The organism is Bradyrhizobium manausense (assembly GCF_018129685.1).
GTDB classification, from domain to species: domain Bacteria; phylum Pseudomonadota; class Alphaproteobacteria; order Rhizobiales; family Xanthobacteraceae; genus Bradyrhizobium; species Bradyrhizobium manausense_D.
In genome coordinates this window covers 225677-283347 of sequence record NZ_JAFCLG010000003.1, presented here as the reverse complement: position 1 = coordinate 283347, position 57671 = coordinate 225677, and the positions used below count along the sequence as shown (strand labels likewise).

General features: G+C 63.7%; 48 protein-coding genes and 1 pseudogene (2 of these 49 running past the window's edge). 29 read left to right on the top strand and 20 right to left on the bottom strand.

The window, feature by feature from the left end; all coding sequences use genetic code 11:
- Positions 1-868: the 5' portion of an ABC transporter permease gene (locus JQ621_RS11615; protein ID WP_212234793.1), read on the bottom strand. The gene continues 83 nt to the left of window position 1, outside the view; the window shows 868 of its 951 coding nt (coding positions 1-868); the start codon lies at positions 866-868; its stop codon lies off the left edge, out of view.
- A 27-nt stretch (positions 869-895) separates the two neighbouring features.
- Positions 896-2587 carry a peptide ABC transporter substrate-binding protein gene (locus tag JQ621_RS11610; protein ID WP_212234792.1) on the bottom strand — a complete coding sequence of 564 codons (1692 nt, stop codon included), beginning with the start codon at positions 2585-2587 and terminating at the stop codon, positions 896-898.
- Positions 2588-2791: 204 nt separating this feature from the next.
- Between JQ621_RS11610 and JQ621_RS11605 the strand changes: the two genes are divergently transcribed.
- Together JQ621_RS11605 and JQ621_RS11600 are read left to right on the top strand one after the other, a co-directional pair.
- A complete protein-coding gene (locus JQ621_RS11605) occupies positions 2792-3424 on the top strand; it encodes a helix-turn-helix domain-containing protein (protein ID WP_212234791.1) in 633 nt (210 codons plus the stop codon).
- A gap of 138 nt (positions 3425-3562) precedes the next feature.
- Complete coding sequence (locus tag JQ621_RS11600) at positions 3563-5419, top strand: ATP-binding protein (protein ID WP_212234790.1); 1857 nt, start codon at positions 3563-3565, stop codon at positions 5417-5419.
- 15 nt (positions 5420-5434) lie between these two features.
- Here JQ621_RS11600 and JQ621_RS11595 read toward each other — a convergent pair whose 3' ends face one another.
- The gene (locus JQ621_RS11595) at positions 5435-6460 is read right to left on the bottom strand and encodes an AraC family transcriptional regulator (RefSeq protein WP_212234789.1); all 1026 of its coding nucleotides are present in this window, start codon (positions 6458-6460) and stop codon (positions 5435-5437) included.
- A 187-nt stretch (positions 6461-6647) separates the two neighbouring features.
- Here JQ621_RS11595 and JQ621_RS11590 point away from each other — a divergent pair, with 187 nt between their 5' ends.
- A complete protein-coding gene (locus JQ621_RS11590) occupies positions 6648-7097 on the top strand; it encodes a cupin domain-containing protein (RefSeq protein WP_063689614.1) in 450 nt (149 codons plus the stop codon).
- A 107-nt stretch (positions 7098-7204) separates the two neighbouring features.
- Positions 7205-8698, top strand: a complete 1494-nt coding sequence (locus JQ621_RS11585) for a flavin-containing monooxygenase (protein ID WP_212234788.1) — start codon at positions 7205-7207, stop codon at positions 8696-8698.
- On the opposite strand, the gene JQ621_RS11580 is transcribed toward JQ621_RS11585, so the two are convergent.
- Positions 8695-10257, bottom strand: coding sequence for a TadE/TadG family type IV pilus assembly protein (locus JQ621_RS11580; RefSeq protein WP_212234787.1), 1563 nt, complete (start codon positions 10255-10257; stop codon positions 8695-8697). The genes JQ621_RS11585 and JQ621_RS11580 overlap by 4 nt on opposite strands.
- Before the next feature lie 356 nt (positions 10258-10613).
- Here JQ621_RS11580 and JQ621_RS11575 point away from each other — a divergent pair, with 356 nt between their 5' ends.
- Positions 10614-11678 (top strand): hypothetical protein, encoded by a 1065-nt coding sequence (locus JQ621_RS11575; RefSeq protein WP_212234786.1) that lies wholly within the window; start codon positions 10614-10616, stop codon positions 11676-11678.
- On the opposite strand, the gene JQ621_RS11570 is transcribed toward JQ621_RS11575, so the two are convergent.
- The 3 genes and pseudogenes from JQ621_RS11570 to JQ621_RS11560 all read right to left on the bottom strand — a co-directional run bounded on the left by JQ621_RS11570 (position 11675) and on the right by JQ621_RS11560 (position 15486).
- On the bottom strand, positions 11675-13018 hold the full coding sequence (locus JQ621_RS11570; protein ID WP_212234785.1) for a cytochrome-c peroxidase: 1344 nt from the start codon (positions 13016-13018) through the stop codon (positions 11675-11677). The genes JQ621_RS11575 and JQ621_RS11570 overlap by 4 nt on opposite strands.
- A gap of 18 nt (positions 13019-13036) precedes the next feature.
- Positions 13037-14749: a phospholipase C gene (locus tag JQ621_RS11565; protein ID WP_212234784.1), complete on the bottom strand. Its 1713-nt coding sequence runs from the start codon at positions 14747-14749 to the stop codon at positions 13037-13039.
- Between the two features lie 243 nt (positions 14750-14992).
- A pseudogene (locus JQ621_RS11560) lies at positions 14993-15486 on the bottom strand (type 2 periplasmic-binding domain-containing protein).
- 226 nt (positions 15487-15712) lie between these two features.
- On the opposite strand from JQ621_RS11560, the gene JQ621_RS11555 reads away from it, so the two are divergent.
- Both JQ621_RS11555 and JQ621_RS11550 read left to right on the top strand, forming a co-directional pair.
- Positions 15713-16906, top strand: coding sequence for an efflux RND transporter periplasmic adaptor subunit (locus JQ621_RS11555; RefSeq protein WP_212234783.1), 1194 nt, complete (start codon positions 15713-15715; stop codon positions 16904-16906).
- 11 nt (positions 16907-16917) lie between these two features.
- Positions 16918-20076, top strand: coding sequence for an efflux RND transporter permease subunit (locus JQ621_RS11550; protein ID WP_212234782.1), 3159 nt, complete (start codon positions 16918-16920; stop codon positions 20074-20076).
- A gap of 252 nt (positions 20077-20328) precedes the next feature.
- Here JQ621_RS11550 and JQ621_RS11545 read toward each other — a convergent pair whose 3' ends face one another.
- Positions 20329-21507, bottom strand: a complete 1179-nt coding sequence (locus tag JQ621_RS11545; RefSeq protein ID WP_212234781.1) for an MFS transporter — start codon at positions 21505-21507, stop codon at positions 20329-20331.
- 51 nt (positions 21508-21558) lie between these two features.
- On the opposite strand from JQ621_RS11545, the gene JQ621_RS11540 reads away from it, so the two are divergent.
- From JQ621_RS11540 to JQ621_RS11530, 3 genes are all read left to right on the top strand, one after another.
- Positions 21559-22398: an AraC family transcriptional regulator gene (locus tag JQ621_RS11540; RefSeq protein WP_212234780.1), complete on the top strand. Its 840-nt coding sequence runs from the start codon at positions 21559-21561 to the stop codon at positions 22396-22398.
- A 280-nt stretch (positions 22399-22678) separates the two neighbouring features.
- Positions 22679-24031 (top strand): malonyl-CoA decarboxylase, encoded by a 1353-nt coding sequence (locus tag JQ621_RS11535; protein ID WP_212234779.1) that lies wholly within the window; start codon positions 22679-22681, stop codon positions 24029-24031.
- 45 nt (positions 24032-24076) lie between these two features.
- The gene (locus JQ621_RS11530; RefSeq protein ID WP_212234777.1) at positions 24077-25237 is read left to right on the top strand and encodes a DUF418 domain-containing protein; all 1161 of its coding nucleotides are present in this window, start codon (positions 24077-24079) and stop codon (positions 25235-25237) included.
- A 407-nt stretch (positions 25238-25644) separates the two neighbouring features.
- Here JQ621_RS11530 and JQ621_RS11525 read toward each other — a convergent pair whose 3' ends face one another.
- From JQ621_RS11525 to JQ621_RS11500, 6 genes are all read right to left on the bottom strand, one after another.
- A complete protein-coding gene (locus tag JQ621_RS11525) occupies positions 25645-25932 on the bottom strand; it encodes a GIY-YIG nuclease family protein (protein WP_212234768.1) in 288 nt (95 codons plus the stop codon).
- A gap of 306 nt (positions 25933-26238) precedes the next feature.
- Entirely contained in the window at positions 26239-27408 is a 1170-nt protein-coding gene (gene tarD, locus JQ621_RS11520) for a D(-)-tartrate dehydratase (protein ID WP_212234766.1), read from the bottom strand.
- Positions 27409-27595: 187 nt separating this feature from the next.
- A complete protein-coding gene (locus tag JQ621_RS11515; RefSeq protein WP_212234757.1) occupies positions 27596-27853 on the bottom strand; it encodes a DUF3297 family protein in 258 nt (85 codons plus the stop codon).
- Entirely contained in the window at positions 27850-28326 is a 477-nt protein-coding gene (locus tag JQ621_RS11510; protein ID WP_212234755.1) for a glutathione peroxidase, read from the bottom strand. Before JQ621_RS11510 ends, JQ621_RS11515 begins: the two co-directional genes overlap by 4 nt.
- A gap of 2 nt (positions 28327-28328) precedes the next feature.
- Positions 28329-29729 carry an amidase family protein gene (locus JQ621_RS11505; protein ID WP_212234753.1) on the bottom strand — a complete coding sequence of 467 codons (1401 nt, stop codon included), beginning with the start codon at positions 29727-29729 and terminating at the stop codon, positions 28329-28331.
- A gap of 266 nt (positions 29730-29995) precedes the next feature.
- Positions 29996-30253 carry a DUF6894 family protein gene (locus JQ621_RS11500; RefSeq protein WP_212234751.1) on the bottom strand — a complete coding sequence of 86 codons (258 nt, stop codon included), beginning with the start codon at positions 30251-30253 and terminating at the stop codon, positions 29996-29998.
- A 249-nt stretch (positions 30254-30502) separates the two neighbouring features.
- On the opposite strand from JQ621_RS11500, the gene pqqA reads away from it, so the two are divergent.
- The 6 genes from pqqA (at position 30503) to pip (ending at position 34897) form a co-directional block, all read left to right on the top strand.
- A complete protein-coding gene (gene pqqA / locus JQ621_RS11495) occupies positions 30503-30583 on the top strand; it encodes a pyrroloquinoline quinone precursor peptide PqqA (protein WP_007595659.1) in 81 nt (26 codons plus the stop codon).
- A gap of 115 nt (positions 30584-30698) precedes the next feature.
- A complete protein-coding gene (gene pqqB, locus JQ621_RS11490) occupies positions 30699-31628 on the top strand; it encodes a pyrroloquinoline quinone biosynthesis protein PqqB (RefSeq protein WP_212234742.1) in 930 nt (309 codons plus the stop codon).
- 17 nt (positions 31629-31645) lie between these two features.
- Positions 31646-32401, top strand: a complete 756-nt coding sequence (pqqC, locus tag JQ621_RS11485; RefSeq protein WP_212235025.1) for a pyrroloquinoline-quinone synthase PqqC — start codon at positions 31646-31648, stop codon at positions 32399-32401.
- 12 nt (positions 32402-32413) lie between these two features.
- A complete protein-coding gene (gene pqqD, locus JQ621_RS11480; RefSeq protein ID WP_212234740.1) occupies positions 32414-32725 on the top strand; it encodes a pyrroloquinoline quinone biosynthesis peptide chaperone PqqD in 312 nt (103 codons plus the stop codon).
- Positions 32722-33915, top strand: a complete 1194-nt coding sequence (gene pqqE, locus JQ621_RS11475; RefSeq protein WP_212234738.1) for a pyrroloquinoline quinone biosynthesis protein PqqE — start codon at positions 32722-32724, stop codon at positions 33913-33915. The genes pqqD and pqqE overlap by 4 nt, the downstream gene beginning before the upstream one ends.
- A complete protein-coding gene (pip, locus tag JQ621_RS11470) occupies positions 33905-34897 on the top strand; it encodes a prolyl aminopeptidase (RefSeq protein WP_212234736.1) in 993 nt (330 codons plus the stop codon). Before pqqE ends, pip begins: the two co-directional genes overlap by 11 nt.
- Before the next feature lie 4 nt (positions 34898-34901).
- Here pip and JQ621_RS11465 read toward each other — a convergent pair whose 3' ends face one another.
- Complete coding sequence (locus tag JQ621_RS11465) at positions 34902-35600, bottom strand: nitroreductase (RefSeq protein ID WP_212234728.1); 699 nt, start codon at positions 35598-35600, stop codon at positions 34902-34904.
- A 96-nt stretch (positions 35601-35696) separates the two neighbouring features.
- Between JQ621_RS11465 and JQ621_RS11460 the strand changes: the two genes are divergently transcribed.
- The 4 genes from JQ621_RS11460 (at position 35697) to JQ621_RS11445 (ending at position 41617) form a co-directional block, all read left to right on the top strand.
- Positions 35697-36584 (top strand): LysR family transcriptional regulator, encoded by an 888-nt coding sequence (locus JQ621_RS11460; RefSeq protein ID WP_212234726.1) that lies wholly within the window; start codon positions 35697-35699, stop codon positions 36582-36584.
- Positions 36585-36814: 230 nt separating this feature from the next.
- Positions 36815-38614 (top strand): FAD-dependent oxidoreductase, encoded by a 1800-nt coding sequence (locus JQ621_RS11455; RefSeq protein WP_212234724.1) that lies wholly within the window; start codon positions 36815-36817, stop codon positions 38612-38614.
- Complete coding sequence (locus JQ621_RS11450; protein WP_212234722.1) at positions 38584-40431, top strand: 2-oxoacid:acceptor oxidoreductase subunit alpha; 1848 nt, start codon at positions 38584-38586, stop codon at positions 40429-40431. Before JQ621_RS11455 ends, JQ621_RS11450 begins: the two co-directional genes overlap by 31 nt.
- 130 nt (positions 40432-40561) lie before the next feature.
- Positions 40562-41617, top strand: a complete 1056-nt coding sequence (locus tag JQ621_RS11445) for a 2-oxoacid:ferredoxin oxidoreductase subunit beta (RefSeq protein ID WP_212234720.1) — start codon at positions 40562-40564, stop codon at positions 41615-41617.
- Positions 41618-41727: 110 nt separating this feature from the next.
- On the opposite strand, the gene JQ621_RS11440 is transcribed toward JQ621_RS11445, so the two are convergent.
- Complete coding sequence (locus tag JQ621_RS11440) at positions 41728-42312, bottom strand: STM3941 family protein (RefSeq protein WP_212234718.1); 585 nt, start codon at positions 42310-42312, stop codon at positions 41728-41730.
- A 195-nt stretch (positions 42313-42507) separates the two neighbouring features.
- Between JQ621_RS11440 and JQ621_RS11435 the strand changes: the two genes are divergently transcribed.
- The 3 genes from JQ621_RS11435 (at position 42508) to JQ621_RS11425 (ending at position 44175) form a co-directional block, all read left to right on the top strand.
- The gene (locus JQ621_RS11435) at positions 42508-43128 is read left to right on the top strand and encodes a hypothetical protein (RefSeq protein ID WP_212234716.1); all 621 of its coding nucleotides are present in this window, start codon (positions 42508-42510) and stop codon (positions 43126-43128) included.
- A gap of 30 nt (positions 43129-43158) precedes the next feature.
- A complete protein-coding gene (locus JQ621_RS11430) occupies positions 43159-43608 on the top strand; it encodes a DsrE family protein (RefSeq protein WP_212234714.1) in 450 nt (149 codons plus the stop codon).
- Positions 43609-43740: 132 nt separating this feature from the next.
- Positions 43741-44175 (top strand): DUF1801 domain-containing protein, encoded by a 435-nt coding sequence (locus JQ621_RS11425; RefSeq protein WP_212234712.1) that lies wholly within the window; start codon positions 43741-43743, stop codon positions 44173-44175.
- Between the two features lie 211 nt (positions 44176-44386).
- On the opposite strand, the gene JQ621_RS11420 is transcribed toward JQ621_RS11425, so the two are convergent.
- From JQ621_RS11420 to JQ621_RS11405, 4 genes are all read right to left on the bottom strand, one after another.
- Positions 44387-45925, bottom strand: coding sequence for a SpoVR family protein (locus JQ621_RS11420; protein WP_212234710.1), 1539 nt, complete (start codon positions 45923-45925; stop codon positions 44387-44389).
- Positions 45922-47199 carry a YeaH/YhbH family protein gene (locus JQ621_RS11415; RefSeq protein WP_212235024.1) on the bottom strand — a complete coding sequence of 426 codons (1278 nt, stop codon included), beginning with the start codon at positions 47197-47199 and terminating at the stop codon, positions 45922-45924. The genes JQ621_RS11420 and JQ621_RS11415 overlap by 4 nt, the downstream gene beginning before the upstream one ends.
- Before the next feature lie 19 nt (positions 47200-47218).
- A complete protein-coding gene (locus JQ621_RS11410) occupies positions 47219-49162 on the bottom strand; it encodes a PrkA family serine protein kinase (protein ID WP_212234708.1) in 1944 nt (647 codons plus the stop codon).
- A gap of 299 nt (positions 49163-49461) precedes the next feature.
- Positions 49462-50124, bottom strand: a complete 663-nt coding sequence (locus JQ621_RS11405; RefSeq protein ID WP_212234706.1) for an STM3941 family protein — start codon at positions 50122-50124, stop codon at positions 49462-49464.
- A 282-nt stretch (positions 50125-50406) separates the two neighbouring features.
- Here JQ621_RS11405 and JQ621_RS11400 point away from each other — a divergent pair, with 282 nt between their 5' ends.
- The 6 genes in view from JQ621_RS11400 to JQ621_RS11375 are tightly spaced (at most 29 nt apart) and all read left to right on the top strand, a layout consistent with a single transcriptional unit that may run on beyond the window.
- A complete protein-coding gene (locus JQ621_RS11400; protein WP_212234704.1) occupies positions 50407-53256 on the top strand; it encodes a bifunctional transaldolase/phosoglucose isomerase in 2850 nt (949 codons plus the stop codon).
- A gap of 12 nt (positions 53257-53268) precedes the next feature.
- Positions 53269-54267, top strand: coding sequence for a phosphogluconate dehydrogenase (NAD(+)-dependent, decarboxylating) (gene gnd / locus JQ621_RS11395; RefSeq protein ID WP_212234702.1), 999 nt, complete (start codon positions 53269-53271; stop codon positions 54265-54267).
- Positions 54268-54296: 29 nt separating this feature from the next.
- Entirely contained in the window at positions 54297-55808 is a 1512-nt protein-coding gene (zwf, locus tag JQ621_RS11390) for a glucose-6-phosphate dehydrogenase (protein WP_212234700.1), read from the top strand.
- Entirely contained in the window at positions 55808-56557 is a 750-nt protein-coding gene (gene pgl, locus JQ621_RS11385) for a 6-phosphogluconolactonase (protein ID WP_212235023.1), read from the top strand. Before zwf ends, pgl begins: the two co-directional genes overlap by 1 nt.
- Positions 56544-57074, top strand: a complete 531-nt coding sequence (locus JQ621_RS11380) for a gluconokinase (RefSeq protein WP_212234698.1) — start codon at positions 56544-56546, stop codon at positions 57072-57074. Before pgl ends, JQ621_RS11380 begins: the two co-directional genes overlap by 14 nt.
- Positions 57075-57099: 25 nt before the next feature.
- Positions 57100-57671, top strand: partial view of an HAD family hydrolase gene (locus JQ621_RS11375; RefSeq protein WP_212234696.1) — the 5' portion only. Its footprint extends 241 nt past the window's final position; the window shows 572 of its 813 coding nt (coding positions 1-572); it begins with the start codon at positions 57100-57102; the stop codon falls past the right edge of the window.

Here is a 57671-nt window from a genome sequence, read left to right as displayed (position 1 = left end):
ACATCAGGATGCCCATCACCACGGGATAGTCGCGATAGCCGATGGAATCGAGAAATAGCCGGCCCATGCCGGGCCAGGTGAATACGGTTTCGGCCACCAGCGCGCCGCCGAGCAGCGCCGGAAACTGCAGGCCGGCCACCGTGATCATCGGCAGCAGCGCATTGCGCAACGCGTGCACGGTGAGGATCCGCCAGTCCGGCATGCCCTTGGCGCGCGCGGTGCGAATGTAATCCTGGTTGATCACCTCGAGCATGGAGGAGCGCATGAAGCGCCCCCACATCGCGGTCTCGACCAGCGCCAGCACCATCGCCGGCGCGATCAGATGATGCAGCAGATCGAGAAAGGAGCCGTCCCCGACGGTCTCGCGGTTTCCCGCCGGCAGCCAGCCGAGCGTCACCGAGAACACATAGATGGTGACGAGTCCGAACCAGAAGGTCGGGATCGAGAGCGCGATCATGGCGCCGACGGTGGCGAGCGAGTCGAACAGCGAGTATCGCCTTAGCGCGCCCGTGATGCCGATCCAGAAGCCAAGCAACACCGCGATGATGGTCGCGGTGACCATCAGCTCCAGCGTCGCGCCGAGATGCGAGGAGATCACCGACAGCACCGCATCGCCGTCGCGATAGGACTTACCCCAATCGCCTTTCAGCATGCGACCGAGCCAGTCGAGATACTGGATCGGCAGCGGGCGATCGAGCCCGAGCTGCCTGGTGACGCGATCGAGATCCTCCTGCGTCATCTGCGCCGAGGCCGCGAATTGCGACAGCGGACCGCCGGGCGCCAGATGCAGGATGGCGAAGCCGATCGCCGAGACGATCACCAGCAGCATGACCGCCTGCGCAAGGCGATTGAGGACGTAACGGGCCATCTCAGGCGATCCAGCCAGCCTGAGGCATCAGGCCCAGTACCATTCGCGGATATTCCAGCAATTGGTCGAGGTGTTGATGTTGGGCCGGAAGCCTTGCAACCCCTCCTTCACGCCCTCGGCGATAAAACCCTGGAACAGCGGCAAGATCGCAAGTTCGTTGCGGATGAGTTTCTGCAGATCGCCGTAGGTCTTCTTGCGCTGCTCGATATCGAACTGCCTGGCGCCTTGCGCGAGCAGCCGGTCGGCCTCCGCGCTGTGGTATTGATAGGTGTTGTAACCGCGGCCGCCCTTGGCCGGAATCGCGCCAGAGCCGAACCGTGGCGTCACATCAGGGTCGCTGCCCAGCATGAAGTTCACGCCCACGATCACCGAGTTGAACTTCGACTGCTGCCAGAAATCGCCCCAGATCACGGCGGCCGGCATGTTGTTGACGCGCATGCTCGCGCCGATCGCGCGCCAGTCCTGGATCAGGAGCTGCTGGGTCTGCTCGCGCACCGCATTGCCCGACGTGGTCGAGTTGGTGAATTCGAGCTTCACGCCGCCCTTCTCACGCACGCCGCCGGGGCCGCGCACCCAGCCGGCCGCGTCAAGCAGCGCATTGGCCTTGGTCGGATCGTATTTATGTTGCGGCAGGCCCTTCTGGAACGACCACGCCTCCTGCGGCACGAAGCTTTCGGTCTGCGTCGGCAGGCCGTAATTCAGCGCATCGATGATCGCCTGCTTGTTGATGCCAAGATACAGCGCCTCGCGCACGTTACGATCCGCGAAGGGACCGAATTCCAGATTGGGCGCGATGTGCTCCACCGAGGACGTCGACGAGACGAAGATCTTGCGCGTCTTCAGCGTCTTCGCTTCCTGCACGAAGTTCGGCAGGATGCCCTGCAGGCCGGTGTAGTCGACCTGGCCGGTGCGGAACTGGGTGTAGAGAACGGTGAGATCAGGAATGTACTTGAAGACGACGCGTTCGACGTAAGGTCCTTTGCCGTGATAGTCGGCATAGGCATTGAACAGAATGTGGTCGCCGGGCACGCGCTCGCCCCAGCGGAACGGCCCGGTGCCGACAGGCGCGTTGTGGAACGGCGACGAATTGGGGTCGGACACCTTTTCAAGGATGTGCTTGGGCACGATGAAGGTGAGCGACAGGATCGACATGTAGGGCGAATACGGGGCTTCCATTCGCCAATGGATCTCGTCGGGCGCGACGATCGTGATGTCCTTGACCAGGCTGTGGCCGACCCGGTTGCGCACGCGGAAGTCGGCATTGTTGATCAAATCGAGCGAGAACTTGACGTCGTCTGCCGTGAAGGCCGTGCCGTCGTGCCACTTCACGTCCTTGCGCAGCCTGATCTTCCAGGTCAGTCCGTCGGCCGAGAGGCCACCGTTCTCGACCGTCGGGACTTCGCGCGCGAGATCAGGAACGAACTTGCCGTCGGGATCGATAAACCAGAGCGGCGAGAACACCTGCCACCAGACCCCCTGGTCGACTTCGATACCAGGCATCAAGGGATGAAAGACGGTCGGCTCCTGCGAGAGCGCGGCGATCACCTGCCCACGCGGCTTGTCCGGCGGATTGCCCGGGCGTTCGGTTTGGGCGAAGGCGTTGCCTGACAGCGTCCACCCCGCCGCAGCGCCTGCGCCGAGCTGGAAAAATTGTCGGCGATTTGGAATGCCGAGATGATGCAGTCCGCCAACGCCGAACTTGCCGGTGCTGTCTGCCATGACCAGTCTCCGTTCCCGCACGCGGCACCTCTCCCGCGCCCCAAGCCCCGGCGGAGGGACAGGAGTGGGCTTTAGTGCTTCTAAATTTTTCGACCAAAAGTTCATCACGACTAAATACAGCTGTCAATCGGATTGCTACGATGCGCCACCTTCTCACACGGCGGCCGAAGTTTCCGGCGGCGATGAAATGCACGGGAGAGCGACATGGACGGTCGCGGCGACACCAACGGCCCGAAGGACGCTCCGGCGATCGAGGCTGACGATGCGATCGATGCGCGCCTCGGCGAGACCGTGCGGCTGTTGCGCCAGCGCGCCGGCCTGTCGATCCAGGACGTCGCCACCAGGACCGGCCTCTCCAACGGCATGATCAGCCAGCTCGAACGCGCGCGCGCGATGCCGTCGATCCGCACGCTGCGCCTGCTCTCCATCGCGCTCGACGTGCCGATCTCCTACTTCTTCGAGGCCAGCGACCCCGCCGACGTGCAGCGCTACATCGTACGCAAGAGCAACCGCCGCCTGCTGCGGCTCACCGCCAGCGGAGTCGTCAAGGAAGCACTGACGCCGGAGGGCAAAGGCCAGATGGAGCTCTATGAGCTCACGCTCAATCCCGGCGCCTCCTCGGGCACCGACTTCCTTCAGCACACCGGCGAGAAGGCCGGCTACATCCTCTCCGGCAGCCTGCGGCTGTGGCTCGACAACCAGGCCCATGTGCTGGAAGCCGGCGACAGCTTCCGGTTTCCCAGCATCGTGCCGCACATGTTCGACAACCCGACGCAGCAGGCCGCGCGCGTGATCTGGGTCACGACGCTGCGCCAGACAGATTCGCCGGCCGGTTGAGCGAACGACGCCCGCGCCCGATACCGCCGGAAATTACCCTCGACGCCGCCGCAGGGAGTCTGTAGCTCACAGGAAGCCGGGCTCATTTGACAGGGGCGGACTTTGGATGTCCGGGGCTGGCGTCGCTGGTGTGAGACGATGAAACTCAGGGGGCTTCTGACATCGGCGATGGCTACGCAAGCCGTCGTGACCGCCGTGGCTCTCTGCGTAGCCTACGCCGTGGCCGGCACCGGCATTGCCCTGATTGTCGCCCTGCTCGCAAGCGGCGCTGCTGCGGTGCTGCTCGCACGTGTCTGCGCGCACAGCATCGCGACCGCTCAGGAGAAGCGCATCGCCGCACAACTGGCCGAGCAGGCGCAGGCCCGGATCGACAGCGTGCAGATGACGCAAGCCGTCATCAAGACCGCGCTCGACGCCTTCATTCAGACCGACGACACCGGCGTTGTCCTCGAATGGAGCCTGCAGGCCGAGGCCCTGACCGGATGGTCGCGCCCCGAGGCCATCGGGGCCGACGTCGTCGAACTGCTCGTCGCCGAGCCGCTACGAGCAGGCTTCAGGCAGCGCATGATGCGGCTGCTGCCGGAATTGTCCGATACGCCGATCGGCATCCGTTTCGAGGCGCGGCTCGTGCACCGGAGCGGCGACGAGATCCTGATCGAGGCATCGAGCACGGCGCTGCGCTTCGGCGGCCGGACCATCATCAACGTTTTCGTCAAGGACGTGACGCAGAAGCGCGCGGCCGAGGAGCAGCTGATCCAGTCCCAGAAGATGGAGGCGGTCGGCCAGCTCACGGGTGGCATCGCGCATGAATTCAACAACATGCTGACCGTGATCACCGGCACGATCGAGATCCTTTCCGACGCCGTGAAGGACAATCCGCCGCTCGCCACCATCACCAAGCTGATCAGCGAGGCCGCCGATCGCGGCGCAGCGCTGACCTCGAGCCTGCTCTCCTTTGCGCGCAAGCAGGCGCTGCAGCCGGCCGACATCGACGTGAACGACATGCTCGAAGAGCTCGCAAGGCTGCTGATCGCGACCTTCGACAAGAAGATCGAGGTCGTGAGGAAGCTCGATCCCACCATATGGCTGGCCTTCGCCGATCGTGGGCAATTGAGCTCAGCGCTGCTCAATCTCGCGATCAACGCCCGCGACGCGATGCCGGAGGGCGGCCGCTTGACGCTGACGACGCGCAACGTCGTGTTTGGCGTCCGCGAAGCCGTCGCAGTCGGCGCCGGCTATGCCGGCGACTATGTCGAGATCGAAATCGCCGACACCGGCACCGGCATCCCGCAGGCGCACGTCGAACGCATCTTCGATCCGTTCTTCTCGACCAAGGAGGTCGGCAAGGGCACCGGCCTCGGGCTCAGCATGGTGTTCGGCTTCGTCAAGCAGTCGGGCGGCGGCATCAAGGTCAAATCGGCAGAGGGCCGCGGCACGACCTTCACGATCTACCTGCCGAAGGCCGAGAGCAGCACGCTTCGTCCCACCGGCTACGACTCGCGCAAGATCGTCGGCGGGACGGAGACGATTCTCTGCGTCGAGGACGACCGCGACGTCCGCCAATACGTCACGGTGCAGCTGAAGAGTCTCGGTTACAAGGTCGTTCCGGCCGCCAACGCGACCGAGGCGCTCGCGATTGCGGCGGACGGCACGCCGTTCGACCTGCTGTTCACCGACATCGTGATGCCCGGCGGCATCAACGGCCGCGAGCTCGCCGACCGGATGGTCGCTGCACGCCCCTCGCTCCGGGTGCTGTTCACCTCCGGTTACGCCAACGATTCCCAGCACACGCCGGGAGGCGCCACTGTCGGCGCGCCGCTTCTGGCAAAACCCTACCGCAAAGCCGAGCTCGCCCGCATGCTGCGCCGCTCGCTCGACACCGCCGTCGATGCCGCCGGTGATGCGATCCCGACGCCGTATTCGGTGGAGGCCGAGGTCGAAGGCTTTTTGCGGAAGCAATCGTCCGACGACGACACGCCCCGATCGCGCAGATAGGCTTTTTCGGCGCCGTCAGCTCATCCGTCGCCGCAGCGTTGCCGACGGCGTCTCGCCGAACTTTTCGCGATAAGCTCCAGCCATGCGGCCGAGATGAGTGAAGCCGAGCTCGAATGCGATATCAGTGATGGAAACGTCGGGTGGGGCCTGCGCGAGCCGGGTGTGGAGACCGGCAAGGCGCACATCGAGCAGCATCTCCGAAATCGACACGCCGAAGTGGCGGCGAAAACCAAGCTGAAGCGCGCGGATGCCGATGCCGGACGCGCAGGCGAGCCGCGAAAGATCGAGCGGCTCACCGGCATTGTCCGCAAGATAGTCTCGCGCAGCGCGAAGCGCGCGCGGCAGACGTTCGGCTTGCCCCGAGAACGTCCTGATCGCATCCGACAGGCCGTGCCGCTGGCCATTGAGCAGATGATCGAGCAACACCTCGCGCCAGCCGGCCATTGCGGCCGGCGACAGCCGGCCGGACGGCCCGAGATGCTCGGCGAGCAGCATCAGCTCGGCAAGACTGGCTTGCAGGTGGCGGCCCGACGGCGCGTTCAGGTCGATCGCGGGATCGAACTCGACCGCGCCGGCCGCCCTGCCCGACAGCGCCGCGGCGCGCTGCTCGACCATGCGCCGGTCCAGCAGCAAGATCGCCTGGGCGCAGTCGCGCCATATCATCTGCGTCGGGATGGTCGGCGACAGCAGCGACGCCGTCCGGACAGGCGCGGCATCGAACCTGCTGGCTCCTGCACGGATATGCGCGGAGCCCGTGAGCGGGATCTGGACCAGGAAGAAGCGTTCGAGGCAGCCGGGATCAATGCTGACAGTCCCACCATAGGCAACGTAGTTGATGGAGAAGCCGTCGAAAGCTGCGCAATTGTGCCGGGCCGAGAATCCGGACGCACGGGCCTGAGCCGGCTTGAGATCGTGCGGACAAAAAATGCGACCGATCTGCTCGGCCGCTTCGTCGACATCATCGGTCGTGACGCGGGCGAAGTCCGCAAGCCGTTCGGTTGCGGGTGGCCTCGCGCTCATTTCCTGCACGGCTGCGGACATCGTCGACCACGCTTCGCGTCACGGAATTGTTTTAAGCCTATAATAGTTCCCGCGACCCGAAAAGGGCCGTGTCGCAAAATCGTCGTGCTGCACGGCAACAGGCTTGCTGGATTCGTTTAGCGGATAGACAGAGGGCCCATCGCGGGCGGAAGCTCCATCCTTGCCGGTATCCAACAGGAGGCGAGCCATGACTGCACTCGAAAAGGGCATTACAGCAAACGGCACAGGCTACGGCGGCAAGACCTGGAACATACTTGGGCAGGTCTACTTCCCCAAGGCCGTCACCGATTCCACCTTCGCGTTCGAAACCAACAGCGATCCAGGCCAGTTCGTGCCGGTACATATCCATCCGACCCAGGACGAGTTCATTTTGGTGCAGGAAGGCACGCTCGACCTGAAGCTGGATGGCAAATGGGTCAAGGCCCATGCCGGTGATCTCGTGCGCATGCCGCGCGGCATCCCGCATGGCTATTTCAACAAATCCGACAAGCCGTGCCGTGCGCTGTTCTGGGTCTCGCCAATGCAGAAGCTGGAGGCGTTGTTCAACCAGCTCCACAATCTGACCGACCCTGCCGAAGTCGTGCGCATCTCGGCGCTGCACGAGGTCGATTTCCTGCCGCCCGAGGCCAACGACTAGGCAACCGCCTCCTCGTCCGATTTCATCTGCGTGCCGCCCGGCCGGCCGCGCCTTTGCGGCTGAACGAGATCGCTTGCGCGCGAAACACATCGATTGCGAGCCACCCAATGATCAGCCCCAAGCATGTCTGCGTGATCGGCGCCGGCGTCTCCGGCCTCGCTACCGCAAAGGCGTTCTCCGCCCGCGGTCACCGCGTCACCATTCTCGAGCGCAGCGCCGATCTCGGCGGCGTCTGGGAGCCGGCGCGCTCCTATCCGGAGGTGCAGACGCAGAGCCCCAAGGATCTCTACCGCTACACCGACCGCGCCATGCCGGACTCCTACCCGGAATGGCCGACCGGGCCGCAGGTCCACGCCTACCTCGCCGACTACGCGAAAAGCTTCGGTCTCGACCGCATGCTGCGCCTCGATACCACTGTCGCCGGCATGGCGCGGCGGGCCGATGGCAGAGCGGGTTGGACGCTCGCGCTATCGGGCAAGGATGGCGCGACCACCAGCGAGGATTTCGATTTCGTCGCGGTTTGCACCGGACAGTTCAACGAGCCGCGCGAGCTGCATTGCCCGGGCGAGGACGGCTTTCTCGCACGAGGCGGGCAGATCCTGCACTCGTCGAAATACGGCGATTCGGCGCTGGCAAAAGGACGCCGCGTCGTCGTTCTCGGCGGGTCGAAATCCGCGACCGACATTGCCGTGAACGCGGTGAAGTCAGGCGCGCGCGAAGTCACCATCGTGATGCGCGAGCCGGTCTGGCGGATCCCCTACTTCATAGGCGGTCTCGTGAACTTCAAGCGCATCCTCTACATCCGCGCGCAGGAGGAGATGTTTCCGGGTTGGGGCGTCAGTGCGATGTCGCGGCTCGCGTATCGTCTCACCGCGCCCCTGGTCTGGGCGAACTGGCGCGGACTCGAAAGCTTGCTGAAAGCACAGCTCAAGCTCAACAAGTGCAAGATGGTGCCGAAGGAGCGGATCGAGGACGGCGTCAACTGCTCGGTCCCGATCGCGACGCCTGGCTTCTACCCGATGGTCGCGGACGGCAGGATCAAGGCCGTGTTCGGCAGCTTCGACCACTATGAGGGCGAGACCATCGTGATGAGCGGCGGAGAACGCGTCGGCGCCGATGTCGCCGTGCTGGCGATCGGCTACAAGCTCGGTGTGCCCTTCCTTTCCGAGGCCTATCAGCAAAAGCTGGTCGATGCCGACGGGCAGTACCGGCTCTATCGCTTGATCGCAAATCCTGACCTGCCCGATCTCGGCTTCGTCGGCTTCAACTCGTCGTTTTGCACCGTGCTCTGCGCCGATCTCGCCGCGAACTGGCTGGTCCGCTACGCCGACGGACAACTGGCACGCCAGCCGACGGCGCAGCAGATGCACGACAACATCGAGATGATGCTGCACTTCAAGCGCGTGGAGCGACCGGCCGCCGGCGTTTACGGGGGCCTGTGCGTTGCGCCTTATCACTTCCGCCATTTCGACGAACTGATGGCCGACATCGGCGCAAAGACCCAGAAGCGCCGCGGACCGGCCGGACACTTCCTGCCGCCCGACGCCGATGCCTACGCCAAATTCCTGGCGTCAGCGCCGGAGTACCGGGCAGCGTGCTAGTTGGTGATGCGGGCCTCCTGGACCGCATGATTGAACATCGCGTTCAACGCCGCCGTGATGTCGGCCGGCGTGTTCGCGGTGTAGAAGAAGCCAGGCGAGGCGCAGTTCTGCAGGCTCGTCGGAATGTTCGGGATGTTCCAGTTGGCGTAATCGTCCTCGTCGCCGGCGAACGACGTGTTGACCGGATTGATCGTCTGATAGGGAATGTACAGCACGGAGATGATGATGCCGCGGTTCTTCAGCGGCGTACACGACGTGGCCGGATCGATCGTGGTGGCATGGTTGCTGCCGGACCAGCCGCCGTTTGGAACGCCCTTCATCTGTGGATCCTGCGCGCCGTCGGTGACGAGGAAGACATAGGGCAATGTGTTGGTCCAGGCGCTGCCATCGCCCACGCTTGTGATCAATTGGTTCATGCTGGCCAGCGCATTGTCGATGTGCGTCCCGCCCGAACCCAGATTCGCGTTCGTATTGGTATCGAGCAACGTCGCCAGATTGGCCGCGGCATAATTGATAGTGGAGGGATTGGTCGTCGAGCCATTGATGCTGCTGGTCAGCGGAAAATACGAGTAGAGATACTGGATGAACGGATAGAGACCGATGCGGAACTCGTTTGGCACCTTCGCGGTGTTGTTCGCCGTGACGAACAACTGGTTCACCGCATAGCCGACGGCGTCCAGACGCAGCTGAATGCAGGCGTCGGTGCCGTCAGTCGGACAGTTCGCCACCGTGGAAAGGTTCGAGTAGAGCGAATTAGGCAGGCCGGAGACGATCGACGACGGCAGCTGAACGCCCATAGGGTTGCTGGTCTTCTTCTGGAGAAGACCCTTGTACCCGCTCTGGCTGACGCGCGAGATCGCATAGCCGAGGCAGTAATTGTTGGTAGGATAGCCCTGCGTGCCGGAGTCCGTGCAGGCGCTGTTCTGCGGCGAGAAATGGCAGGCAAGCGTGCAGCCTGTCGGATATTGCCGGTAGTTGTCGGGATTGATCGACTGCATGCGCTGCGCTTCCGCGGCGGTCGACGGCAGACCCATCGAGCCCGAGACATCCAGTGCCAGATAGAAATCGAGGTACAGCGGCAAGGTCGTGGACGAAGAGGAACTGCCGGTTACGGTCAACGTCTTGTAGCCGAGCAGCTGCATGAAGGTAACGGGAACATTGGCGCTGAACTGCACGTACGAGGTCAGCCTGTTGCCGGTCTTGGTCACCGTGCTCGTCTCGGTCAGATTGGTGAAGCTGCCGGCAAATCCCGAAGCGTTTCCGTTGAAGATGGCGTTCGCTTCCGTGACGCCTGCTGTGACCGATCCGTTCGACGTCATCGACATCGATGCGTTGTAACCGGCTGAGTTCACCGAGATCGATGCCACGCTCGCCGAATCCGCCGCCCCCTGCAGCTTGGCCTTGATGCGCGTTGCCATGCTGTAGTCGATGGCGCACCCGGTCCCCGTGATAATCGGCACGAGCGCGATGGCAAAGATGACGGCGACATTGGCATTGGAGTCGCGCTTCAGTCGCGAGACAAGCCGGCCGATGCGATGGACGATTCCCAAATCTGGCATTGCCAAGCCTTCTCGAAGGTGCGCTGAGAGAAATGTCTGAAAGGAACGACAAGGACAAAGAGACGAAACAGGCGCCAGGAAGCAACGCTCGATAGCAAAACGAAAAACTTCGCGCAGGAAGAGTCGAATCGGCCCCCCGGCAGGACATTGCATTGTGCCGATCCGGCGCTACTGAATCGTAAAGGCGACCATTGAAAAGCAGGGGCGGCCTCGTCAGCCGGCTTCAAGAAGACGGGCTTTTCCGTCCTTTTTACCGCCCTTCGGATCCGGCTGCCCCCGATCGGCCCCTCGCCAGCCCGCCCCCTTGATGCTTACGATCGTACGGCTTGCCGAATCGTCTGGCCCGGGAACCCGCGATGCGACCTCGATGTCATGCCGCTTTTGCGGCGCTGGCCCTGTTCCTCACAACGCCCGCGTCGGCACAGGGCGTCCTCACGCCAGCGCAATCCGAAGCGCAAGCTGCCTACGATCGCGCGCTTGGCAATTTCAAATCGATCCTCGCCGAGCGGCGCCACCAGATCGACACCAGGCAGCCGCTGCCGAATCTGCCGGGCCAGGCGCTCTATCTCGCGCGCGTCGCCGTCATCAGCACGTACAAGGACCTCACCGACGCCATGCCGTCGCGGATTGGCAAGCCGAACAAGTTCGGGATTCCACCGGCCTATTTCGATGCCGCGATCGAGCCGCTGGTCGACGAATATGCCGACATCTTCGAGATCATGGAGACGCCGCCAGCGGGCGCTCAGGACTCGGCTACGCCGTTCGAGGACGTCATCGATCTCGGCGCCGCGATCGCGCGCGCCAAGGGGCTTGGACCTGACGCCGCCGCGGCGGCGGGTCGCATCAGCCTGGGGCTGTTCTACGCCGAGACGAACGGCAAGCAGAACGTCCGCAATGCGCGTTCGAACACCTATATGGGCAGCCTGCAGACCGGCCCGTCCGAGGACCGCAACGGCCAGCGCAAATGGGAGGCGATCAAGGGCAAGGTCGCTGCCATCGATCCCGCGCTTGCTGCGCGCGACGACGAGGAAGAGGCGCGATCGCGCGGCACCGACCGCCGCTTCAACCACTGGACCAATGTGCGCGACGGTCTCATGAACGCGCATGCGGATTTGTTTGCCGAGATCCCCGCCATCGTGAAGACGCTGCCCGATCCGATCGAGCAGATGAAGCTGTTCGAGCTGATCCAGATCATCCCGACGCCGACGCGATCCGCGCTGAGTTCGGGCGACCTGCTGAACTACAGGGTGTCCAATCCGACCATCATGAAGCACTTGCGCAACAACAGCATCTTCGCCTTCGGCAAGGCCGACCGGGCACGAAGCTCGGCCAGCTTCCGTGAAATCCTCGGCGCGATGTGGCTGTTCAAGCGGAAGTTCGACAAGGCGATGGTGAAATACGCGGAGATCAAGCCGCGCTAATTCTCCACCTTGTAGCCGTCGGTCAGGGTCTTCAGAAAGGCGATGATGTCGGCCATGTCCTGGTCCGTCATGGCCGGCTTGTCGCCGAGATGGCGATCGAATGGCGGATCGGCGACGTCGACATTCGCGTGAAATTTTTGCGGCAGGTCGTCGTATTTCTGCACCGTGCCGTCGGCGGCGCGCGGAAACACTTTTTCCGGATTGGTGTCGCGGAAATTATAGAAGTTCATCACCTCTTCGAGCGTCTTGAAGACGCCGTTGTGGAAGAAAGCGTGACGCGTCGCGGTGTTGCGCAGGGTCGGCGTCAGGAACATGCCGCAATATTGCGTCTGCTCGGGCATGTCGGTGCGATGCGGGCCGCAGACACCGAGGTCGAAATAGCCCGGATCCTTGTTGCCCACGAGCGCGGCATTCCGCGGCGCACCGAGCGCTTCATACTGGTGGTCGGTAAAGAGCGGCGGCAGACCGTCGCGCGACGGCGCCGAGGTGTGGCAGCCGGCGCAATTGGCCTTGTCGGGATCGTTGAACAGTTGCAGGCCGCGCAGCTCGCTCTCGGATAGCCGCGCCTTGCCCTCGAGCCAATAATCATACTTGCTGCTGTAGGGATGGAAGCTCTGCTCTTCCACCTGGTAGCGCGCGACGGCGAACATCGCCTCCGCGATCAGGAGACGCTGATTCCTCATCACGCCGGCGCCGAACAATTCGACGAAGCGCTGGGCGTAAGGCGCGTTGCGCAGCTTGTCGGCCACGATCTCGGCGCTGCCGCCGTCCATCTCGTTGCGGTCGAGCAGCGGGAACAGCGCCTGCTCCTGCAAGGTGTCGGCGCGACCGTCCCAGAACAGGCCACCCTGCGGCACGATATTCGCTGACGCGCCGGTGCCCCCCGCAGTCTTGGTCGTGCGTACGGCCTGCTGGCCAAGCGCGGCCATCTGCGCGAGATCCACGACGTTGTCATCGTCGTCCTTTTCCGGACCGATGCTGAAATTCGGGTGGCGCTCCAGATAGGTCAGTGACGGAACGGCGCGTGCGCCCTGCCGCGACAGGTCGGCGCCGCCGAGCATCACCGGTCCATCGTTCGGCGGACCGTAGGCGTGATCCGGGCTGTGGCATGATGCGCAAGACAGCGCACCCGATGACGACAACGACGAATCGAAGAAGATCGCCTTGCCGAGCTGCGCCATCGCCGAAAGCGGCTCGACCGGCGGGCGGTAGAGATGAACCGGATTCGGGTTGATGCCCGACGGGGTCGCCTCGGCCAGTCCCTGCGTCCCGACGGCAAAGACAGCGCCGGCCAGCGAGAGCAGGCCGGCGCCGAGGAGCCACAAAGTGCGGCTGTGCATTATGACGTCCTGTCGGACTTAGTGGTGGCCGTCCGGCGGGCTGACGATGACCGTGCCGGCAGTCGGGTCGAGGAACAGCTTGTCGTTGCGGTCGTGGTCGTGACCGTCATGATCCCGATCGAAGTCGAACAGATCCATGATCGATCCTGTGGTGGCATCAAACGAGCCGCCGCCGATACGCTTGCCGTGCAACCAGTTGTCCTCGATGAACCGCACCACGGAAGCCTGCGAGATGTAGGTGCTGCTCACATGGTTGGTCTTGGCATAGGGCGAGACCACGATGAAGGGAATGCGCGTACCCGGACCGCAGCGGCCGTTCACCGGCTTGCCGTCGAGGCCATTCGGTGCCGGTTGCTGGCTGGCGCCGAGGCCGCACTTGCCCGGACCGTTGACCTGGTCGGCGGTCGGATCATACGAGGCGCTCTTCGGGGCAAGGTACTGGTGGTCGTACCAGCCGTCGGAGTCGTCGTAGGTGATGATGACGGCGGTCTCGCGCCATTCCGGCTGCTTCTGCAGGAAGTTGATCAGCTCGACAGTGCCAGCCTGCTCGTCGAGCGGGTCGGAATAACCGGCATGACCGTCCTGATAGGCCGGCAACTTGATGTAGGAGACGGCCGGGAGATGGCCTGCCTTCACGGCCGCGTAGAAATCCTCGAGATCGTAATTGTGGTTGGCCGGATCGAGGGTCTTGTGGTCATCCGCATAGGTGTGACCGATTGCGTGCACCGAGCTCGGCCGCGCATGGGTCCAATTGGCGGTCGACTTGTAGTACTGGAACCAGGCGTGGTGCGGGATGTAGTCCGCAGTCGCCCCTCCCACGACGGTCGACATCGTGCTGCGCGCGCAACCCGTCGTGCCGTTGGCATTCTTGATCGTCAGATCGAAGCCGCCCATGAAGCTGCCCCAGCTGATGTGCTCTTCGTTGAGAAGGTCGCCGATGTTCTTGCCGTTCATCAGGACGGTCGCGAACGCCGGATTCGTGGTCGAGCACACGTCATTGCCCGGATCGGTATCACCGATCAGGGTCAGGCCACCCTGAGTGTCCGGAACGGTCTGCGTCGACGTACCGAGGACGTTCACGGCGCCATTGGTCTGACCCGAGATCACCTCGAGCATACCGGGAGTCGACGGACCGAAGGTGTCGGTCCAGGCGTTGTCGCTCATGGCGAAGTGCTGGGCGTAGTTCCAGAGGGCGGTGACGGTGTTGCCGTCGAAATAGCCCATCACCTGGCCGCTGGTTCCGAAGACGCCGGAGTTGCCGGCGGTGCCGCGGCCTGTGAATTTCGGGAACAGGTCGTCCTTGCCGTTATCGACGGCTTCCTGCTCGGGCGTGTAGGCGTGGTTCTGCGAGCGCGTGTTGGCCTGGGTGCGGTCGAGGCGGAACGGGTCCGTCGCGCCGGTGCCATTGGCCGCGTTGTTGTTCGGGTTATTCGTCAACAGGTTGGCGTTGGCGAGGTTGTTGACCTTCGGCGTATGCGGCTTCGGCACGAACGGGATCGAGCCCGGAGGATTGCCGGCATTCGGATAGGTCGCGAAATAATGGTCGAACGAGCGGTTCTCGTTGAAGATGATCACGAGATGCTTGATCGGCGTCTCGGTGTGAATGTGGTGCGGATGGCGATGATCGCCGTCGTGATCCCGATCGAAGTCGTCGGCGAACACCGGAACGCTGCACGCAAGTGCAGTCGCGGCCGCGAACATCGCAGCCGTCGTCAAAAATTTGGTTTTCATCTTTTGTTTGCCCCGAAGGAGTGACGGCGCGAAACCTAGCGATCACCGGTGACAACGCTGTGTCAGTTTGACGCAAGAGACACTTCGCGAGTTTGTCGGGACAAAAATTTTTACAGGCGCACCAGTGCAAGATGCTTGTTACCATCCCGTCGCAAAAATTTCATTCGCAACCAAGTCGCCAGAAGCTGAAACGCGACCGCGCGCCAGCCCAATGAAATCCTGCGTCGCCGGCAAGACAGTCTTCTATTCGATAAGGATCGGGGTGTCCGTCATCCCGTGATCGTCGAACGCCTTGCGCAGGGTGCCGTTCGTCGCGGCAGCGTTCATGAACCCTGAAACGAAGGTCAACGTCTGTTGATGACCGAGCGGGACCGCATCCGCAGTAGTCGTCTTCTTGAAGGTTTCGAAGGACGCGCGTGCCCGGAATTTTCTGTGCCGGCCGATCGAGCTTGTCGCGCGAGAGAGCAAAGGCGTCGATCTCGCCGTTCTTCAAGAGGCCGACGATCTCTTCATAGGTTTTGCGAGGCCATCTCCTGACCCAGATCGACTGGCACGCCGGCATAGCCGGCATCCGTCCTGGTCGACCAGAACGCACCGCCTGCCGGGCTGATTGCAATCGCGACGCGGAGCTTGCCGGTCGGCGCGATCTCATCCTTGAGGCCATCTGCCAGTGCGGGCATGGCAATCGCTGCGGCGAGAACAAGCCCGGCAAGGGTCGACCAGAGACGCGTCGACATGCCACCCAACCTCTTCTTCGGGCCGCGTCACGTCCGTCACACAGCCGTTGGCACAATTCTGGTCGATCGTGCGGTCCGTGGAAGGCGATTTGTCATGACAGAACCGTCGACGGCCACATCACCAGTTTGCAGTGTACGGGTTGTGACGGCCATGGCTATGGTGTTCCACCTCCCATAATTTGTTGCTAGCTTGCCGCACCGACAGACAGCCATCAGGGGCCACCGCATGACCTCAGCGAATCCTGCCCACCCCGCACCATATTATGGCGGGCGAAGACATATCGGGCGGGTCCTGGTTGCCACGGCGGCCGTCGTGGTCCTGGCCGGCTGCGAGGACAAGAACACGTTCGTGCCGCCGCCTCCGCCCAAGGTGGATGTCGCAATGCCGGTGCAGCGCCCGGTCACGCGCTATGTCGAGGCCACCGGCAACACCGCGCCGATCAAGAGCGTCGATCTCGTCGCGCGCGTGCAGGGGTTCCTGCAAACCATCGACTACACCGACGGTACATTCGTCAAGCAAGGCACCCAGCTGTTCACGATCGAGCCGGAGACCTACAAGCTGAAGCTGGATCAGGCGCAGGCGGCCGAGACCGGTGCGCAGGCCTCGCTCAAGCAGGCTGAAGCCGACTACAAGCGGCAGGTCGATCTGGTGCAGCGCCAGGCGGTCTCGCAGGCAACCCTCGACACCTCGACCTCGACCCGCGACAACGCGCAGGCCAACCTCCAGCAGGCGCAGGCCAACACCAAACTCGCCGAGGTGAACTACGGCTACACCAAAGTGACCGCGCCGTTCGACGGCATCGTCAGCGCGCACATGGTCTCGGTCGGCGAACTCGTCGGCGTCTCCTCCCCGACCCAGCTCGCGACCATCGTGGCGATGGACCCGATCTATGTGAACTTCACCGTCAATGAGCAGGATGTGCTGCGCATCCGAGCCGAGGCGCAACGGCGCGGATTGACCCCCGCCGACCTCAGGCAATTCCCGATCGAGGTCGGCCTCCAGACCGAGACCGGCTACCCGCACGAGGGCAGGCTCGACTACGTCGCACCGACCATCAATACATCGACCGGCACGCTCGCGGTACGCGGCCTCGTACCCAACGACAAGCGGGTGCTGCTCCCCGGCTATTTCGTCCGCGTCCGCGTCCCCTTCGGCGAAGCCAAGGACGCTTTGCTCGTCCCCGACACCGCACTCGGCAGCGACCAGGGCGGCCGCTATCTCTTGGTGGCGAACAAGGACAACGTCGTCGAACAGCGCAAGGTGCAGGTCGGCCCCGTCGACGGCGGCTTGCGCGTGATCGAAAACGGCCTGAAGCCTGATGACCGCGTCATCACGTCAGGGCTGCTGCGGGTGATCCCGGGCCAGAAGATCGATCCGCAACAGACCAAGATCGAGCAGCCGCAGGCGTCTGCCAAGTAGGAGCGCCGGCCATGATCTCAAAGTTCTTCATCGAGCGGCCGGTCCTCTCGAACGTCATCGCGCTGCTGATGATCCTGATCGGCGGCGTCTCGCTGTTCAACCTTGCGATCTCGCAGTATCCCGACGTGGTGCCGCCGACGGTGCAGGTGACGACGCGCTATCCCGGCGCCAGCGCAAAGACCGTGATCGACACAGTTGCCTTGCCGATAGAACAACAAGTCAACGGCGTCGAGGACATGCTCTACATGCAGTCCTATAGCGGCTCCGACGGCACCTACACGCTGACGGTGACCTTCAAGATCGGGACCGATCTGAACTTCGCGCAGGTGCTGGTGCAGAACCGCGTTTCCAGCGCGCTGTCGCAGCTGCCGCAGTCGGTGCAGAACCAGGGCGTCACTGTCCAGAAGAAGTCGACCTCCATCCTGCTGTTCGTGACGCTGACCTCGCCGGACAAGACCTTCGACAGTCTCTATTTGAGCAATTACGCCACCATCAACATTCGTGACGAGCTCTCCCGCCTGCCGGGCGTCGGCAACGTCACCGTGTTCGGCGCCGGCCAGTATTCGATGCGGATCTGGCTCGATCCGAACAAGCTGCAGGTGCGCGGCCTCGTTCCGCAGGATGTCATCCAGGCCATCCAGCAGCAGAGCCAGCAGGTCTCGGCCGGACAGGTCGGCGCGCCGCCGACACCGCCGGGCCAGGCGTTCCAGTACACGCTCAACGTCAACGGAAGGCTCGACGACACCACGCAGTTCGAGAACATCATCGTCAAGACCGGGACCAGCGGCGACGTCACGCGGGTGCGCGACGTCGGCTGGGTCGAGCTCGGCGCACAGACCTACAGCCAGCTGTTCTCGCTCAACAAGCAGCCGGCCACCGGCATCGGCGTGTTCCAGTCGCCCGGCGCCAATGCGCTTCAAGTCGAGCAGGCCGTCGAGAAGAAGATGGTGGAGCTCGCCAAGCGGTTTCCGGAAGGCATCAAGTACGACACGCCGTTCGACACCACGAAATTCGTGAATGCCTCGGTGCACGAGGTCTATACGACCCTGATCGAGGCCGGCCTGCTGGTGCTGGTCGTCATCCTCGTGTTCCTGCAGGACTGGCGCGCGATGCTGGTGCCCGCGACTACCGTGCCTGTCACCATCGTCGGCGCCTTCGCCGCGATGGCGGCGCTTGGCTTCACCATCAACATGTCGACGCTGTTTGCAATCGTGCTGGCGATCGGCATCGTGGTCGACGACGCCATCGTCGTGGTCGAGGGCGCGGCCCACAATATCGAGCAGGGCATGAACGGCCACGACGCCGCGATCAAGGCGATGGACCAGCTGTTCGCGCCGATCGTCGGCATCACCCTGGTGCTGATCTCGGTGTTCCTGCCGGCTTCGTTTCTCGCCGGCCTCACCGGGCGCATCTATTCGCAATTCGCGCTGGTGATCGCCGCGACCGCGCTCTTGTCCGCCATCAATGCGGCGACCCTGAAGCCGACGCAATGCGCGCTGTGGCTGCGACCCGCGGTGCCGCCGGAACAGCGCAACTTCTTCTACCGCGGCTTCAACGCCGTCTACAACAGGGTCGAGCGCGGCTACGTCAGGCTGATCACGTTCCTCGTCAAGCACGCGACCGTCTCGGTCGCGTTCGCGCTGGTCGTGATCGGCTTCAGCGGCTACGGCCTGTCGCGGGTGCCGACCGGCTTCCTGCCGATCGAGGACCAGGGCTATCTGATCGCCGCCGTGCAGCTGCCCGACGGCGCCTCGCTGGAGCGGACCCAGAAGGTGCTCGACCGGGCCGCCGATATCATCAAGGATACGCCAGGCGTCCAGCAGGTCATCACCATCGCCGGCATCTCCGCGCTCGACAGCAGCGCGAGCCTTGCCAATGCCGGCGTCGCCTACATCATCCTGAAGGACTGGGAAGCGCGCAAAGGCCCCGGCGAGGATTTGCGCTCGCTGGTCTACGGTCTCAACGACAAGGTCGCTGATATCATGGAAGCGCGGACGCTGGTGCTGCCGCCGCCGCCCATCCAGGGCATCGGCAACGCGGCCGGCTTCTCGATGCAGGTCGAGCTGCGCGACGGCAACAGCGACTTCGCCAAGCTGCAGGCCATCACCGGCGCGATGGTCAGCAACGCCCAGAGCCAGAGCGCGCTGCAGCGCGTCTCGTCCTCGTTCCGATCGGCGGTCCCGCAATTCAACGTCGAGATCGACCGTGTCAAGACGCAGACGCTGCACGTGACGACGGACGCGGTGTTCTCGGCGCTGTCGACCTATCTCGGCTCGTCCTACGTCAACCAGTTCAACAAGTTCGGCCGCGTGTTCCAGGTCTACACGCAGGCCGATCCGGCGTTTCGCGTCACCGAGCGCGACATCGCCAACATGCAGGTGCGCAACCAGAACGGCGACATGATCCCGATCGGCACCGTTGCCACCATCACGCCGGTGACGGGACCGTCGCTGATCAGCCTCTACAATCTCTATCCGTCCTCCACCATCGTCGGCCTGCCGGCGCAGGGCTATTCGTCCGGGCAATCGCTGAAGCTGATGGAGGAGATCGGCGACAAGACGCTGCCGCCGGGCACCGGCTACGAATGGACGGCGATGTCCTACCAGGAGAAGGCCGTCTCCAACCAGATCTACTGGGTGTTCGGCCTCGCCATGCTGCTGGTCTACCTCGTGCTCGCCGGCCAGTATGAGAGCTGGTACGCGCCGATCTCGGTGATCCTCGCGGTGCCGCTGTCGCTGCTCGGGCCGATGCTGATCCTCTCCGGCCTGAAGATCGACAACAACCTCTACTGCCAGATCGGTCTGATCCTGCTGATCGCGCTCTCGGCCAAGAACGCCATCCTGATCGTCGAGGTCGGCCTCGAGCTGCACGGCCGCGACGGCAAGCCGGTCATCGAATCCGCGATCGAGGCGGCGCGCGCCCGCTTCCGCCCGATCCTGATGACCTCGTTCGCCTTCATCCTCGGCGTGGTGCCCTTGGTGCTCGCGACCGGCGCCGGCGCCAGCGCGCGCAAGTCGATCGGCATCACGGTGTTCTCAGGCATGCTGGCCTCGACCTGCCTCGCGGTGCTGTTCGTGCCCGCGTTCTTCGTGGTGGTGCAGCGGTTCGAGAACTGGCTGGAGTCGCGGAAGGCGCCGAAGGCGCAGCCGGTGGCGGAGGTGAAGCCGTAAAACAACCCCATGCACAGTAGGATGAGGTTGAAAAGGCTCGCGTTATTTCGGCTATGCCGAAATCGCTTGCTCCGTCGGGCAAAACAGGGGCATAATGGCATCATGGGAAGGCGCGTGAGACGTGCCCGGTCCTATCCTCCGTCATTGCGAGCGCAGCGAAGCAATCCAGAGTCTCTCCGCGGGAAGATTCTGGATTGCTTCGCTACGCTCGCAATGACGAGTGGAGAGAGCTGCTTGCCGCACGACGACGGGTTAGGCCGACTGCGCCTGCGGCGTCCGGATCTCCCGCGGCAGGATGATGGCGGCGGCGATCGCCAGCAGGCACAAACCGGCAAACGCATGCAGCATCGTCACGAAGCCGCCCTGCTCATAGAGCCAGGCGACGAGGCCCACGGACGCGCCGGCCGCGGTGAAGCCGATGAAGTAGCGTACGGCATAGGCGCGCGAGCGCCATTCTTCGCTGGTGTATTTGCCGACCATGGCGTCGTTGACCGTGACCTGGCCGAACGCGCCCATGACGATGCCGATCGAGACCAGGATCAGCGGCAGGTTGGACAGGCTTGCGGCGAGATACAGGAACGGTGCCAGCATGAAGGAGAGCGGCAGGGCCACCGTCTTCAGCGAATAGCGGTCGAGCAGCCGGCCGATCGTGTACTGCGTCATCGCGCCGAACACATAGACGCCAGCCGCGATGACGCCGAGCAGCGCCGGGCTCCTCGTCAGGTCCGCGAGCCGCTCGGCAAACAGCTTCGGCAGCGCCACCGTGACGGCGTTGAACGTGGTGGAGATCGCAATGACAACGATGAGCAGCGACAGCACCACGCGCCACATGTCCTGTTTTGCCACTCGCGCTTGCGCGGCCGCCTGCTTCGAGCCCTTGCGGTCCTCATGCACGACCATCATCGCAAAGGCGAGGCCGATCAGGATGGTGACGATGCCGGGAACGATGAAGGCAAAGCGCCAGCCGAGATACTGGCCGATTACGCCGGTGACCAGCGCCGACGAGGCGACGCCGAGATTGCCCCAGACGCCGTTGATGCCCATCTCGCGGCCGAGCCGGTCGGCATAGGATACGATCATCGCGGTGCCGACAGGGTGATAGATCGAGGCGAACACGCCGATCGCCAGCAGCGCCGCGCCGAGCTGCAACGGCGTCTGCACGCAGCCGACCGAGATCATGGATGCACCGATGCCGATGAAGAAGATCACCATCATGTGGCGGCGGCTCCAGCGGTCCCCGAGCCAGCCGGTCAGCAGCGAGCCGGCGCCGAAGGCGATGAAACCGGGCGTCGCGTAAGGCAGCAGCTCCGAATAGGCCATGCCGAGCGCCGGCCCCATGATGATCACGGCGGCGGCGAAAATGAGCATCGCATAATGGTCGATGAAATGGCCTGCATTGACGAAACTGATGACCCTGACAGGGCTGTTCATTCGGAATCCTCTCCCGCTCCGAAATCAGTTATATGTCCTGGCAATGACGGGATGCTGCCAATGACTGTCTTGGAAACGCCAATCTTGGAAACGCCAATCTTGGAAAAGCCAATCCTGAGGAAGGTCCAGGGTAACCATCGCTCCACCGCGGGCGTGCACCTGGTCGCGCGCGACTATCCGAGAGGTTTGCGCATCGATCTGCATATGCACCGCGAGGCCCAGCTGATCTATGCCGCGAAGGGCACGATGCAGGTCAACACCCCCGAGGGGCGTTGGCTGGTGCCGCCGGACCGCGCGGTCTGGGTGCCGGCCGGGCTCCAGCATGCCATCGACCTGCTCGCCGACATCGAGATGCGCACGCTGTATTTCGACGTGTCCTGGCTGAAGCGCGAGCAGCGCTATGAGGGACTGACCCGGGAATTCGTGGTGCGGGTGTCGCCGCTGCTCAACCAGGCGATCCTCGCGCTGTTCGACGCTGGCAATACCGAGGAACGGACCGAGCTGCTGGCGCGCCTGGTGATGCTGGAGCTGCATCAAGCCGAAGATTCCGCGACCTTCGTGCCGCTGCCGCACGAGCCGCGCTGCCGCCGCGCCGCAATGATCGTGCTCGACGATCCCACCGCCCTGCACGACATCGACACGCTGGCGCGCGAGGTCGGAACCTCGGCGCGCACGCTGTCGCGGCTGTTCTCCAGCGAGACGCAGCTGAGCTTCAAGAGCTGGTGCCAGCGCGCAAGAATCGCGGCGGCGATCCGGAAGCTGTCGACCGATGCGAACGTGTCGGTGAAACAGCTCGCCACGCAGCTCGGCTATGCCAGCGTGCCGGCGTTCTCGGCCGCATTCCGCCAGGTGACGGGGCGGACGCCGACGGAGTTTGCGGGGAAGGGGTGAGCTGCTCGCCAAGCTGCAGTAAATCGTAGGGTGGGCAAAGGCGCTCTTGGGCCGTGCCCACCATCTCGCGAGGACAGCGAAAGACGTGGGCACGCTTCGCTTTGCCCACCCTACGGCAGCTTTCGTGTGGCACCAGCACGGCCCTCACCCGGCATCACAGCGTTCCCGAAACGCACGGCCCAGCTAAAGTCGAAAAAATCACCTGCTTGATTGTGATCGGCTTCCGCCTAAATCCCGTGTAATCTTGCGCACCTTACAAATCCGGATTCGAAAAGCCCAGATGGCCAATGCCTTCTTCTCCGACCTGCTCGCCACGATTTCCGAGCGCGGCCGCACGCTGCTGCGCCGGGGGGACGCCAGCGATACCAGGCAGGATGCCGACGGGCTGATCGCGCTCTGCGACGCGCTGCTGTCCGGCCGCGGCGAGGCCTCCGGCACCGCTATGGCGCGCGAGGTGCTCGACATCTACCGGGAGTTGGACACGGCAGGACGCCGCGCCTTCTTCGAGGGACTGGTGCGCGATTTCGGCCCGGACCGGGAACGCCTGTCCAGGGCGATCGAAAAATGGCGCACCGAGCCTGATGACGAGGACGCCAGCGCGCTGCATTTCGCTTCGGAGCCGCGGCGGCAGGAGCTGATCCGCCGGCTCAACCGGGCCCCCGGCGGCACCGGCGATCTCGTCGCCATGCGCGCCGACCTGCTCGGCATGATGAACGGACACACCGATCTCGCCGCGCTCGACCGCGACGTGTCGCATCTTCTCTCGTCGTGGTTCAACAGGGGGTTTCTCGTGCTGCGCCGGATTGACTGGTCGACCCCAGCCAACATCCTCGAAAAGATCATCCGCTATGAGGCCGTGCACGAGATCAGCGATTGGGACGATCTTCGGCGCCGCATCGATCCGGTCGATCGCCGCTGCTACGCCTTCTTTCATCCCGCGATGGTGGACGAGCCGCTGATCTTCGTCGAGGTCGCGCTGACCGAGACGATTCCCGGCGCGATTGCGCCGCTGCTCGCGGTCGATCGCCAGCACCTTCCGATCGAGAAGGCGCGCACCGCCGTCTTTTATTCGATCTCGAATACCCAACGTGGCCTCGGCGGCATTTCGTTCGGCAGCTTCCTGATCAAGCAGGTGGTCGAGGAGCTGCGCCGCGAACTGCCCAAGCTCGACACCTTCGTGACGCTGTCGCCGGTGCCGGGCTTCATGCCATGGGTGAAGCAGGACAAGGATCTGCCGCTGTCGGACGAGGACCGCGAGATCCTCAAGCGCCTCGACGATCCCAAATGGTTCGAGAACCCGGAGACGACCGCGCAGCTGCGCGCCGTGATCGAGCCGCTCACAGCCTATTATTTCCTGAAGGCGCGCACGCCGAAGGGCCGCCTGATCGATTCCGTCGCCCGCTTCCACCTCGGCAACGGCGCGCGGCTGGAGCGCATCAACTGGCTCGGCGACCTCTCGCCCAAGGGCCTGCGCGAATCCGCCGGCGTCATGGTCAACTACCTCTACCGCCTCGACGACATCGAGAAGAACCACGAAGCCTACGCCAATGACGGCGAGGTCGTGGCCTCGAGCGCAGTGAAGAAGCTGCTGAAGGGCGAAGGGCGACGGCTGCTGGACATGCGGCTGTCGTAGGGGTGAGCGAGAAACCGCCAAGGCGCAATTGGAATTCATATCGCAATGACTTCCAATAGCGCAGCCTCTTCCGATAGCTCGGCCTCGCCCCGGCCAACCAATCCCCTCGATCGAATTGACGCCATCGACGTCCTCAGGGGCATTGCCTTGTTCGGCGTCATGGCCATCAACCTTGTGATGGAATTTCGCGTTTCGATCTTCGAGCAGTTCCTCGGTCGCAAGACGCTGGCGTCGCCAATCGATCGCGCCATCGAGACGATCCTGACGGAGGCCGTCGAGCTCAAGGCATTTGCGCTGTTTTCGTTGCTGTTCGGCGTGGGCCTTGCCATTCAATTCGACCGGCTCGCGGCCAGCGGGCGCCGCACCGCACTGCTCGCGCGCAGGCTCGCCGTGCTGCTGGGGTTCGGCGTCATTCACCTGTGCCTGATCTGGAACGGCGACATCCTGACCGAATATGCGCTGGCGGGGTTCATCGTGCTGCCGTTCCTGTTCGGGCCGCACTGGCTGCTTACACTCGCTGCGCTCGTGTCCCTCGCGCTGTATCTGGCGATCCAGGCGTCTCCGCCTGAGGGATTGTTTCCCTCAAGGACCGTGATCTGGCGCGACGTCATGGATGCCAATCGGATCTATGCGACCAGCGGCTTTCTCGACGTGCTGGCGTTCCGCCTGCGCGAACTTCATCTCGTCGCGCCCCTGCACGCGTTCGTCTTTGCGCGCACAATCGGCCTGTTTCTTCTGGGAGCACTCGCCTGGCGCAGCGGCGTTGTGCAGAATGCGCCCGCCCTGTGCGCCATTGCGCTCCCCGCGATCGCTCTCGGCGCGGCCCTGCTCTATGAAGATATCGAACCGCTTGGCACCATCGTGCTGGCGGTTGGCTATGGCGCCGCCATCCTCGGCATTGCCAGCTTCGAGCGCGGCAAGCGGCTCCTCGGCTGGGCCGCGCCGCTCGGACGGATGGCCTTCACCAACTACGTCGCACAATCCGTCATCTTCGGCTGGATCTTCTACGGCTACGGCCTCGGCCTGTTCGGCCGGCTCGGCATCACCCAGGCCCTCGCCATCGGCATCGCCGTCTATATCGGACAAGTGCTCTCCAGCGCCTGGTGGCTGCGCCGCTACCGCTACGGCCCGCTCGAATGGCTCTGGCGGTCGTTGATGTATGGGAGGCGGGAGCCGATTGTGGGGGTGCAGGTGACGGTGCGGTGACTGCCCCCGCCTGTCACCACCGTCATTGCGAGCCCGGCTCCCTCCACCGTCATTGCGAGGAGCTCGCGACAAAATTGCAGGGCAATTTTGCGCTGATGCGATGAAGCAATCCAGACTGCCTCGGCGGAACGATTCTGGATTGCTTCGCTGCGCTCGCAATGACGGAGGGAGTGGCGGCGGCGCCGCGCACAACTTCAGCAATCCGCTCGCAGGAGCAGGGTCTTCCGTAGAGACCACCGCTCCCTCCACCGTCATTGCGAGGAGCTCGCGACAAAATTGCAGGGCAATTTTGCGCTGATGCGACGAAGCAATCCAGACTGCCGCCGCGGAAAGATTCTGGATTGCTTCGCTGCGCTCGCAATGACGGAGGGTGTGGCGACGGCCTGCGTCTCACGCAGTTGGTTCGATCAGATCAACGTGTCGTACAGATCTGCCCAGTCCGGATTGACGCTCTCGATGAGCGCAAGTTTCTTTGCCCGGCTGCCGCCCTTGATCTGCTTCTCGCGCGTGATCGCGTCGATCATGGTCGCATGCAGCTCGTACCAGACGAGGAGCTTGCAGCCATACTGTGAGGAGAAGCCTTTCACGAGGCCCTCGCGATGCTCGAACGCGCGGCGCGGCGGATTGGACGTGACGCCGGTGTAGATCGTTCCGTTGCGGCGATTGGCGAACATGTAGACGCAAGGCTGCTTCATGATGGCGCTCAATACAGAGAGAGCGATCACGATAACACAACCAAGAGATGATTGCGAGGAACGATTCTGGATTGCTTCGCTGCGCTCGCAATGACGGAGGTTGTGGCGGCGCCGCCGCGCACAACTTCAGCAATCCGCCCGCAGCAGCAGGGTATCCGTAGAGACCACCGCTCCCTCCGCCGTCATTGCGAGGAGCTCTTGCGACGAAGCAATCCAGACTGCCGCCGCGGAAAGATTCTGGATTGCTTCGCTGCGCTCGCAATGACGGAGGGTGGGACGGCGGGCGTCGTACTCCAACGACCAGCGCTACTCCGCCAGCGCCTTCATTTCCTTGTAGAGATCCGACTTGCCTTCGAAACCGATGCCCGGGAGGTCGGGCATGGTGATGTGGCCGTTCTCGACGCGGACGCCGTCGGGGAAGCCGCCATAGGGCTGGAACAGGTCGGGGTAGCTTTCGTTGCCGCCGAGCCCGAGGCCCGCTGCGATGTTCAGCGACATCTGGTGGCCGCCGTGCGGGATGCAGCGGCTGGGGGACCAGCCGTGGGTCTTCAAAACTTCCAGCGTGCGCTGGTATTCGCACAGGCCATAGGACAGCGCGCAGTCGAATTGCAGCCAGTCGCGATCGGGGCGCATGCCGCCGTAGCGGATCAGGTTGCGGGCGTCCTGGTGGCTGAACAGATTCTCGCCCGTGGCCATCGGGCCCGGATAGAATTCGGCGAGCGCGGCCTGCAGCGCGTAGTCGAGCGGATCGCCGGCTTCCTCGTACCAGAACAGCGGATAGTCGCGCAGCATCTTGGCGTAGGCGATGCCGGTCTCGAGATTGAAGCGGCCATTGGCATCGACGGCGAGCTGCGCGTCCTTGCCGATCTCCTTCAGCACCGCCTCGATGCGGCTGCGGTCCTCATCAATCGTCGCACCGCCGATCTTCATCTTCACGACGTTGTAGCCGCGATCGAGATAGCCGCGCATTTCGCCGCGCAGCGCCGAGAGATCCTTGCCGGGATAATAGTAGCCACCGGCGGCGTAGACGAAGACGCGCGGATTGGCTTTGACGCCGTGACGCTCGGCGAGCAGGCGAAACAGCGGCTTGCCTGATATCTTCGCCACCGCGTCCCACACCGCCATGTCGATGGTACCGACCGCGACCGAGCGCTCGCCATGACCGCCGGGCTTTTCATTGGTCATCATCGCGGCCCAGACCTTGTCGGGGTCGAGATTGTCGCCTGATGCGTTGAGCAGCGATCCCGGGTCGGCGTCCGTGATGCGCGAGGCAAAACGCTCGCGGATCAGGCCGCCCTGTCCGTAGCGGCCATTGGAGTTGAAGCCGTAGCCGACGACGCGCTTGCCGTCGCGCACGACGTCGGTGACGACGGCAACCAGGCTGGTCGTCATCCTGGTGAAGTCGATATAGGCGTTGCGGATCGGGGAGGAGATCGGCTTGGTGATCTCGCGGACGTCGACGATGCGGACGGACATGGACGTGGCCTTTCACTTTCGTCATTGCGAGGAGCTCTTGCGACGAAGCAATCCAGACTGTCACCGTGGAACGATTCTGGATTGCTTCGCTTCGCTCGCAATGACGAGGAGAGAGAGTGGGCTCCTCGCAATGACGAGGAGAGAGAGTGCGCTCCCTCACGATGACGTGGCGGGAACACGGCTCAAACTACTTCTTATCCCTGAAATACGGCTCCACAGGCCCATGCACCTTGATGGTCAGCGGGTTGCCGTAGCGGTCCTTGGCGTTGCCGGCGGTGACGCGGACCCAGCCTTCGCTGATGCAGTACTCCTCGACATTGGTCTTCTCGATGCCCTTGAAGCGGATGCCGACGTCGCGCTGGAGGATGTCCGCATTGTAATAGGGGCTGTTGGGATCGACCGACAGGCGGTCCGGAAATTCGTCGCTCATGGATGTCTCGCTCATAACAGGGTCTCGATCTTCTGCCGCAATCCTTCCGGCCGCGCCGTCGGCGCATAGCGCGCGACCACACGGCCGGCACGGTCCACCAGGAATTTGGTGAAATTCCACTTGATGGAGGCGCCCAGCAGGCCGGATTGCTGGCGTTTCAGGTACTCATACAGGGGATGCGCGTTGGCGCCGTTGACGTCGATCTTCTCGAACAGCGGAAAGGTGACGTCGTAATTGGTGGAGCAGAACGCCTGGATCTCGCCCGCCTGCCCCGGCTCCTGCGCGCCGAACTGGTTGCAGGGAAAGCCGAGCACCGAGAAGCCGCGCGGCGAGAGATCGCGGTGCAGATCCTCCAGGCCGCGATATTGCGGCGTGAAGCCGCATTTGCTCGCGGTGTTGACGATCAGCAGCACCTGCCCCTCGAAGGCGCGCATCGACACCTCGTCGCCGCCGAGCGAATTGGCCTTGAAATCGTAGAGCGCAGACATCGCTAGCCCACGGGATCGATCGGCGAGGCCGGCACGCCGCCGGCCTCGATCGCTTCGCCGGCGAGAAGACAGAGATCCTCGCGATAGCGGCCGGAGACGATGTGCACGCCGACCGGCGTTTTGCCGACGAGGCCGGTGGAGACCACGAGGCCCGGCAGGCCCATGAAGGGCGTCGCGATCTGCGGCAGCTGCGCTTCCCAGACGCGCTCGAACGACGCTGCGTCCTTGCGGTCGAGATGATCGGGGAACGGCAGCTCGCCGGAAACCGGCGTCAGCACGACGGCGTATTTTTCGAAGAACAGCATCCATTCGCGGGTCAGCGTGGCGCGTCGCGTCAGCGCCTTGGCGTAATTCGCCTGGTCCATCGGCGTGACCCTGCTGCGATTGCCGCGCAGACACGCCAGCGCGCCGGGATCGCCCTCGCGCTCGGCCATCTCGAGCTGCGCCTCATAGCCGTCACCGAGCCAGAGTTTGATCTGCCACTCGACGGCTTCGCGCATCGGCGGGGTGTTTTCGATGACTTCGACGGTCCAACCGGCGCGCTCCAGGCGCTTGCCGGCATCGGTCACGGCCGCCTTCACCTCAGGCGTGGTGGCAAGGCCATCCGGATTGAGGCAGATCGCGGCGCGCTTCGGCACGGCCGGACCCTCGAGCGGCGCCGGCACATACCAGGGATCGCGGACATCGCGCGCCGACATGGCGGCGAGCGAGAGCTTGAGGTCATTGACCGTGCGGGCGAGCGGGCCCGACACCGCCATGATCTGCGGGCCGATCGGCCGCTCCGGCAGCGCCGGATTGAAGGCTGGGATACGGCCCAGCGTCGGGCGCAGGCCATGCACGCCGCAGGCATAGGCGGGATAGCGGATCGAACCGGCGATGTCGGTGCCATGGGCGATGTGGCCGATGCCGGCCGCGACCGCCGAGCCTGCGCCGCCGGACGAGCCGCCGGGCGTCAATGACGCATCGCGGGGATTCTTGGTGTCGCCATGGACGAGGTTGGTGGTGAACCAGCGATAGGAGAAGGCCGGGCAATTGGTGCGCCCGAGGAGGACCGCGCCTGCTCTGCGGAAATTGGCGACGACAGGATTGTCCTCCCGCGCGATGAGGTCGCGCTGGAGCTTCAGGCCGTTGGTGGTGGCAAAGCCTGCCTGGTCGACATTGGCCTTGATGGTGACGGGAACGCCGGCGAGCACCCCTGGATCTTCGCCGCGGGCGATGGCGGCATCGACGGCGTCGGCCTGCTCGAGCACGTCCTCCGGCCGGTGGTCGATCACGGCATTGAGCTGGGGATTGACCGCATCGAGGCGGTCGAGGCCGGCTTTGGCGGCCTCCCGGGCGGACACCTTTTTGGCCCTGACGAGGGCGGCGAGGTCGGCAGCCGGCAGGCGCCAGAGATCTTGCATGACTTGCTCCGTATGACCGGCGTCTTTTAGCGCCGGGAACGCGGCAAAGCCATGCGGATTTCGCAGGGTGGAAGGGCGGGTTTGATCCCCGCCGGTGCGCCGTTCTTCGTCATTGCGAGCGCAGCGAAGCAATCCAGAGTCCCTCCGGAGAGGCAGTCTGGATTGCTTCGTCGCATCAGCGCAAAATTGCTACGCAATTTTGTCGCGAGCTCCTCGCAATGACCGGGAGAGAGCGGGAGCGCTTCTGAGACGCTGCTGGTCGGCCTCTAATGCCTGGTCGCCGACTCGTCCGGCGTGTCCAGCAGGGCCTCGGTGAAGGGGAATTCGAGCACGATCTCGCCGTCGTCGTCGGTGACCTCGATGACCGCCTCCAGCAGGGCCGGCTGGGCGCCTTCGGACTTCACCACCTCCAGGATCATCTGGCGGGCGACCTCCCAGGCACGATCGGGATTGCGCAGAACCTCGCCTTCGGGGTCCACGATCAATTCATCCCCGATACGGGTATTGAAGTAATATTTGGGCATCACGAGATCCAGCTAGGTCGCCTGTACCGGATTGAAACCTGCACCTGCACTCACAACTGCTTTATCAGGACAGCGTTCGCGACCGAATGCGCCACGCGCAAGGCCGTATCACCAGAAAGTCCTGTTCCCCCCGCAGGTTTCGCGGCGCAACATGGCTAGATGGGGAAAATTTCACTGGCGAACTTCTCCGCCCGCAGTAACTTATCTCCCCGGGCGGAAACGTCCCAATCTGCAAAATGGAGAGCCAAAATGGCCTGGAAAGCCCCCAAGATCGTCGAAGTGCCCTGCGGCATGGAAATCAACATGTATGTGAGCGCCACCCGCAAGTAAGCGGTTGGTAGTGAAGCGTTCTGTGCAGGTGGGTCTTGCGGTCACGATCGGTTTCGCAAGGATCGAAACCGTGACGGCCTGAGATCCACCTCGCGACCTTGCCAGGAGACGGATCATGCTTCGCGTCGTCGTCCTGGGCGCCGGGGCCGGCGGCGGAGTCCCGCAATGGAATTGCGGGTGTGAAGGCTGCCGGGCGGCCCGCGAAACCGGCCAAGACCTTTGTCGAACCCAGGCCTCGGTTGCCTTCAGCTGCGACGGCGAGCACTGGTTCCTGATCAACGCCTCCCCTGATCTTCGCCAGCAATTGAACGCCACGCCGCAGCTGCATCCCAAGGAAGGCAGCCTGCGCCACACGCCTGTTGCCGGTGTGATCCTGACTAACAGCGAAGTGGATGCGGTCGCCGGCCTGCTCTCGATGCGCGAGGGCTCGCCCTTCACGGTCTACGCGCATGAGAAGGTGCTGGCGATCCTGGCCAGCAACAGCATTTTCAACGTGCTGAACGCGACGAACGTCAAGCGCCAACCGATCGCGATCAATGAGCCCTTCGAGCCGCGATTGCCCGATGGCGCGCGCTCGGGGCTGGAGGTGCTGGCCTTCGCCGTGCCGGGCAAATCAGCCTGGTATCTCGAAGGCAAGGCGCATCCCGGCGGCGAGAGCGGCGACGGCGATACGCTGGGACTCAAGATCACCGACAAGTCGACCGGCAAATGCTTCTACTTCATCGCCGCCTGCGCCGAGGTGACCGACACGCTCAAGGCCAGGATCGACGGCGCCTCGCTGGTGTTCTTCGACGGCACGGTCTGGCAGGACGACGAGATGATCAAATGCGGACTCGGACACAAGACCGGCAAGAGCATGGGGCATGTGTCGATGTCCGGCGACGACGGCGCGATCGCGCGCCTCGCCGATCTCACGATCGCCAGGAAGATGTTTCTGCATATCAACAACTCGAACCCGGCGCTGCTGCCTGCCTCGCCTGAACGCAAGACGGCCGAGGCCGCGGGCTGGCAGATTCCCGCCGACGGAACGGAGATCGTGCTGTGAATGCATCCATGACTGGAATGACCGCGCTCTCGGTCGGCAAGGACATCAGGCTCAATTCGGCCGAGGAGCTGGAAGCGGCGCTGCGCCATATCGGCGCGACGCGCTATCACAGCCTGCATCCGTTCCACAAGCTGCTGCACGGCGGCAAGCTGAGCAAGGGCCAGGTGCAGGCCTGGGCGCTGAACCGCTACTATTACCAGAGCACGATCCCGATCAAGGACGCGGTGGTGATCTCGCGCTTCCGCGACCGCGCCACGCGGCTGGAATGGCGCCACCGCATCGAGGACCATGACGGCGATGTCGGCTCCGAGGGCGGCATCGAGCGCTGGCTGAAGCTGACCGAAGGGCTCGGGCTCGACACGGCCTATGTGGAATCGACCGAGGGCATCCTGCCGGCGACGCGGTTTGCGGTGGAAGCTTATGTCCATTATTGCCGCGAGAAGAGCCCGCTGGAGGCCATTGCCTCCTCGCTCACCGAGCTGTTCGCGCCGAACCTGCACGAGGAGCGCATCGCCGGCATGTTGCAGCATTACGACTTCGTCAACCCTGATATCATGAGCTATTTCAAGAGGCGCCTGACGCAGGCGCCGCGCGACGCCAATTTCGCGCTCGACTATGTGAGAACGCATGCGACGACACCGGAGCAGCGCGCGCAGGTGTGCAACGCGCTGATCTTCAAGACCAACGTGCTGTGGGTGCAGCTGGATGCGCTCCAGCACGCCTATGTCGAAGGCAACATTCCGCCGGGCGCTTTCGTGCCCAAAGCGAGTTAGGGAACAATAATAATGGCCGGGCCGCGGAACATCAGCGTCAGCGAGGCAAGCCGCCCGGTGCTGCCGCGGCATGCCAAGCTGAAATACGACGACACGCGGAAAGTCTGGGTGATCCTGGCACCGGAACGCGTGCTGGCGCCCGACGAGATCGCGGTCGAGGTCTTGCAGCTCTGCAACGGCGAGCGCAATGTCGGAGATGTCGCCGACCAACTGGCGGCGAAATACGCCGCGCCGCGCGAGGCGATCCTGGCCGACGTCATCGTCATGCTGCAGGATCTCGCCGACAAGGGCTTTCTGACCGAGATCAGGGAGAAGACGCCATGAGCGACGTGCTCCCGACCATTCCGCCTGGCGCCAGCGACAGCCTCGCGGTGCTGGAGAAGACCCGCTCGACGGCGGAGACGTTCGGCATTCCCCTCGCCGTGCTGCTCGAGATCACCCATCGCTGCCCGCTGCAATGCCCGTACTGCTCCAATCCGGTCGAGCTCGACCGCTCGGGCAAGGAGCTGACCACCGAGGAGTGGAAGAAGGTGCTGAGCGAGCTCGCCGAGATCGGCGTGCTGCAGGTACACTTCTCCGGCGGCGAGCCGACGGCGCGCAAGGACCTGGTCGAACTGGTCAAGCACGCCAGCGACGTCGGGCTCTACACCAACCTCATCACCTCGGCCGTGCTGCTGACGCGCGAGCGGCTGAGCGAGCTCGCAGACGCCGGGCTCTGCCATGTGCAGATCTCCTTCCAGGGCATCGAGGAAGGCCTCGCCGACCGCGTCGCCGGCTACAGAGGCGGCCACCGCAAGAAGCTCGAAGTCGCCAAATGGACGCGCGAGCTAGATCTGCCGCTCACCGTGAACGCGGTGATGCATCGCCAGAACCTGCATCAGCTCCCCGAGATCATCCAGATGTCCGTCGATCTCGACGCCGACCGGCTCGAGGTCGCCAATGTGCAGTACTACGGCTGGGCGTTGAAGAACCGCGCCGCGCTGATGCCGAGTGTGGCGCAACTCGACGAATGCACTGACATCGTCGAGGAGGCGCGCGAGCGGCTCAGGGGCCGGCTGACGATCGACTACGTCGTTCCCGACTATTACGCGCTGCGGCCGAAGAAATGCATGGGCGGCTGGGGCCGGCAGTTCTTCAACATCTCTCCCGCCGGCAAGGTGCTGCCTTGCCACGCCGCCGAAAGCATCACCGGGCTCGACTTCTTGTCGGTGCGCTCCAACCATTCGATTGCCTGGATCTGGCAGAACTCCGAGGCCTTCAACCGCTATCGCGGCACCGGCTGGATGAAGGAGCCGTGCAAGAGTTGCGAATTCCGCGAGATCGATTTCGGCGGCTGCCGCTGCCAGGCCTTTGCGCTGACCGGCGATGCCGCCAACACCGACCCCGCTTGCGCGCTGTCGCCGCTGCACGAAACCATCTTCAAGCAGGCCGAGCGCGAGGCCGAGGGCGAGACCAACCGCTTCCTCTATCGCAACTTCGCCGGCGGCACCCTGGAATCCGAGAATGGTGCCTGACGCCGACGCAGCCAGCTCGGTCAGGCGCGCCGATCCCTTTGCGCCGCTGACCTCCGACATGCTCGACGTCGGCGACGGCTTTGAGCTCTATGTCGAAAGCGTCGGCTGCCCCAATGGCATCCCGGCGATCTATCTGCATGGCGGTCCCGGCAGCGGCTGCCAGCCCGATCATCGCCGGCTGTTCGATCCCGAGCGCATGCACGCAGTGCTGTTCGACCAGCGCGGCTGCGGCCGAAGCCGCCCCAAGGGATCGCGCCAAAACAACACCACGGCGCATCTGATCGCGGACATGGAGAAGATCCGGGAAAAATTCGGCATCTCACGTTGGATGGTGGTCGGTGGCTCCTGGGGCGCGACGCTGGCGCTGGCTTATGCACAGGCCCATCCCGAGCGCGTCTCCGGCATCGCGCTGCGCGCGACCTTTCTCGGCACGCAGGCGGAGGTCGAGACCGCCTTCACCTCGCGCCTGGCGCAATTCTATCCGGCGCTGCACGAGGATTTTCTGAGCGTGCTGCCGCCGGAGGAACGTGCGCGCCCGGTCGAGGCCTATTATCGCCGCATCCTCGATCCGGATCCGGCCGTGCACGGCCCCGCCTCGCGCGCCTGGCACGACACCGAGCGCGCGCTGTCGGAGCACAAGGCGGCCAAGACACGCATCGATCTCGCCTCGCTGAACGTCTGGCGCACGCTGCCGGCGACGCCGTTCATGGAGGCGCATTATTTCGTCAACAATTCCTTCATGAGCGACGACCAGTTGCTGCGAAACGCCGGCAAGCTCGCTGGCATTCCCGGCATTATCGTGCAGGGCCGCTACGATCTGTTGTGCCCTCCCGAGACATCTGCGCGCCTCGCGAAAGCGTGGCCGGGTTCCGAGGTCAGGATCGTGGAAGAAGCCGGGCATTCGCTCTATGATGCCGGTGTGCGGGATGCGGTGATGAAGTCGATCGCCGATCTCGCGTCGAGAATACCGCGCCGGATCTAGACCCTCATCCTGACGCACGCGTTCCCTGCGCAAAGCCGCGCAGCTCCGCGATCTCCTCCAACGCCGCACGCTCGGTGACGAGACTGTTGACCGGTTGTGACGGATCGGCATAGCCAAGCGAGATGCCGCAGAACACGATGAACTCGTCCGGCAGGGAGAGATGCTCGCGCACCGTCCTGTGCATCGCCGCCCACGCCGCCTGCGGACAGGCCGCAAGGCCGCGTTCGTGGGCGAGCAGCAGGATCGACTGCAGGAACATCCCGACGTCGGCCCATTGCCCATGCTCCATGGTGCGGTCGATCGACAGGATCATGCCGACGGGCGCGCCGTAGAAATCGAAATTGCGCGCAAACTGCATCAGCCGGGCCATCTTGTTCTCGCGGGGAATGCCGATCGTGCCGTAGAGATCCTCAGCGCATTTGATGCGGCGGCGATTGTAGGGATCCTTCAGGTTGGGCGCGTAGATTTTGTACTCGGAGCCTTCCGCGGAGGGATTCGCCGCAAGGCTCCGGCGCACTGCAGCCCGGAGCCGGTCGAGGTCGGGGCCGGCCATCGCAGCGAGCCGCCATGGCTGCATGTTGCTGCTGGAGGCGGTGCGACGGGCGATGTCCACGATCTCGTGGACCAGGCCGGCAGGAACGGGACGGCTCAGGAAAGCGCGCGCCGAGCGGCGCTCCAGAATGGCTTGAGTGACGGAAGTCATGGAATGCAGCCTTAGAGATGAGCGACTGCACCGGGTTATGATGTCCGCCGGCAGATGAATATGATATGTTGTCGATATCATAAATCCGCAGGACGCATGAATAGAGCCAGCTTCTCGGAGGCCGAGGCCTTTCTCGCCGTTGTCGACCGCGGCGGCTTCGGCGCAGCTGCGCGCGAGCTCGGCGTCACGCAATCCACCATCAGCCGCCGAATCTCCGCGCTGGAAACGCGCCTCGGCAAACGCCTGGTCGAGCGCACCACCCGCCGCATCACGCTGACCGAAGCAGGGGTCGCCTTCGCGAGCAATCTGCGCGACGTGCTGACGCGGCTTGCCGAAGCTGAGGGCCACGTTCAGTCCGAAGGCTCCGAGCCGCAAGGCGTGCTGCGTGTCACCATGCCCACGGCGTACGGCCGCACGATGGTACTGCCGCGGGTAGCGGCCCTGGCACGTCGCTATCCGCGCCTGCGCTTCGAACTCGACCTTTCGGATCGCTATGCGGACATCCTCGATGAGGGCTTCGACCTCGCCATCCGCAACACCGAGCCGACGCAGACGGGCCTCGTCTCGCAACGTATCGACCGTTACACGCTGCATGTCTGCGCCGCGCCGGACTATCTGGCGAAACACAAACCGATCGAGCGGCCCCAGGACCTCGTCGATCACAGCAGTATTGTGCTGCGCACCTATACGCCGCGCAGCAGGTGGCGGTTCGAATGGTCCGGCGATCTGATCGAGATCGAGGTATCGCCGCGCATCATCGCCAGTGACATGATGGCGGCGCGGTCGATGACGCTGGAAGGCGCGGGCGTTGCCATCCTGCCGTCCTTTCTGGCGCGCAAGGACATCGAGTCCGGCAAACTCGCTGAACTGCTACCGGAGGCGGGGCTGCCAGCCATCAACGTCTATGCTTCGTTTCCGCATCACCGCGCCAATCTTTCCAAGATCAAGGTGCTGATCGCCGAGCTCCAGCGAGAGCCGGCGTAAGCTGCGGTGCACATGCTGCGCCGCACGCAAATCGCGCACGGCCGTTAATGCTGTGCGCGCTTGGCTCCCATGAAAGGCGGTGATCGCGAAAATTTGCCGTTGTACTTCGGAACCGTTCCAATAAGCTAACCCGATGACGTCATTCAGAAACCAGATCGAGGCGCGTTAAGCGTCCGACAAGCTCAAGAAGAGGCCGCCGGGTCTTTGAGCCTGCGCGGACGAGGGTAGGAATGAAACCGACCGATATCGCGGCCCCCGACTACTTTCACAAAGTGGTCGATTGTCAGTGGGCATGTCCTGCGCACACCCCGGTTCCCGAATACATCCGATTGATCGCGCAAGGCCGCTACAGCGACGCCTACATGATCAATTGGAAATCGAACGTGTTTCCCGGAATTCTGGGACGCACCTGCGATCGTCCATGCGAGCCTGCCTGCCGCCGCGGACGCGTCGAGGAAACGCCGGTGGCGATCTGCCGCCTCAAGCGCGTCGCCGCCGACTTCAAGGACGACATCAAGCAGCGCCTGCCGCATCCGACCGCGAAGAATGGCAAGCGCATCGCGTTCGTCGGCGGCGGTCCGGCCTCGCTGACGGTCGCCCGCGATCTCGCGCCGCTCGGCTATCACTGCACCGTGTTCGACGGCGATCCCGAAGCCGGCGGCATGATGCGCACCCAGATTCCCAAATTCCGCCTGCCCAATTCCGTCATCGACGAGGAGACCGGCTATATCCTGGGTCTCGGCGTCGAGTTCAAAGGCGGCCATCGCATCGAGAGCATGAAGGCGCTGCTGGCGGAGAAATACGACGCGATCTTCGTCGGCTCCGGTGCGCCGCGCGGCCGCGAGCTCGACATTCCCGGCCGGAAAGAGGCCGCCACCAACATCCATATCGGCATCGACTGGCTCGCGTCGGTGTCGTTCGGCCACGTCGACAAGATCGGCAAGCGCGTGATCGTGCTCGGCGGGGGCAACACCGCGATGGATTGCTGCCGTACCGCACGCCGCCTCGGCGGCGAGGACGTCAAGGTGATCGTCCGCTCGGGCTTCGAGGAGATGAAGGCCTCGCCCTGGGAAAAGGAAGACGCGATTCACGAGGACATTCCAATCCTCAACTTCCTCGTCCCTGTTGCGTTCGTTCACGACAGCGGCAGGCTTACCGGCGTCACCTTCCAGAAAGTGAAGGCCGAATACGACGCCAAGGGCCGCCGCAACCTCGTGCCCTCGGGCGAGCCCGACCAGACCTTCGCCTGCGACGACGTGCTGGTCGCGGTCGGCCAGGAAAACGCCTTCCCCTGGATCGAACAGGATTGCGGCATCGAGTTCGACAAATGGCACATGCCCAAGGTCGACCCGAAGACCTTTGTCTCGACCAACCCGAAGGTGTTCTTCGGCGGCGATGCCGCCTTCGGGCCCAAGAACATCATCTGGGCGGTGGCGCAGGGACACGACGCCGCGCTGTCGATCCACAAGATGCTCTCGGGCGAGGACATCACCGAACGGCCGCTGCCCGAGGTGCAAATCTCCTCGCAGAAGATGGGCATCCACGAATGGAGCTATGACAACGACATCTCCAACGACAAGCGCTTCAAGGTGCCGCATCGCGACAAGGTGATCGCGCTCAAGGACATCCGCACCGAGGTCGAGCTCGGCTACGACGTCAAGCTCGCGCTCGGCGAAGCGCATCGCTGCCTGAACTGCGACGTGCAGACGGTGTTCTCGACATCGCTCTGTATCGAGTGCGACGCCTGCGTCGACATCTGTCCGATGGACTGCATCACCTTCACGGACAACGGCGAGGAAGCCGATCTGCGCCAGCGCCTGAAGGCGCCGTCGCTGCACCCCGACCAGGATCTTTACGTCTCGTCCGATCTCAAGACCGGACGCGTGATGGTCAAGGACGAGGATGTCTGCCTGCATTGCGGGCTGTGCGCCGAGCGTTGTCCCACCGGAGCATGGGACATGCAGAAATATTTGATCGAGATGACTCAAGCAGGTTCGACATGTCCGACAAAAAGCCGATCAGCAGCGTAAACGACTTCGTCGTCCGCTTTGCCAACGTCAACGGCTCCGGTTCGGCCAGCGCCAACGAGATGTTCGCGCGTTCGATCCTGCGCCATGGGGTGCCGGTAAGTCCGCGCAACATTTTCCCCTCCAACATCCAGGGCCTGCCGACCTGGTATGAAGTGCGCGTCACTGAAGCCGGCCATCTCGGCGCACGCGGAGGCGTCGACATGATGGTGGCGATGAACCCGCAGACCTGGGACAAGGACGTCGCCGGCATCGAGCCGGGCGGCTATCTGTTCTACGATTCCACCAAGCCGATGCCGTCGACCAAGTTCCGCGACGACATCACCGTGATCGGCGTGCCGCTCACCGCGATCACGAACTCGACCTACACCGACCCGCGCCAGCGCCAGCTGTTCAAGAACATCATCTATCTCGGCGCGCTCTCGGCTCTGCTCGACATGGATCCGAAGCTGATCGAGCAGCTGATCGGCGAACAGTACAAGGGCAAGGAGAAGCTGCTCTCCTCCAACGTCCACGCATTGCACCTCGGGCGGGACTGGGCGCTGCAGAATCTGAAGTGCCCGATCGGACTGCGCATCAAGAAGTCCGACAAGGTCGGCGACCGCATCTTCATCGAGGGCAACAGCGCAGCTGCGCTCGGCGCCGTCTATGGTGGCGCCACCGTGTGCGCGTGGTATCCGATCACGCCGTCGTCCTCGGTGGCGGAAGCCTTCACCGCGCATTGCAAGAAGTACCGGCACGACCCGGAAACCGGCAAAGCCAAATATGCCATCGTGCAGGGCGAGGACGAGCTGGCCTCGATCGGCATCGTGATCGGCGCCTCCTGGAACGGCGCCCGTGCCTTCACCGCGACGTCGGGTCCCGGCATCTCGCTGATGACCGAGTTCATCGGCCTCTCCTATTTCGCCGAGATCCCGGCCGTGATCATGAACATCCAGCGCGCCGGCCCCTCCACGGGCATGCCGACCCGGACCCAGCAATGCGACATCATCGCCTGCGCCTATGCTTCGCATGGCGACACCAAGCATGTGCTGCTGTTCCCGGAAGACCCGGCCGAGGCGTTCGAGTTCGCAGCCGCCGCCTTCGATCTCGCCGAGCGACTGCAGACCACGATCTTCCTGATGCTCGATCTCGACATCGGCATGAACCACCGGCTCTGCCGCCCGCTGAAATGGGACGATTCAAAGCAGTATGACCGCGGCAAGGTGATGACCGCGGAGATGCTGGAAGAAGGCCGCGACTTCGGCCGCTACCTCGACGTCGACGGCGACGGCATTCCCTATCGCACCTATCCCGGCACGCATCCGACCAAGGGCTCGTACTTCACCCGCGGCACGTCGCGCGATCGCTATGCGCGCTATTCCGAGGAAGGCTCGGTCTACGCCGACAACATGCAGCGGCTCGTGCGCAAGTTCGAGACCGCGCAGGACCTGGTGCCGCGGCCGCTGCAGGCCAATGCGGAACGGCCGACCAAATACGGCGTGATCTATTTCGGCTCGACCTCGCCGGCGATGGACGAGGCGATCGGCCTCCTGGAGGCGCGCGGGCACCAGCTCGACCGCCTGCGCATCCGCGCCTTCCCGTTCCATTCGAGCGTCGCGAGCTTCCTCGCCGAGCACGACTTCGTCTATGTCGTCGAGCAGAACCGCGACAGCCAGCTCCGCCAGCTCATCGTCAACGAGAACGGCATCGATCCCGTCCGGCTCGTGCCGATCGTGCATTATGACGGCACCCCGATCACCGCCCGCTACATCGCGAAAGCCATTGGCGACCACCAGGATCACCTCAAGGTGACCCCGCTCCGCAAGGCCGTGTCATGATACGTGCATTGCTCTCCTCACCGTCATGCCCGGGCTTGACCCGGGCATCCACGCCTTTCTTCCCTGCCGCCAAGACGTGGATGGCCGGGTCAAGCCCGGCCATGACGGCCGTGGGATCGCAGGTGCTCGCATGACCTACATCGCAAAACCGAAATTCCATCATCCCGGGCTGAAGAAGAACGAGCTCGGCTACACCCATCGTGATTACGAGGGCAAGATCTCGACGCTGTGTGCCGGCTGCGGCCATGATTCGATCACCGCTTCGATCATCGAAGCCTGCTATGAGCTCTCGATCGAGCCGCACCGGGTTGCCAAGATCTCCGGCATCGGCTGCTCGTCGAAAACGCCGGACTACTTCCTCGGCAATTCGCACGGCTTCAATTCCGTTCACGGCCGCATGCCGTCAGTGCTGACCGGCGCCAACCTCGCCAACCGCGACCTGATTTATCTCGGCGTCTCCGGCGACGGCGACTCCGCCTCGATCGGCTTCGGCCAGTTCGCCCATTCGATCCGGCGCGGCGTCAACATGACCTATATCGTCGAGAACAACGGCGTGTACGGCCTGACCAAGGGGCAGTTCTCGGCCACCGCCGACCGCGGCTCGAAGAGCAAGAAGGGCGTGACCAACACCGACAACGCGATCGACCTCGTCGCGATCGCGCTGCAACTCGGCGCCACCTTCGTGGCGCGCTCGTTCTCCGGCGACAAGAGCCAGCTCGTGCCGCTGATCGCGGCCGCGATCGGCCACAAGGGCGCGTCCTTCATCGACGTCATCAGCCCCTGCATCGCCTTCAACAACCATGCCGGCTCGACCAAGAGCTTTGATTATGTCCGCGAGCACAATGACGCCGTGAACCGGCTCGACGTGCTGGTCGGCCGCGATCCGATCGCGGTCGATTACGCGCCGGGCACGGTGCAGGTGGTCGAACAGCATGACGGCAGCAAGATCGCGCTGCGCAAGATCGACGCCGATTACGACCCGCATGACCGGCTGGGCGCGCAGACGTTCCTCGCAAGGCATGCCGCCAAGGGCCAGATCGTCACCGGGCTCCTCTACGTCGATCCCGATGCGGACGACCTGCACGCCCATCTCAACACGGTCGAGACGCCGCTCAATTCGCTTGAAGCGGACACGCTCTGCCCGGGCTCGGCGGCGCTGGACAAGTTCAACGCCAGTTTGCGGTGAGCATCAGTAGGGTGGGCAAAGCGAAGCGTGCCCACCATCACTATCAATCGTGAACAGATCGTGGGCACGGCGCGCTGCGCCTTTGCCCACCCTACGGCACTGCCTATGCCTTAACTGACCGGCTCCGGCTTGACCTCAGGCTCCGCCTCGGCCTGATCCGCCTGGGGCGGCCGTATCGCACCCCAATATTGCTTGCAGGTCTCCAGCAATGTTTCGGCGCCCATGGTCAGGCCGCCCGCATCGACGATCACGCTATCGGTGCCAAGCGCCTTGTTCAGCAGCGCCAGGGCCTGCGTCGCAAATCCTCTGGAAAATCGCTGGGCGATGAGAGGATCGACCTTGAGCACCACGAATTTCCGCCCACGCTGCTCCCATGGAAAGATCTTGCGCACGGCGCTCCAGGCGATGGTCTCGTCCGCGAGCCTGGTGTCGCGGATGCCGATACGGCTGATGAAGACCTGCGGCTGCCTCGCGGCGACCAGCCGCCACAGCATCCTGAAGGTGGCGAGGCCGAAAAACACGGCACCGACATAACAGGCGTCGACCACGAACCTGGCGATGTTGGTCCCTGCCTGCCAGCTGAACGCGAGCGCGGCGCAGAGCAGCGTCAGCAGCAGGCTGCCGCCGAAAAACATCAGCAGCCGGGCCCGGGAGTAGCCGATGGCAAGATTGGGCAAGTTCTGACTTTCGGACATTTCCATTGCCTCCAGCCATTTGCAGCAACCCGGGGTCTGTCGAAACCCCTCCGCGCAAGGGGTAAGCCTGGAACCTTGTGCGAGGCTGCCGGAGGGAACTCCCTTGAACGCGCGCCATGCGATCGGCGACTAACCTCCAGTTGGCCCGCCGCACGCGATGCGGGCCGCCATTGACTGACGTACCTGGTCGCGACCATGAAGCTTGCCCTGATCCTTCCGCTTGCCCTCGCCGCCTTCATCGGTGTCGCCCGGGCCGAAGAGGCCGATGACATCCACGAGGCCACCGCGGCTGAAGCCGAGGCCTTCAATGCACGCATGTATGCGGGCACACCAGGCAAGACGGCCTACGCCTGCTTCGTTCGTCGTTACGATGCCGAGCACCTGGCGCAGCATCCGAAGCAGAAGGTGGCTTCGATGAAGCTGCTGGTCTCGGCGGAGACCGACGCAGAGGACAAGCAGCTCCACAATTCTTTCCGGATCGGCTTCCGCTATCGGCACCGCAGCGGCGATTTCGACTCCAGCGGCTCCTGCCATCACGCGGTCTTCACCAAGGAGGGCAACGAGGTGCGCCTCGGCTGCGGCGTCGACTGCGAGGGCGGCGGCCTCGGCATCGCGCTGTCGAAGGACGACAAATCGGCCATCGTGCGGCTGGAGAGCATCAGGATCTGGCTGCACAACAAGGCGGGCGAAGACGACGACAACGCCCTGGTCGCAGGCAGCGACGACGGGATTTTCCGACTCGAACGGACCGACAACAGCGCTTGCGCCGCGCTTGCCTACGACCGCGAAGAGCTCGCCGCACTCCGCCACAAGTGATAGTCTCCGGCAAAATCCTGGAGGACCATCATGAACCGCCGGAACATCTTGTGGAGCACCGTCTCGGCGCTGGGCGCGGCCTTTGCCGGCTCGCGCGCCAAGGCTGCGACCGACGCCCCGCCGTCGAACAAGCTGAAGGTCGTCTATCACCTCAGCGACGCCGACAAGGTCAATTTCGTGCTCGGCAACATCCAGAACCACATCGACGGTGTCGGCGGCCCCGACCACGTCACGCTCGCACTTGTCATCCACGGGCCGGCGCTGAAGGCGTTCCATCAGGCGCAGGCGAGCCCTGACGTCAGCGCACGGATCGGCAATTTCGCCAAGGACGGCGTCGAGCTCGCCGCCTGCGGCAACACGATGAAGGCGCAAAACATCACGCTGACGGACCTGCTGCCGGGGTTCGTGAGTGCGGAGAAAGGCGGCGTTGTTCGTTTGGCCGAACTGCAGTCGCAGGGGTATTTGTATTTGCGGCCCTGAGGCTGTGAGCGAGAGCTGCCGCGCCATTTTCCGTCATTGCGAGGAGCCCTTGCGACGAAGCAATCCGGGCCCGCGTCACACCCCTTGATCTGTTCGCATGCCCTTTCTCGACACCCGAAGCGAGGCAAGATCGTGAAGAAAGCTGGTACCGCAAACAAGGAAACGGACGGAGCGTCGCCCTCGAAGCTGATCGACGGCAGGATCAAGGAGCTCGGCGACTGGCGCGGCGAGATGCTGAAGCGCGTCCGCGCTCTGATCAAGGAGGCCGATCCTGACGTCGTCGAGGAATGGAAATGGCGCGGCGTTCCCGTGTGGGAGCACGACGGCATCATCTGCACCGGCGAGACCTACAAGGCCGTCGTCAAGCTGACTTTTGCCAGGGGCGCGGCGCTGGATGATCCGGCCGGCCTGTTCAACTCCAGCCTCGACGGCAACGTGCGGCGTGCGATCGATATCGGCGAGGGTGCGAAGATCAACGAAAAAGCATTGAAGGCATTGATCCGCGCGGCGGCGGAGCTCAACGCGTCCAAGGCGAAGAAGAAGCCAGCGAAGAAGCGACCGACGTAGGACAGGCGTAGCCGCAGCACGAGAGCCTTCCCTTCTCCCCTTGCGGGAGAAGGTGGCGCGAAGCGCCGGATGAGGGGTCTCTATCGACACGGGAATGCGGCGAGATACCCCTCACCCCAGTGAGCTCGTGTCAACCAGCATCGCTGCCCTCTCCCGCAAGGGGCGAGGGCACATCAACGCGCATCTCGCGTTAGTGCGCAGCGTAACAGCCTCAGGCCACCGCCGCCGGGATCGGACGCGGGCTGACGACGTATTCGCGCAGCACCTTGTCGTTCGCATCGACTTCGATCAGCGCGACGTCGTAGGTCCAGAGATCGGCCAGATGCTGGAGCACGCGCTTGGCATCGGTCTCGTTGAGCTGCGAGCCCTTGATGACGCGGTGATGCAGGATCAGCCGGCGATCGCCGGAGAGATCGACATCGACCACCTCGATATTGGCGTCGATGTAGCCGACATCGTGCTGACGTGCGAGCTCGCGGCGCACGCGGCGGAAGCCGCGCTCATCGTGGATGGCATCGACCCGGATGCCGGCGCGCTCCTCGGGATCGTCGTGGAGGTGGAACATGCGGAAGTGCCGCATCAGTTTCGGGCTCAAGAACTGGGCGATGAAGCTTTCGTCGCGGTAATTGGCCCAGACGTCGCGCAGCACACCCATCACGTCGTTCTTGCCGGCGATATCGGGGAACCACTCGCGGTCTTCGTCCGACGGACTGGTGACGATGCGCTCGATGTCCTGCATCACGGCGAAACCAAGCGCATAGGGGTTGAAGCCCGAGTAGCGCGGGTCGTCGAATTCGGGCTGGAACACCACGTTGGTGTGCGAGCCCAGGAATTCGAGGAAATTGCCGTCGGTGATGCGCCCCTGCTGATGCAGTTTGGTCATGATCCGATAATGGACGTAGGTCGCCGTCCCCTCGTTCATCACCTTGGTCTGGCTCTGCGGATAGAAATATTGCGCGATGTGGCGGACGATGCGCAGCAGCTCGCGCTGCCAGGGGGCGAGGCGCGGCGCGCTCTTCTCCAGGAAATAGAGCAGATTTTCCTGCGGCAGGCCGAGCAGCTTGCGGCGCCGTTCGAGCGAGATCGCGGACCTGGCCTTCGAGGCGCCCTTGGGCACGGTACGCCAGAGGTCGTTGAAGACTTCCTCCTCGTGCTGGCGGCGCCGCCCGGCCCGCTTCTCCTCCTCGCGCAGATCCAGCTGCTTCTTGCCGGGATAGCGGTCGATGCCATGCGACATCAGCGCATGCGCAGCGTCCAGCGTGCGCTCGACCTCGATGCGGCCGTAGCGCTCCTCGCACTGCATGACGTAGTTCTTGGCGAAGTCGAGATAATCCAGAATGCCTTCCGCATCGGTCCACTGCTTGAACAGATAGTTGTTCTTGAAGAAGTGGTTGTGGCCGAAGGCGGCGTGCGCGATCACCAGCGTCTGCATCGTCGCCGTGTTCTCCTCCATCAGATAGGAGATGCACGGCGAGGAGTTGATCACGATCTCATAGGCCAGGCCCATCAGGCCCTTGCGGTACGAGGCCTCGTGATACGCGAAGTGCTTGCCGAACGACCAGTGCTTGTAGAACAGCGGCATGCCGACCGACGAATAGGCATCCAGCATCTGCTCGGCGGTGATGACCTCGATCTGGTTCGGGTAGACGTCGAGCCCGAGATCCTTCAGCGCCACCTCCTCGCAGGCATCGGTGATGCGCTGCAAGGTGTGGAAATCCCAATCGGCGCCTTCGAACAAGCGTTCCGTCATGGAGCGGCTTTCTCCTGGGCTGTGTCGCGGCGCTGGAACAGATCGTGGAACACCGGGAAGATCTCGCTGCGCTCGCTGACCTTGCGCATCGAGAGCGGTGCGCCAGAGTTGCGCAGGCGCTCATAGAGGGTCCAGAGCGAGGAATCGGAGAGATCGAAGGCGCTGCCGCCCGACTCGCCTACCTCGAGATAGGCGAAGAACTGGCAGACCGGTAGAATCTTCTCGGTCAGCAGCATGCCCGTGAGCTCGCCGTCGGAATAGGAGTTGTCGCCGTCCGAAGCCTGCGCGGCGTAAATATTCCAGTCCGACGGATTGAAGCGTTCGCGCACGATCTCGTGCATCGCCTGCAGCGCGCTGGAGACCAGCGTGCCGCCGGAGGCCGGGCCGTAGAAGAAGGTCTGCTCGTCGACTTCCTCGGCGCGGTCGGTGTGTCGGATGAAGACGATCTCGACATGCTTGTAGCGCCGCTTCAGGAAGACATAGAGCAGCATGTAGAAGCGCTTGGCGAGATCCTTCATGTGCTCGGACATCGAACCGGAGACGTCCATGAGGCAGAACATCACGGCCTGCGCGACCGGCCGCGGCACCTTCTCGTAGCGGCGATAGCGGATGTCGAGCGGATCGATGAAGGGAATGCGCTTGGTCTTCGCCTTCAGCTTGTCGAGCCGGGCGATGAGCCCGGCGCGCTCGTCCTCGTCGGTGCAGGCTTCGATCTCGGCTTCCAGCTCGTCGATCTCGTCCTTGCTGGGACGCTTGAGTGCGATGCGGCGGGCGAGCGCCAGCTTCACGGTGCGGCTGACGGAGATATTGGCGGGGGAGCCCGACGTGGTGTAGCCGGCGCGCTGGATGCCTTCGCTCTCGGTCTGCGCAATCTTGCGCTTGGCAAGATCGGGCAGTTCGAGATCGTCGAGGAAGAGATCGACGAACTCGTCGCGGCTGAGCACGAAGCGGAAGGCATCTTCGCTGTCGCCTTCACCGGGACCGGAATCCTTGGCGCTGCCCTGGCCGGAGCGCTGCAGATAATCGCCCTCGATGAACTTCTTGTTGCCGGGCAGCACCATGTCGCGCGTTCCGCCCTCACGGCGGAACCGCGGCTCGTGCATGCCGTCGAGCGGGATCGTGACCTCACCACCCTCCAGGACGTCCTTGATGTCGCGTTCCTGCGAGGTCTTCTTGACGGCGCCCTGCACCAGGGATTTGGCCCGACGCAAGAACCGCTGGCGGTTCTCAAGACTCTTGCCGCCTGGATTCAGGCGCCTGTCAATAATGTGAATGGCCACTTTCTCATCCGCCTCAACCGGCTTGCTTCACGCGCATATACCATTCGACCAGTCGGCGAACCTGACGCTCGGTGTAGCCGCGCTCCACCATGCGTGCGACGAACTCGCCGTGCTTCTTCTCCGTCTCGCCGTCCTTCTTCGAACCGAACGAGATGACCGGAAGCAGGTCCTCGACCTGAGAGAATATCCGCTTTTCGATCACATCGCGAATCTTCTCATAGGAGGTCCAGGACGGATTCTTGCCGCCGTTCTGGGCCCGGGAGCGTAACGAGAATTTGACGACCTCGTTGCGGAAGTCCTTCGGGTTGGCGATGCCCGCCGGCTTCTCGATTTTCGTCAATTCCTGGTTCAACAATTCGCGATCGAGCAACTGGCCCGTATCGGGATCCTTGAAGTCCTGGTCCTCGATCCATGCATCGGCATAATCGACATAGCGGTCGAACAGGTTCTGGCCGTAATCCGAGTAGGATTCCAGATAGGCCTTCTGGATCTCGTTGCCGATGAACTCGGCGTAGCGGGGCGCAAGGTCCGCCTTGATGAATTCGAGATAGCGCTTCTCGACTTCCTCAGGCAGCTGCTCCCTGCGGATCGACTGCTCCAGCGCGTACATCAGATGCACGGCGTCGGCGGCAACCTCCTGCGGATCGTGGTTGAAGGTCGCAGCCAGGATCTTGAAGGCGAAGCGGGTGGAGACGCCGTCCATGCCCTCGTCGACGCCGGCGGCATCGCGGTATTCCTGGACGCTGCGCGCCTTCGGATCGGATTCCTTCAGGCTCTCGCCGTCATAGACCCGCATCTTGCCGAACAGCGTCGAGTTCTCGTGCTTGCGCAGGCGCGACATCACCGAGAACCGCGCCAGCGTCTCCAGCGTCGAGGGCGCGCAAGGCGCGGCCGCGAGTTCGGAGCCCTGGATCAGCTTCTCGTAGATCTTCTGCTCCTCGGTGGCCCGCAGGCAGTACGGCACCTTGATGACGCAGATGCGGTCGATGAAGGCTTCGTTGTTCTTGTTCGACTTGAAGCTCGCCCACTCCGCTTCGTTGGAGTGCGCGAGGATGACGCCGGTGAACGGGATCGCGCCGATATTCTCGGTGCCGATGTAGTTGCCTTCCTGCGTTGCGGTCAGCAACGGATGCAGCATCTTGATCGGCGCCTTGAACATTTCGACGAACTCGAGCACGCCCTGGTTGGCGCGGTTGAGGCCGCCGGAATAGCTGTAGGCATCGGGATCGTTCTGCGCGTAGGTCTCGAGCTTGCGGATATCGACCTTGCCGACCAGCGAGGAGATGTCCTGGTTGTTCTCGTCACCCGGCTCGGTCTTGGCGATCGCGATCTGGCGCAGCCGCGACGGCTGGATTTTTGCGACCCTGAACTGGGAAATGTCGCCGCCGAAGGCTTCCAGCCGCTTGTAGCACCACGGGCTCATCAGACCGGTGAGACGCCGGCGCGGAATGCCGTACTTCTCCTCGAGCATCGGCCCCAGCTGATCGGGATCGAACAGGCTGAGCGGGCTCTCGAAAACAGGCGAAAGTTCATCGCCGGCCTTGAGCACGTAGATGGGGTGCACTTCCATCAGCGACTTCAGCCGCTCGGCGAGCGAGGATTTGCCGCCGCCGACGGGCCCGAGCAAATAGAGGATCTGCTTGCGTTCCTCGAGGCCCTGCGCCGCATGGCGGAAGAAACCAACGATGCGCTCGATGGTTTCTTCCATGCCGTAGAAGCCGGCGAATGCCGGATAGGTCCGGATCGTGCGGTTCAAAAAAATACGGCCAAGGCGTGGGTCCTTGGCCGTGTCGATCGTCTGGGGCTCGCCAATCGCCGCTAGTAACCGCTCGGCCGCATTCGCGTATTTCATGGGATCGCTTCGACACGATTCCAGGTATTCCGCCATCGACATGTCGTGCTGGCTTCTCGCCTCGAACGACCGAGCGAAAGCGTTGAATAGAGAATCGTTGTACATGATCCCTCTCCGCGTGAGTTCCGCTACAAGCTGAAACGAAAGCAGTTACTGGACCGTTCCTCAGGCCGCTTCTCGAATCAGCGTGAGCACATGACGATCATTGGACACCCGCCTGCCGATACGACGCAACGCACAAGCTAGGCACTCGGTGAATTACGAACAGGCACTTGCCTGTAATTTGTGCGAATCTTTGTCTATCTTGGCGTATTTCCACGAATTGTCACTGGCTCGCCACATCCGGGCAATACCGGTGCCGAGCCTCTCCGGCACTGCAACATCACGATTTGCGAGCGGCAAACTTATGACGCTCGCGCGGCGACGCCTTGGCTGCGGCATTCATCTTCCTGCTGCAATGCGGTGGGTTGACTGGTTGCCGCAGCCTGGTGGCTTGCAGCATGACAGTCGCGGCAAGCCCGCAGCAGTGGGTCAAAATCGGTCGCCAAACCTTCGGGCCGGATGACGATCCGATCGGTCCGGACACCGCGCGCGGCCGTGCGGATGCAGGAGAGCTGCCGCTGCAAGGCCGGCGTCGGGGTCAGCACAATCACCTTGTGACCGCGGCACTCCTCAGCCGAAACATCCGCAATTGAGTCCCACAGCAGAAATTCATTACCGATCCGCAAGTCGCGGATGCCGTAGTTGGTGAGGATCACGACCGACCCGCGCTCCGCCGGCAGCATCCAGATCAGCCACGCGGTGACCGGGCCGAACAGCGCGACGCCGAGGTAGCCGATCGTCGGATCATAGGGAGCTATGTCGCCCCACCAGTCGAAAGCAAGGCTCGCGCTCAGCAGCGTCAGCGCGAACCCCGCCGCGACCAGCAGCCGCAGGCGCGTCACGCATTGACTGATTTCGAGATCGTGAGATGCATCGATCAAGACGGCCGGCGCGATCGGCTGCCTCCTATCGGCGACCACAGCGCCATCAGGATGTGCGTGCATGCTTTCCCCCAGCATGGCCATTTGCGACCGAGCCAACGATGTCCGGCGGACGGCCGTCCGCCGAAGACACTCCGTGACGCGACAGATTGACCTCACGCAACAAGACCTGGCCGAACGTCCAATTTTTATTGCGCAAAACCGCAACTGCCGCCTGGATCGTCATGATCGCGACGGAGTTACACTGGGACTATGACGCTGATACCCTTGATTGGTTCCCTCCCGGGAGCATGTTAGCTACAGGATAGCGCGTCAGGACCGGCGCGGAAACCCCCTCCGCCCGCAGGCTTGGAGATAAAAAGCACCATGAATCCCGTCAAAGAACTGGAAAAGCACGGACAAGCGGTCTGGCTCGACTTCCTGGCCCGCGGCTTCATCGCCAAGGGCGATTTGAAGCGGCTGATCGACACCGACGGCGTCAAGGGCGTCACCTCCAACCCCTCGATTTTCGAAAAGGCTATCGGCAGCTCGGACGAGTACGACGCGCCGATCGGCAAGGCGCTGAAGCGCGGCGACCGGACCGTGGCCGATTTGTTCGAGGCGGTCGCGGTCGAGGACATCCAGGCGGCCGCCGACGTGCTGCGCCCGGTCTATGACAAACTCAAAGGCCATGACGGCTATGTCAGCCTCGAGGTCTCGCCGTATCTGGCGATGGACACCGCTGGCACGGTCACTGAGGCACGGCGGCTCTGGAAGGACGTGGGCCGCAAGAATTTGATGGTGAAGGTGCCGGCGACGCCGGAGGGCCTGCCGGCGATCGAGACGCTGATTGGCGACGGCATCAGCATCAACATCACGCTGCTGTTCTCCAAGGCGGTCTATCTCCAGGTCGCCGAGGCCTATCTTGCCGGTCTCGAAAAATACGTCGCCGGCGGCGGTGACCCCTCGCATGTCGCGAGCGTGGCGAGCTTCTTCGTCAGCCGCATCGACAGCGTGGTCGACAAGCAGCTCGACGAGAAGATCGCTCGCGCCAACGACCCGTCGGAGAAGGAGCGCCTCGCCGCACTGAAGGGCAAGGTCGCGATCGCCAACGCCAAGGTCGCCTATCAGGACTACAAGCGCCTGTTCTCGGGTCCGCGCTGGGACAAGCTCGCCGCCAAGGGCGCCAAGCCGCAGCGCATGCTGTGGGCCTCGACCGGCACCAAGAACAAGGACTACAGCGACGTGCTCTATGTCGAGGAGCTGATCGGCCCCGACACCATCAACACCGTACCGCCGGCAACGCTCGATGCCTTCCGCGACCATGGCAAGCCGCGCGACAGCCTCGAGGAGAATGTCGAGGACGCCACCCGCGTGCTGGAAGAGCTGGAGCGATCCGGCGTCTCGCTCGACGCGATCACCGAGGAGCTGGTCAAGGACGGCGTCAAGCAGTTTGCCGATGCCGCCGACAAGCTCTACGGCGCGGTCGCCCACAAGCGCGCAACCGTGCTTGGCCCCGCGATCGACCGCCAGCAGCTTTCGCTGGGTGAAGGGCTCGGCAAGGCCGTGGCCAAGAGCACCGAGGAATGGCGCGCATCTGCAAAGATCCGCAGGCTGTGGCAGCGCGACAAGTCGGTCTGGACCGGAACGGACGAAGACAAATGGCTCGGCTGGCTCGACAGCGCGGCGAACGCCGACGTCGCCGACTATGAGGACTATGCGAGCCGCGTGAAGGGCCAGAAATTCTCCGACGCCGTCGTGCTCGGCATGGGCGGTTCGAGTCTCGGGCCCGAGGTGCTGGCCGAGACCTTCCCGAGAAAGACGGGCTTTCCGAAGCTGCATGTGCTCGACTCCACCGACCCGGCGCAGGTGCGGGCGATGGAGGCCAAGATCGACATCGCCAACACCGTTTTCATCGTCTCCAGCAAGTCCGGCGGCACCACCGAGCCGAACGCGATGAAAGACTATTTCCACGAACGCGTCGCGCAGGCGCTCGGCCCGAAGGCCAGGACCGGCTTCCGCTTCATCGCGGTGACCGACCCTGGATCGTCGCTGGAGAAGGCCGCCAAGAAGCTGAACTACGCCCGCATCTTCCATGGCGAACCGTCGATCGGCGGCCGCTATTCGGTGCTGTCGCCGTTCGGCCTGGTGCCGGCGGCCACGGCCGGCATCGACGTCAAGACCTTCCTCAAGCATGCGCTGTCCATGGCGCGCTCCTGCGGACCGGACGTGCCGCCGAGCGAGAACCCGGGCGTGCAGCTCGGCCTCGCCATGGGCCTTGCCGGCCTGGAAGGCCGCGACAAGGTGACGATCCTGTCGTCGAAGAAGATCGCCGATTTCGGCGCCTGGGCCGAACAGCTCATCGCGGAATCGACCGGCAAGGAAGGCAAGGGCCTGATCCCGATCGCCGGCGAGCCGCTGGGCGATCCCGCGGTCTATGGCACTGACCGCTTCTTCATCGATATCAGGACCGAAGGCGAGGCAGATGCCGGCCATGACGCGAAGCTTGCTGCAATCGAGGCGGCCGGTCATCCCGTCGTGCGCATCGTGATGAAGTCGATCGATCATCTCGGCCAGGAATTCTTCCGCTTCGAGATGGCCACGGCCGTTGCTGGCTCGATCCTCGGCATCAATCCGTTCGACCAGCCCGACGTCGAAGCGGCCAAGATCAAGACCCGCGAGCTCACGTCAGCCTATGAGAAAACAGGCGCATTGCCGGCCGAAGAGCCCGTGGTCACGACCGCGGAGTTCGACCTTTACACCGACGACGCCAATGCGGCCGCGTTGCGCACGATGGGAGCCAATGGCGACCTGACGTCCTGGCTGAAGGCGCATATCACGCGCTCGCGGCGCGGCGATTATTTTGCCCTGCTCGGCTACATCGCGCGCGACAAGGCCACGATCGATGCGCTGCAGGAGATGCGCTCGGCCGTGCTCGAAAAGCGGCATCTCGCAACGGCGGCCGAATTCGGCCCGCGATTCCTGCACTCCACGGGTCAGGCCTATAAAGGCGGGCCCGACAGTGGCGTGTTTCTCCAGATCACGGCCGATGACGCCAAGGATCTTGCGGTGCCGGGCCAGAAGGCAAGCTTTGGCGTGATCAAGGCGGCGCAGGCCCGCGGCGATTTCGACGTGCTCACCGAGCGCGGCCGACGCGCGCTTCGGGTGCATCTGAAGGGTCCGCTGAAGAAAGGTCTTGCGGCGCTCAACGCGGCGCTCAACGAGGCACTGAATTAAGGAAATATCTCAATGCAACTCGGCATGATCGGCCTCGGCCGGATGGGCGGCAACATCGTTCGCCGCCTGATGCGCCATGGACATTCGACCGTGGTCTATGACAAGGACGCCAAGGCCGTCGCCGGTCTTGCGGCCGACGGCGCGGTCGGCTCGGCGACGCTGGAAGAATTCATCTCGAAACTGGAGCGGCCGCGCACGGCCTGGGTGATGCTGCCCGCGGGGCGCATCACGGAAGCGACCATCGAGACGATCGCAGGCGTGATGCAGGAAGGCGACGTCATCATCGACGGCGGCAACACCTTCTGGCAGGACGACGTTCGCCGCGGCAAGGCGCTGAAAGCGCGCGGCATCCACTATGTCGACGTCGGCACCTCGGGTGGCGTCTGGGGCCTCGACCGGGGTTATTGCATGATGATCGGCGGCGAGAAGCAGGTCGTCGACCGGCTCGACCCGATCTTCGCAGCACTCGCGCCCGGCGCCGGCGACATTCCGCGCACGGAGGGACGCGACGGACGCGATCCCCGCATCGAGCAGGGCTACATCCACGCAGGCCCGGTCGGCGCCGGTCATTTCGTCAAGATGATCCACAACGGCATCGAATATGGATTGATGCAGGCCTATGCCGAGGGTTTTGATATTCTCAAGAACGCCAATATCGAGGCGCTGCCAGCGGACCATCGTTATGAGTTCGATCTCGCCGACATCGCCGAGGTCTGGCGGCGCGGCTCGGTGATCCCGTCCTGGCTGCTCGATCTCACCTCGACCGCGCTCGCCGACAGCCCGCAGCTCGCGGAATATTCCGGCTTCGTCGAAGATTCCGGCGAAGGCCGCTGGACCGTCAATGCCGCGATCGACGAGGCCGTGCCGGCCGAAGTGCTCACCGCCGCACTCTACGCACGTTTCCGTTCCCGCAAGGAACACACCTTCGCCGAAAAACTTCTCTCCGCGATGCGCGCGGGTTTCGGCGGTCACAAGGAGCCGAAGCAGCCGGACGCTTCGAAGCCCAAATAAGAACTCGATCAAGCGAAGGCCATCAGTTCGTGACAAAAGACCCGCAAGCCAAGCGCAAGCCGGAAAATTGCGCTTTCGTCATCTTTGGCGTGACCGGCGACCTCACCCACCGCCTGGTGATGCCGTCGCTCTACAATCTGGCCGCCGAACATCTGCTGCCGGAAAAATTCTGCGTCGTCGGCGTCGCCCGCAAGAGCCAGTCCGACGACGAGCTGCGCGACAGCCTGCTGAAGGGCCTGAAGCAATTCGCAACGCGGCCGGTGGACGATGACATCGCCCGGAAGCTGCTGGAATGCGTGACCTTCGTCGAGGCCGATCCGAAGGATCCGCCCTCGTTCGATCGCCTGCGCGAGCATCTGGATTCGCTGGAATGCGCGCAGGACACCGGCGGCAACCGCCTGTTCTATCTGGCGACGCCGCCGGCCGCGTTCGCCCCGACCGCGCGCGAGCTCGGCCGCACCGGCATGATGAAGCAGAACGGCGCCTGGCGGCGGCTGGTGATCGAAAAGCCTTTTGGCACCGACCTCGCATCGGCCAAGGCGCTCAATGCCGAGCTCCTGAAGATCATGGACGAGCACCAGATCTACCGGATCGACCATTATCTCGGCAAGGAGACGGTGCAGAACATCCTGGTGCTGCGCTTTGCCAACGGCATGTTCGAGCCGATCTGGAATCGCAACCACATCGACCACATCCAGATCACCGTGGAGGAGAAACTCGGCGTCGGCCATCGCGGTGGCTTCTATGACGCCACCGGCGCGCTGCGTGACATGGTGCCGAACCATCTGTTTCAGCTGATGTCCCTGGTGGCGATGGAGCCGCCGGCGCGCTTCGACGCCCATTCCGTGCGTTCGGAGAAAGCCGAGGTGCTGACCTCGATCCAGCAGCCGAACCACGAGGAGGCGCTGAGAAACTCGGTTCGCGGGCAATATCTCGCCGGCCGGATCGGCGACGACGAGATCGCGGACTATTGCAAGACCGAGGAGGTCAAGGCCGACAGCACCACCGAGACCTATGTCGCGCTGAAGCTGATGATCGACAATTGGCGCTGGGCCGGCGTGCCTTTTTATCTACGCACCGGCAAGGCGCTGGGTCACAAGCGGACCGAGGTGGCGATCAAGTTCAAGCAGGCGCCGCTGTCGATGTTTTCGGGCACGACGATCGACCGGCTCTCGCAGAACTTCCTCACCATCGGCATTGCGCCGACCGAGACCATCGAGCTTCAGTTCAATGCCAAGATCCCAGGGCCCAGCATCACCATCGACGGCGTCGAAATGAAGTTCAAATACGGCGATTATTTCCGGGCCGATCCTTCGACCGGTTACGAGACGCTGATCTACGACTGCATGATCGGGGACAATATCCTGTTCCAGCGCGCCGATGGCATCGAGGCCGGCTGGGCCGCGGTGCAACCGTTCCTCGACGCCTGGAAGAGCGCGGGCAGCAATGGCATCGAGACCTATGAGGCCGGCAGCGACGGCCCGGCCTGCGCCGACGAGCTGCTGCGACGCGACGGCCGCAGCTGGCGGAAATTCTCGTGATGGTGGCGGCGAGCGAGCCGAAGCTGATCGTCGTTGCCGATGCCGAGGCTCTTGCGCAAGCGGCAGCCGAGCGGGTGGTGGCTCGGATGGTGGCCAATCCCGGCAGCATCGCGATCTGCCTCACCGGCGGCTCGAGCCCTAAAAAGCTCTATCAACTGCTCGGCAGCGACGCCTGGCGCGGCAGGATTCCGTGGGATCGCGTGCACTGGTTCATCGGCGATGAGCGCTTTGTCCCCGAGAGCGATCCCCTCAACAATATGGCGGTTGCCCGCGCCGCGTTTCTCGACCGCAGCGCGCCCTCGGGCCATATCCACCCGATTCCGACAATGGTTGAAAATCCGGACGAGAGCGCGGCGGCCTATGCGCACGCGCTTCAGGCCTTCTACGGATCGGATCGGCTCGATCCATTGCGGCCGCTGTTCGATCTCGTCCTGATGGGCGCAGGTCCCGATGGCCACACCGCCTCGCTGTTTCCAGGCTATCCCGCCATCGAGGAGACCACGCGCTGGGTCGTTGGCGTGCCCAAGGCCAATGTCGCGCCCTTCGTGCCTCGGGTCTCGCTGACGCTTCCCGTGCTGGCCTCCTGCCGCGAAATGCTGTTCGAGATATCAGGGCACGACAAGCAGCCGATCTTGACGCGCCTCCTCGATGGCGAGACTCTGCCGGCCAATCGCGCGCGCTCGAATGGTGAGACCATCTGGCTGGTCGATAGGGGCGCGCTTCCGGAGGGAATTCGTGGGCCGCGTTAAAGCTCCTTGTGCGTTGATCGTGATGGGCGTGTCGGGCTCGGGCAAGAGCACGGTTGCGGAATTGCTCGGCAGGCGTCTCGGCTGGCGGTTCGAGGACGGCGACAGTTTTCACCCCGCGAGCAATGTCGAGAAGATGCGCGCCGGCCATCCCCTCACCGACGAGGACCGCTGGCCCTGGCTCAACGCCATCGCGGACGAGATCGCGCGGGTCTGCGGGCGCGGCGAGCACGTGATCATCGCCTGTTCGGCGCTCAAGCACACCTATCGCGATGTGCTGCTGCGCGGGCGCGGCGATGTCCGCTTCGTGTTCCTGAAGGGCACGCAGGAGCTGATCGCCGACCGGCTCGCCAACCGCAAGGGCCACTTCATGCCGCCCGGGCTGCTGACCAGCCAGTTCAACACGCTGGAGCCGCCGGATGCGAGCGAGCATGTCATCACGGCGTCGATCGACGAATCGGTCGAGGCCATCGTCGATGGCATCATGCGGCAGCTGAAAATCGACGGCGGAAAACGCTGAGGCCTGTAAACCCTGGGGTACTGCCATGACGAAAATCTCACTCGTGGTCTCCGACGTCGACGGCACCCTGCTCACCAAGGACAAGACGCTGACCGATCGCGCGCGGTCCGCGGTGCAGCGGCTGCATCAGGCCGGCATCGGCTTCACCATCACCTCCAGCCGCCCCGCGATCGGCATGCGATTCCTGATCGAGCCGCTCGCGCTGTGGCTGCCGGTCGGCCCGTTCAACGGCTCCTCGATCGTCGATCCCGAGATGAATCCGGTCGAGCAGCATCTGATCCCCCGGCATGCAGCCGAACGGTCGTTGCAAATCCTGCGCGAATACCGGGCCGACATCTGGCTGTTCACCGCCGACGAATGGCTGATCGACAACCCTGATGGAAAATACGTCGGGCACGAGCAGCACACGATCCGCGCCGACCCGACCATCGTGACGGACTTCACGCCGTACCTCGCCAGCGCCTGCAAGATCGTCGGCGCCAGCGCCGATGCGGCCGGCCTCGAGGCCTGCGAGAAGGCCATGCAGCAGGCGCTCGGCAGCGAGGCGACGGCCGTCCGCTCGCAGACCTATTATCTCGACATCACCCCGCCCGGCTT

Bases quoted from the DNA above. Each gene is read 5' to 3' on its own strand.
- JQ621_RS11610 (WP_212234792.1), bottom strand. From the start codon at position 2,587: ATGGCAGACAGCACCGGCAAGTTCGGCGTTGGCGGACTGCATCATCTC.
- JQ621_RS11605 (WP_212234791.1), top strand. From the start codon at position 2,792: ATGGACGGTCGCGGCGACACCAACGGCCCGAAGGACGCTCCGGCGATC.
- JQ621_RS11600 (WP_212234790.1), top strand. From the start codon at position 3,563: ATGAAACTCAGGGGGCTTCTGACATCGGCGATGGCTACGCAAGCCGTC.
- JQ621_RS11595 (WP_212234789.1), bottom strand. From the start codon at position 6,460: ATGTCCGCAGCCGTGCAGGAAATGAGCGCGAGGCCACCCGCAACCGAA.
- JQ621_RS11590 (WP_063689614.1), top strand. From the start codon at position 6,648: ATGACTGCACTCGAAAAGGGCATTACAGCAAACGGCACAGGCTACGGC.
- JQ621_RS11585 (WP_212234788.1), top strand. From the start codon at position 7,205: ATGATCAGCCCCAAGCATGTCTGCGTGATCGGCGCCGGCGTCTCCGGC.
- JQ621_RS11580 (WP_212234787.1), bottom strand. From the start codon at position 10,257: ATGCCAGATTTGGGAATCGTCCATCGCATCGGCCGGCTTGTCTCGCGA.
- JQ621_RS11575 (WP_212234786.1), top strand. From the start codon at position 10,614: ATGCGACCTCGATGTCATGCCGCTTTTGCGGCGCTGGCCCTGTTCCTC.
- JQ621_RS11570 (WP_212234785.1), bottom strand. From the start codon at position 13,018: ATGCACAGCCGCACTTTGTGGCTCCTCGGCGCCGGCCTGCTCTCGCTG.
- JQ621_RS11565 (WP_212234784.1), bottom strand. From the start codon at position 14,749: ATGAAAACCAAATTTTTGACGACGGCTGCGATGTTCGCGGCCGCGACT.
- JQ621_RS11555 (WP_212234783.1), top strand. From the start codon at position 15,713: ATGACCTCAGCGAATCCTGCCCACCCCGCACCATATTATGGCGGGCGA.
- JQ621_RS11550 (WP_212234782.1), top strand. From the start codon at position 16,918: ATGATCTCAAAGTTCTTCATCGAGCGGCCGGTCCTCTCGAACGTCATC.
- JQ621_RS11545 (WP_212234781.1), bottom strand. From the start codon at position 21,507: ATGAACAGCCCTGTCAGGGTCATCAGTTTCGTCAATGCAGGCCATTTC.
- JQ621_RS11540 (WP_212234780.1), top strand. From the start codon at position 21,559: ATGCTGCCAATGACTGTCTTGGAAACGCCAATCTTGGAAACGCCAATC.
- JQ621_RS11535 (WP_212234779.1), top strand. From the start codon at position 22,679: ATGGCCAATGCCTTCTTCTCCGACCTGCTCGCCACGATTTCCGAGCGC.
- JQ621_RS11530 (WP_212234777.1), top strand. From the start codon at position 24,077: ATGACTTCCAATAGCGCAGCCTCTTCCGATAGCTCGGCCTCGCCCCGG.
- JQ621_RS11525 (WP_212234768.1), bottom strand. From the start codon at position 25,932: ATGAAGCAGCCTTGCGTCTACATGTTCGCCAATCGCCGCAACGGAACG.
- tarD (WP_212234766.1), bottom strand. From the start codon at position 27,408: ATGTCCGTCCGCATCGTCGACGTCCGCGAGATCACCAAGCCGATCTCC.
- JQ621_RS11515 (WP_212234757.1), bottom strand. From the start codon at position 27,853: ATGAGCGAGACATCCATGAGCGACGAATTTCCGGACCGCCTGTCGGTC.
- JQ621_RS11510 (WP_212234755.1), bottom strand. From the start codon at position 28,326: ATGTCTGCGCTCTACGATTTCAAGGCCAATTCGCTCGGCGGCGACGAG.
- JQ621_RS11505 (WP_212234753.1), bottom strand. From the start codon at position 29,729: ATGCAAGATCTCTGGCGCCTGCCGGCTGCCGACCTCGCCGCCCTCGTC.
- JQ621_RS11500 (WP_212234751.1), bottom strand. From the start codon at position 30,253: ATGCCCAAATATTACTTCAATACCCGTATCGGGGATGAATTGATCGTG.
- pqqA (WP_007595659.1), top strand. From the start codon at position 30,503: ATGGCCTGGAAAGCCCCCAAGATCGTCGAAGTGCCCTGCGGCATGGAA.
- pqqB (WP_212234742.1), top strand. From the start codon at position 30,699: ATGCTTCGCGTCGTCGTCCTGGGCGCCGGGGCCGGCGGCGGAGTCCCG.
- pqqC (WP_212235025.1), top strand. From the start codon at position 31,646: ATGACCGCGCTCTCGGTCGGCAAGGACATCAGGCTCAATTCGGCCGAG.
- pqqD (WP_212234740.1), top strand. From the start codon at position 32,414: ATGGCCGGGCCGCGGAACATCAGCGTCAGCGAGGCAAGCCGCCCGGTG.
- pqqE (WP_212234738.1), top strand. From the start codon at position 32,722: ATGAGCGACGTGCTCCCGACCATTCCGCCTGGCGCCAGCGACAGCCTC.
- pip (WP_212234736.1), top strand. From the start codon at position 33,905: ATGGTGCCTGACGCCGACGCAGCCAGCTCGGTCAGGCGCGCCGATCCC.
- JQ621_RS11465 (WP_212234728.1), bottom strand. From the start codon at position 35,600: ATGACTTCCGTCACTCAAGCCATTCTGGAGCGCCGCTCGGCGCGCGCT.
- JQ621_RS11460 (WP_212234726.1), top strand. From the start codon at position 35,697: ATGAATAGAGCCAGCTTCTCGGAGGCCGAGGCCTTTCTCGCCGTTGTC.
- JQ621_RS11455 (WP_212234724.1), top strand. From the start codon at position 36,815: ATGAAACCGACCGATATCGCGGCCCCCGACTACTTTCACAAAGTGGTC.
- JQ621_RS11450 (WP_212234722.1), top strand. From the start codon at position 38,584: ATGTCCGACAAAAAGCCGATCAGCAGCGTAAACGACTTCGTCGTCCGC.
- JQ621_RS11445 (WP_212234720.1), top strand. From the start codon at position 40,562: ATGACCTACATCGCAAAACCGAAATTCCATCATCCCGGGCTGAAGAAG.
- JQ621_RS11440 (WP_212234718.1), bottom strand. From the start codon at position 42,312: ATGTCCGAAAGTCAGAACTTGCCCAATCTTGCCATCGGCTACTCCCGG.
- JQ621_RS11435 (WP_212234716.1), top strand. From the start codon at position 42,508: ATGAAGCTTGCCCTGATCCTTCCGCTTGCCCTCGCCGCCTTCATCGGT.
- JQ621_RS11430 (WP_212234714.1), top strand. From the start codon at position 43,159: ATGAACCGCCGGAACATCTTGTGGAGCACCGTCTCGGCGCTGGGCGCG.
- JQ621_RS11420 (WP_212234710.1), bottom strand. From the start codon at position 45,925: ATGACGGAACGCTTGTTCGAAGGCGCCGATTGGGATTTCCACACCTTG.
- JQ621_RS11410 (WP_212234708.1), bottom strand. From the start codon at position 49,162: ATGTACAACGATTCTCTATTCAACGCTTTCGCTCGGTCGTTCGAGGCG.
- JQ621_RS11405 (WP_212234706.1), bottom strand. From the start codon at position 50,124: ATGGCCATGCTGGGGGAAAGCATGCACGCACATCCTGATGGCGCTGTG.
- JQ621_RS11400 (WP_212234704.1), top strand. From the start codon at position 50,407: ATGAATCCCGTCAAAGAACTGGAAAAGCACGGACAAGCGGTCTGGCTC.
- gnd (WP_212234702.1), top strand. From the start codon at position 53,269: ATGCAACTCGGCATGATCGGCCTCGGCCGGATGGGCGGCAACATCGTT.
- pgl (WP_212235023.1), top strand. From the start codon at position 55,808: ATGGTGGCGGCGAGCGAGCCGAAGCTGATCGTCGTTGCCGATGCCGAG.